Below are 55,484 nucleotides of genomic sequence, written 5' to 3'. Positions count from 1 at the left end.
AAACGCGCTGGACAAGCATTTGCGAGCGTCTTTGCCGCATTAATGATGATATGGGTTTTCTTTTTCCTATCTATCTACGTTACGGCACCAGTGTATTTTGTGGCGACGTTGCTCGCTAGCCTCTCAGGTGCAGAGGATCCTGATGCGTTCGGCTGGATCGCGGCGGTATGCGCAGGGATAGCGATGTTCATGTATTCACAGCGGGATGGTAATGGGGAGGCAGACAAACCTTCAGATCACAAATCAAATTTGCCAGACGACGATCCTTTGCGCCAGGCGGAAGATGTTATCACTGCTTCATCCGACCATTCCCGAGCTGATCGGGACTCAGCCGTTAACAATCTGAAAAACCCACTGACCGGTGCTTCGCAGATTTCTGCGCCTTCGCCCTCTTCGGATCTCCCCCGACACCCGCATACTTACGGGCGTCCAGTATCCGAGCCAACATTCCGAAACAGATCCATACATCGCGTCGAAGATTTCGGCCACGAGATATCTTCGTTGAAGTACTTCGGCTATACAGTAGGAAAATCGCAGGGAAAGCCGGACGCGGAGCGTCGAAACATAATCCATCGCGTTCTTCACGCTGATTTCACACACCATGGCGTGCACAGCGACTACCTTCGCTATTGGGGGGGAGCCTGGGTCGGAGTTGCGCTTTTCGAGTATCGGAAGGCATATAGAAAACGAGTATGATAAACGCTTCGGTCGAAGAAACTTTGAAACCGCTCTTTCTCACTGGGCGTCTGACCTGAAATGGATGCGTAGCAACAAGGAGAGACTTCTAGGATTGGGGTGATACTCCGAGCCGATCTTGTTCAACTAACTTTTGTTCTACAGCATTACTCTAAGCCGTGCCTGCTCGCCCTCAACCTGAAGCTTCGACGTCGTTTTCGGCGCCACTTGAACAACCTTATCGTATCTGTCATGATCCAATTGTCTCCGGATGGAGGTGGCGGCCGGACGGTCGTCTTTGCGCCCGCAAGGGCAAAGGTGAAACCGAGCCGGTCTCGGTTGTCAGTCGCCGGACGGCGAGCGGGGGACGAGGGCGGAGGCCCGTAGCGTCTCACGCGAAGCTCGAATGCGCCTGCGCAACGCAGAGCCGGTTCTCTTGAGGAAGAGAACCATGAATCCCAGCAAGACCATCATTCGCTTCGCCCAGTGCGCTGAGCAATCCGACGGCCCGATCAAACGGATCGTCGGCTTCGTCGAGGCGAAGCATCTTATCAGCCTGTTCGATGACGCAACGCTCGATGCGAACCCGCGTTCGGCCAAGGCGAACACCGTGACTACCGATATCATCGACAGCGTCCGCGACAGTCCCGCGATTTTTCAGTTCAAGACCAAAGGCATCCTACTCGGCACTTCCGACTACGACGAGTTGGAACGCCGCCGCTACGAGCTACGCTTTCACAACCCAGCCTATGAAGGGTTGCTAGACGGTGGCCACAACATGCTGGCGCTCGGGACCTTCCTTCTCGGCCACGTGATGGATGAGCGGCAGGTGAAGAAGATCAAGCTGTGGTCCGATTTGAAAGCGGCGTGGGACGAGCATGGCGATGAGGTGCGGACGATGCGCGACGAGTTCACCTTCAAGGTGCCGGTCGAGTTGCTCGTTCCGTCTGAACCTGAGGACGAGGAGGTGACCGAAGCGTTCAAGCTCGCACTCATTGAGGTGTGCGCGGCTCGGAACAACAACGCTCAGCTGACCTCCGAAGCCAAGTCGAACCAACGTGGTTTCTATGAGGCTCTGCGCGACCGCCTACCCTCCCACATCGCTGAACGCGTTGAATGGAAGAGCAACGAATGGGAAAGCGACGACACGAGACCAATCAAGGTTCGGGACGTCATCGCTCTATCCTGGATCCCCCTAGGCGTCCTCGCGCAAAAAGGTTTGCTTCCAACGCAGACGGAGGAAGGTAGCCCACTCAGCTTCGAGTTCACAGCCCCCAAGCTCTACTCGGGTAAAGGCGAGGTATCCAAACTCTTCGATCGTCTGATGGAGCATCCCGCGGTCTCGAAGCCGCAGGATGGGCCCCGCCACGAGCTTCACAGCACGGCTGTTGGCAGCGCCTTCGATGTCACCGGCCAGCTGCCTGAGTTGTTCGACACCGTGTTCCTCGGTTTCAAGGACGCTTACAACAAGGAGACCGGCGGTGCCTTCGGTCGGATCAAAGCCGTTAAGGTTCCAAAGCGGGGTAAGGTCTCAACGCCCTATCTGGGCTTGGACAATGACTGCACGGTTCCCGATGGGTTCGTGCTGCCCGTGGTCTACGGACTGCGCGCGCTGATGAAGATAGAAGATGGCCTCATTGGTTGGACGACCGAGCCGAGACCTTTCCTAGACAGGAATCTCCCGGCCTTGATCGGTGCGTTCCGAATGCCGATGGAGATGGCTGGCTTTGATCCGCAGAAGGTCGCGAAAAGCGAGAACTCCTATCGGTTCATGGAAGGTGAGGTCGAGAAGGCGCTTATGAAGGAGCAGGCGCGCAGAGCGGCATAACTATCTTACTGTTCCGGAACGGTGACCTGCGCCAAAGGGGCAGGTCACCCGCTCACCCGATGCGATTCAAAAACAGTATATGATCGTCTGTCCGCGAGGTTGCTCCGAAGGCTAAAGCTGCAATCCAGTACAGTGCGCTTGCCGACGAGCATGAACAAGCCACCGGCGATAGGCGCTGGCGCTACCTTCTCATCCTAGATGACACCATACTTGGCGCACCGGCGGAGAAGCTGCAACGGTCCTGCTTACGTGCGTAGCGCGATGAAGCACAGCATACCTTTGTCCTAACAGGCGAAAACCTTCGACGTCCCGCTTGGTGCCGCGTCGACGAAGCAAGACCCCCGCCGAGCAGCGAATTGCGGCTTGCCAAACGACACACTATACTCTGCCTATTGGCGAGGTGCGTATGTCCCAGGTTCTCGAGCGGTCCGACCATTCTGCCCCCTTCGACCCCGAACGGGTCGAAGCCGTCGGGTTGAAGGCGTTCGGCCGCGTTATGGAGGCGTGGAAGGTCCGCAACACCGACGCGGCTACGTTACTCAGCGTGAGCGGGCGGACCTGGAGCCGTGCGAAGACTGGCGAAGAGGTTCGGCTGACCGCAGACAACCTCGATCGGATCAGCGCGGTGGTCGGCATCTACAAGGGCTTGCGTCTCTACTTCTCGGACGCGCTCGCCGATCGCTGGGTTCGGCTTGAGAACGAGGGCCCACCCTTCCAGGGCCGAAAGCCCCTCGCCTACATGACCGGAGGCCTACCGAACCTTCTCGCGACGCGCGCCTATGTCGACGCGCTGAGAGGTGGGCTCTGACGTCCGGGAACGGGGCGGCAGAAGAGACGGACCTGCCGCTGACCGAGCTGAACCAGCGGGCGACCGTCCGACTGATCTCGAGCGCCCACCACAAGCCGCCCGTCCTCTCGCCGCTCGTCGACGACGAAGACGAGTTGGCTGTGCTCGCCTACCTCGAGGGGCGCACCTCGGGCCGCTTGCGTGCCGAGCGTGAGGGACTGTCCGCGCTCGACGCGCGAGAGCTCAGCTTCCGTACCTGGGGCAGCACGATCGTCAACGCGGCGTTCGCCTACACCCGGCCCGAGGGGAACCGCTTCAACGGACCCGGCCGCGGCGCCTGGTACTGCGCCTTCGAGGACATGACGGCGATCGCCGAAGTCGGCTTTCACCGCACCCGCGAGCTGCGCCGGATCGGCGTCTTCGAGGACGAGGCGGTCTATCAGACCTACCTCGCAGACTTCATCGGCCGCTTCCGTGACGCCCGGACCGAAAACGCTAAGACCGCCCTGCCCCCTTTCCTACAACCGGAGCCGAACGTTGCTTACCCGGCAGGGCAACAGCTGGCCGAACGGCTACGGTCGTTGGACCCGCCTGCCCGCGGTCTCGTCTACCCCTCCGCGCGGCGACCGGGCGGCACCTGCCTTGTCGCGTTCCACCCGCAAGTCGTCCAGGACGTTCGGCCTGGTGCTCGTTGGCGCTTCGTGTGGGACGGCTCGCCGGATTTCACCGTGAAGCAGGACGTCGACGGCTAGAGCGAACTCGGCCAGTCTGAGGGAACGAGAGAGCGCTACTCTGAATGGCAAAATTTGGGCTCATAATTCACTTCAGTACACGCACTACGTCGTCTCCAAAGTAAGCCTGGCGGACATATCCGTACCAAGATCACGCGTTTGTGTTTGCACACAAAGTGTGCACGCCACCCTATAACTTACTGTTCTCTATACTCTTTCCACCTAATCGATCATAGGCGCAATACAAAATCTATGGGATTGATTCAACGGCATTTTCTCAACAGGCATAACGGACAAACAGCGAATGTGCACACGGCGTTTGCACTTTCGTTCCCAGAACGTCCCGCCCTTTCTCGCTCTCACTGCTCATAGATCGCACACGAAAACGGCCACTCTGACCCGCCTGTCGACCGGTGACTGGCATCCCCAAATCCGTCGCAGGGGCCGGTATGCCAGCGCCACCTTCCAGCGCAATGATCGAAACCTGGCCACCTGCAGCCGACGCCGAGCCGCCCTATCGGGCGCATGCCGCAATTGAACTCAACATCCGGCGCTGTCGCGGGCGGCCTGCCGGGGTCGGGACAGAACCGGATGCTGCAGCCTCATGCTCACCTTCTCGAGGAAGCAGCCCGTGAGGCAGAATTGGCTGGGAGGTCGACGCAGCAGCCAGCGCTGCGCCGGACCTACCGGACGCTGCGGCTGGCGGCCCGGTGGCCGCTCGGGAACACGCGAAGGCCTTTTCCCGAATGCCCCTCGCCAGGATGGATTTGTTAGGGTATGGGCCGCGTTCGGACCGCTCCCGTGCGATCACGCCCCGCTTCGAGGCCACAGAGCCTGAAGCCGCCTCCTACCGGACCATCGTTGATGACAACCCTCGCCACCGCGCCGGGCATGCCGCCCGCCCTCTCCCACGCGCTCGAGCTGAAGGGCTACGACACGCTGACCGAAGTTCAGGAAGCGATGCTGAACCCGGATCTGACGAGCCGGGACCTGCTCGTCTCCGCTCAGACGGGGTCGGGGAAGACCGTCGCATTCGGCCTCGCCATCGGGACGGACCTCTTGGACGGCACCGAGCGCTTCGGCGCCGCGGGTCGGCCTCTCGCGCTCGCCGTCGCTCCGACGCGCGAGCTTGCCATGCAGGTCGCGCGGGAACTCGCCTGGCTCTATCGCGAAGCGGACGCCGTCGTCGCGACCTGCGTCGGCGGCATGGACATGCGCAGCGAGCGTCAGGCGCTCGGCCGCGGCGCGCATATCGTCGTCGGCACGCCGGGACGCCTCGTCGACCATATCAGCCGGGGCTCGCTCGACCTTTCCGCCCTGACCACGGTCGTTCTCGACGAGGCGGACGAGATGCTCGCCCTCGGCTTCCGTGAAGAGCTGGAGGCCGTTCTCGATGCGTGCCCGGAGAAACGCCGGACTCTTATGTTCTCGGCTACGGTGGGCGGCGGGATCGGCCAGCTCGCCGCCCGGTATCAGAAGGACGCGCTCAGGATCTCCGCCAGCGGGCCGACCCGCCAGCATGGCGACATCGCCTATAGCGGTTTCATCACTGCGCAGCACGATGCCGAACGCGCCATCATCAACACGCTGCGGTTCCATGAGGCGGAGAACGCCATCGTCTTCTGCTCCACACGCGCAGCCGTTGCGCGGCTGACGAGCCGGCTCGCCAATCGAGGCTTTTCGGTTGTGTCGCTCTCGGGAGAACTCAGCCAGAAGGAGCGGACGAGCGCCCTGCAGGCAATGCGGGACGGACGCGCTCGCGTCTGCGTGGCCACGGATGTGGCCGCGCGCGGCATCGACCTGCCGGGCCTGGCACTCGTCATCCATGCCGACCTGCCGAAGAACCGCGAAAGCCTCCTGCACCGCTCCGGCCGCACGGGCCGCGCCGGGCGGAAGGGAACGAGTGTCCTGATCGTGCCGCCGCGCGCCCGGCGCCGCATGGAACGCCTATTCGCCGAAGCCGGCGTCGAAGCCGAATGGGCAAGCCCGCCCAGCGCGGCGGATGTCCGCGCCAGAGACGACGAGCGCCTGCTCGCCGACCCTGTCTTGACGGAAAAAGGAGAGATGTCGGACCTCGCGCACAAGATTGCCGCGACCTATTCGCCCGAGCATCTCGCCGCAGCCCTCGTGCGGATGCATCGCTCGGGCCGCTCCGCTCCCGAAGAACTCGCTGACGTCCAGCAGCTTGCCGGACCGCGGGAGCGCAGGCCGAGACAGGACTTCCAGCAGGCGGTCTGGGTCGTCCTGTCCGTCGGCCGGACCAAGCGCGCGGAACCTCGGTGGCTGCTGCCGATGTTGTGCAAATCGGGGCCGATGCCCAAGAGCGCAATCGGCGCCATCCGCGTGCGCGAGGAGGAAACCTACGTGCAGATCGATGCTGAGGCCGCATCGGAGTTTCTGGCACGCATCGAAAAGGCGCCACGCCTGGAAGACGGCATTGCCGCTCGCAGGGCCGAGGCGCCCCCGTCGGATCATGCGCCAGCTGCCCTGCAAACGCAGACACGACCCAGCAAACCCTTCTCGAAGACGCCGAGGTCGGACAGAGGAAAGCTGCGCGGACCGGATCGCAGCATGAAGGCCGACGGAGCGCCCTCGGCGGCTGCGGCCTCGCCGGCAAAGACGGGGGATGCGCGCCAATTCGTGCGCAAGGCGAAGGGCAAACGCCCGGTTGGCCGCGCCAAACCAGGCGCAAGCGCCGATGGAACCCGCCCGCGCAAGCGGCTTGCCGGCTCCTCCAGAAAGTCGGCGAAGAAGCCTGACTGAGGTCGGCAGGCGCGGCAGTTCGTCAATCGCAACCTCAGAAGCCTGGCTGCGATCGGGGCTCTAGGCCGTCAAGGGAATGCTCCTTCCAACCGAGGCAGGAGCCGCACCCCCTCAGGATCCGCCTATCTGTATCTTGGCAGCTACTGCCAACAAGTGACGAGGACGCACGTCGCAACCCCTCTCCTTCAGTCTCGCCACAGAGTGAAGACGCGTTGTCGGCCTGTCCAAATCAAGCAGCGCCCACCAACACTAGCAAGCAGTCTTGCCGGATGAGCTGAGCTGCACAAATCACGCCGACACTGGAATTCACTCGTCTGCCCTTGGCTGAAGAGGCCACTCAACGTCCTGCGACTGGCCTTTCGTTGCCGTCTGCGAAGGTGCAGAAACGGACATATGGCGTAGGCGACAAGTCGGCTGATCCCCGCCACTCAGGTTTACGAAGCGAGTCCAGGAATCAATCCACAGCCGGAGGATCTGTGGAAACCGGCAGGGCTCTCGGTCGTCACTAGCAGATGGCCACCAATCTGTGGCGAGGACCACTCATGCAGGGCGAGAGCCGTTCGCCGACTTTCTGATCGCACCGAAGACGCCCGCGGGGTCGGACGGTCTGGCAAAAGGACCGCTTGATCGGAAAGCTGGAGATGAGAAGCTGCAAGACCATAGGGCAGGTTCGCATTGCCCTGCCCTAACAGTACGATCCTGACAATTTTTGACCAGAGTCCATTCAGTCAGCAGGCGGAAGGCTAAGGCCCTCATCGGTCTGCTCGACAGGGCGGAGGCTGCCGTCTGGCTCGTGGTAGAGGTATTCGGCCCTCACGGCCCGCCTTCCGAGGCCGCCCTCGACGCCGTCCACGGTCAGGCCCGCATCGTGATAGAAGAGGTACCATTGCCCCTCGAACTCGACCGTGCCGGGATGGATGGTGAAGCTGTTCTCGCCCGACCCGGTCAGCATGCCCTGCGGCGTCCAGGGGCCGGTGACCGAGGGCGCCGTGGCGTAGTGGATCTGCTCATCCTCGCTCACGCTTCGGTCAATCGCGGCATAGGTCAGGTAGTAGGTGTCCTCGTGCTTGTGAATCCAAGGACCCTCCTCATACGGCGCGATACCGATGGCAGTGATCGGTCCGTCGAGTTCGATCATGTTGTCCTCGAGCTTGGCGTAGTAGAGGATCTGGTTGCCCCAATAGAGCCAAGCCGTGCCGTCATCGTCCTGGAAGACGGTCGGGTCGATGTCGTCCCAGGAATGCGCGGCCTGCTTCGTCATCGAGTTGCTGACGAGGGCGGAGCCGCGCGCGTCGACGAAGGGGCCCGTCGGGCTGTCGGAGACCGCGACGCCGATCGCCTTGCCGGGGTCCGTCTCGTCGTGCTCGACCGTCGTGTAGAGGTAGAACTTGCCGTCCTTCTCCTCGACCTCCGACGCCCAGGCGTCGCGGATCGCCCAGTGGAAATCGGTCGGCTTCATGACGGGCCCGTGCTCCTCCCAATTCCTCATGTCGTCCGATGAGTAGACCAGCCATTCGGTGATGTTGAACATCTGGTCCGGCCCAGCCTCGTCGTGTCCGACATAGAGGTAGACGCGGCCGTCATGCACGAGCGGCGCGGGGTCGGCCGTGAACCGGTCCGTGATGATCGGATTTCCGCCGGGCGGAGAGGGGGCTTCTTGCCCCTGCGCAGGCGTGCCGGAGCACGCCGCGACCACCGCTGCGGCGGTAAGAAGAGCCGCTCTCGAAGGGGCCTTACGGTCCGTCATGGGCCATCGTCTCCATCATCTCGATCGTTCTGCCCTTGCGGGCCTGGATTCCGCCCTGTCGGCGCATGCGCGACGGCGAATTCACCCTCATCTCCGCGAAGCCCCTTCCGTGACCAAGAGGTGCCGGCCGAAGAACGGCAGCAGGTGCTTCTCGAAGCGCTCCGGCAGCCGGTTCACATGATCGCCGTCATAGGTCTCGTAAGTGTGCTCGACGTCGTAGGACGTGAGCAAGGCCGTCAGGGCCTCGTTGCCCTCAAGCAGAAAGTCCTTGTCGCCGATCTCGAGGCCGATCGCCTCATAAGTTCGAAGCTCCGGCACATACTGGTGGACCAGCGCATTGACCGCTCCGGCGGCGAAAGCGGCGTAGACTTCGCGCTGCGGCTCGCCGCCCTCGGTCGGCAGGTCGAGGAAGAAGGGCGGCTTGTCGGGATTCGGCGCCCAGGCCGCCGCCGAGGCGAAGAGCGCCCTTGCGAAGAAATCGAGGTCCCGCGCCTCTTCGACCGAGCCGACCGCCTCGGCATCGGCATCGGACGCCGCCGGCGAGCGGGCCTCCAGGCAACAGGCGCTCATCGCATAGAGCGAGCTGAACACGTCCGGGTACTTCATGCCGATCCGCATCGTGCCGTACCCGCCCATGGAATGTCCGGAGAGACCGCGAGCCTCGCGTGTCCCGATCGTGCGGTACCGCTCATCGACGGCGGCGACGAGATCCTCTGCGATGAAGGCTTCCCAATCGCCGACCGTCTCGCTCGACGAGTACATCGACCCGCCATGCCGCGTCATCGCATCGGGGAAGACGACAATGACCTCGCCCACGCCTCGCTCAATCGCGCGGTCGATGCTTTCCGGCACCTCGAGATATTCGACATTCGCTCCAGCCGTGGACGTGTAGCCGTGCAGGTTGACGACGACGGGATAGCGACGGTCCGGCTGGTCGTCATAGCCGGGCGGCAGGTAGACGATGACTTCCCGGTCCGGATCGTTGCCCTCGAGATTGCCCTCCAAGGACTCGCCGTGGACCGTGATCGTCTCTACGCGTCCGCCTTCCGCGGCGGCGGGCGCGGGGCCGACGGCGAGGAGCAGGAGCGAGACGATCAGGAAGGGGCCTAGGCGCATCATGACTGTCTCCCGAAGTGATCCTGTCCTATCATGATCGGCCGCGCGGACCCACTGCTCAGGCCGGAAACGCTGCTCATCACTCCACCGTCAGCACGGTGACCGACCGAGGCGGCAGCTCGACGGTGAAACTTCCGTCGCGCGCCCGGACGCTCAGCGCCTCCGGCACGACCGTGTCCGGCGCATCGAAAGTGTTGTGCGCATCGATGCTGTCGGCAGTGAGCACCCGGCCCCTCGCCCGACGAGCGTCGCCCGCCGCCATGGTTACGCGGTGCGCCGCGTTCGGATCCGCGTTGACGAGGCCGACGACGAGTTCGTCCTCCTCGGTCAGCGCCGCCGTGGCGCTGATCGCGGCGAAGGCGCCCTCCCCCTCGCCGATCATCGGCGCGTCGAGCGAAACCGGCAGCGCGGTCGCGCCCTGGAAGGGGCGGTACATCTCGAAGACGTGGTAGGTCGGCGTCAGCAGCATGTCCGGCCCGTCCGTCAGGATCATCGCCTGAAGCACGTTCACCATCTGCGCGATGTTGGTCATCGGCACGCGGTCGGCATGCTCGTGGAAGAGATGGAAGTTCAGGGCCGCGACCACCGCATCGCGTATCGTGTTCTGCTGGTAGAGCGCGGGCGCGCCCTCGGGCCCGTTCACCCACATGCCCCACTCGTCGACATAGAGGCCGAAGTCCTGACCGAGCTCATGCTTGTCGATCATGGCGAGCGACTGCTCTATCGCTTCTTCCATCCTCAGCGTGCGCGTGATGGTGCTGTTCCACTCGGCCTCGGGAAAGCCCGTGGCTTCACCCTTGTCGCCCCAGTCGCCGGTCGGCAGCGTGTAGTAATGGAGCGAGATACCGTCGGCGAGCTCGCCCATGCCGGGGTGATCGAGGATCTCTCCGGAGTAGTCGATGTTGCCCTCGTGCGAGCCCGAGATGACGCGCTTGGGCATCTCGCCGGCCGTTTTCAGCAGCGTCGCCCACTGCGCGTAGAGATCGGCATAGTAGGCCGGCCGCATATTGCCCCCGCACCCCCAGGTCTCGTTGCCGATCGACAGGTAGTCGATCGTCCAGGGCTCCTCGCGGCCGTTCGCCTTGCGCTCCTCGGCGAGGTCCGATCCTTCGGGCAGGGTGATGTATTCGAGCCAGGCCTGCGCCTCGCCCGGCGTGCCGGTGCCGAGATTGACGTTGAGGTAGGTCTTCGCGCCCAGGCGCTCGGCGAGGTCGAAGAATTCGTGCGTCCCGAACTGGTTGCTCTCGGGCGTGCCGCCCCAGGCCATGTTCACCGTGCCGGCGCGCTGTTCCCTCGGTCCGATCCCGTCGCGCCAGTGATAGAGGTCGGCATAGCAGCCGCCCGGCCAGCGCATGACTGGGACGTCGAGCCGATCCAGAGCAGCGAAAACGTCGTCGCGAATACCGTCCGTGTTCGCGATGCCGGAGTCCTCGCCGACCCAGATCCCGTCATAGATCCCTGCGCCCAAGTGCTCGACGAACTGGCCGTAGACCTCCGGCGCGATCGTGCCGATCGGCGCATCGCGGTCGATCTCGATCATCGTCTGGGCCTGGGCCGCACCGGCCATGAGAAGCACTGAAGCGGCGGAGCCGAGCAGCCGGTTGAAGATCATGTTTCCTCGCTTGAAGTTCTGGTTGTTTCTCTGAACCGCGTCGGCCGGGTGGCGGTCACCTCAGCAGTCGCGCTTCTCCCCAGACGACCGGAAGGTCGAAGGGCCGCGACGTCTCGCTCCGGGCGACAAGTTCGACGATCCGGGCGCCTTCGATGTCGGCGGCCAGCGGGACCGGACCGCCCGCCAGCGTGACGGGCTCGGTCTGCCCGACGAGTTCGCCATCGATATAGACGGAGAAGACGACAGGGTCGCCCGCGAGGCTTGCCGAGTCGTCGACACCCACGGTGGCGGCGAAGCGTTTGTGTCCTCCGTTGCGGACCTCGAGCCGGGAGTTGGCGAGGATGCCGATGCCCGAAGAGACGACTTCCCCATCCAGCCGCAGCGGCAGGCCGAAAGGCGTCCGGTCGGCCTGCGCGCCGCCCCAGCCGGCATAGGTCGGGATCTCGCCGCTGCCTCTGGTCCCGGTCCACGGGATGACCGAACGGTGGATCGTCGGATCGCCGGCGGGATACTCGATCCCATCCTCGGCCACGTTCACGTCCCCCGGCATTTCCGACAGGTAGATGCCGCCCGTAAGCGCCCGCTCGCCGGAAGCGCGGAAGACGAGCGTCTCGCGAGGCTCGACGCTCATTTCGGCCTCGCCCGTGAAGCTCATCATATCGCCGTTCCATAGATCGCGAAGGACGATCGCCTTCTCCGCATTCATCTTCAGGTGTTCGGCCGTCAGCACGGCGTCGATCGGCGCCAGTCCCCTGTTGAAGATCGCGACGCCCTTCTCGCCGTTCGCCAGCGTCTTCACCAGGATCTGTACGTCCTCGGAATTGTAGACCGGCACCGCCTGGTGGCCGGCGGGGTCCTGGTTCAGGGCGATGATCTCGCGGTTGCCCAGCAGCGCGAGCTGCTCGTCGGTCGCTTCGCGCAGGTCGTAGCCGATCAGCAGCGGCGCGTTGACGATCGCCCACAGGGCGAAGTGCGAGCGCGCCTCCCTCATGTGGTCGGCATCGAACTCGCCCTGCCCCACGAACAGCATGTCGGGGTCGTTCCAACTGTGCGGCTGGGCATAGAGAGCCCGGCTGACGGTCGTGTCGAAATTCGTCAGCATGCGCGTCCAGTCCGGCGTGATGTCGTTGCTGGTCCGCGAGACATTGCCGACCTCCTTCGCCCAAGCCCGCACGTTTGCCGCGCCCCAGAGGCAGACCGAGAAGATGTAGTCGTCGTCGCGGTTCGACGCCGCGAGCGCTTCAGCGACATCGGTAAACAAGGATTTGACCTGCGCGATGTCGGTCCGCGCGATCGAGGCCATATCGATCAGCGGCTCGAGTGCGCGGTAGCGTCCCGCTTCAACGCCCTCGCTGTCCTCGCCGAAGGCGCGGATGCCGCAGCCATCGACCTTGATGTAGTCGAAGCCCCACTCCTCGAAGAACAGCGCGACGTCCTGCTCGATATGCCCGTAGAGGCCGACCTCGCGCTCGCGGATCGAGCCCTGCGGCAGGTTGGCATCGTCCGGACCGTAGGCCTGTCCGCACGTGTTCCGTCCGATGTCGGTGTAGATGCCGGTCTTCAGGCCCATGGCATGGATATGATTGGTGAACGGCTTGAAGCTCGTGGCTCCGTCCGCCGTCGCAGCGGAGGGGAAGCGCTCGGTGTTCACGATCATCCGCCCATCGGGCTGCCGGCGATGGGACCACCACCCCTCGTCCAGGTTCACGTAGCGGTAGCCCGCCTCCGCGAGCCCGCTGTCCAGCATGATCTGCGCAGAGGCGAGGACCTTCTCCTCGTCGATGTCGTAGAAGAAGGCATTCCACGTGTTCCACCCCATGGGCGGCAGAGCGGCATCGCCTCGCTCGTTCGCCGTCCACCGCCCGGCCGGCTCAAGGCCCTCCATGGCGGCAGCGTTGGCAAGGGCGGCATGAGCGGCCGCCGCCGCGATGGCGAGAAATGTATACGGACGACTGCGCCGGCGGGTCTGCCTGAGGAGAGGCAAGTCAGCTCTCCGCCGAGAGCCAGCCATTCACCTCCACCCAGTGCATGAAAGCGTCGAACCACTCATTGCTTGTCCGGTCGGGATTGCCGAGGCCGAAGCCATGGCCGCCGTTCTGGTAGAGGTGGAACTCAACGGGCACACCCGCCTCGTACCAGGACTCAACGACGCCGAACTCGCCGCCGAAGAGGAAGTCGTCGGACGCGATCGCGGCGAACATGGGCGGGGCATCGTCGGGGACGTCCATCTCTCCCATCCCGCCATAGATCGGCGCGATGAAGGCAAGGTCGGCAACGTCCGAGTTGAGCGCCGTGTGCATGGTCAGCCCCGCGCCGGCCGAAAAGCCCATCATGCCGATCCGATCCGTGTCGACGTTCCACTCGTCCGCGCGGTCTACGACCACCCGGTAGGCCGCCTCGGCGTCTTCGAGCTGGTTCGACAGGTCCCAGCGCGGCCGCTGCGGCCGTTCTGCCTCGCCCTCGTTGCTCGCCTCGTCGAAGCGGCGGTTCATCTGCCCCTCGAAGTCCTCGAGCGAATCGGCCGTCGGCTGCAGGCGGTATTTCAGCACGAAGGCGGCGACGCCGTGTTCGTTCAGGGCCTCGGCAACCTCCCAGCCCTCATTGCCCATCGAGAGCCACATGAACCCGCCGCCGGGCGCGACGATCACGGCCGCACCCGTCGCCTTGTCCGGGTCTGGCAGGAACGGCGTCAGCGTTGCCTCGGTGATGTTGCGCGCCATCGGGTCGCCCCACTGCCGGAACCAGCTCTCCGAGGCGGTCTGGTTCTCGACGCCGCCCGTCCCGAGCGGGATCGCATTCGGCTCGTCCGGCGCCTCCATCGGGTACATCGTCCCGTCCTGCGCGAAGGCGGGGACGGGAAAAAGGACGGCGCACGCAATGAAGGCGAGCGCGTGCCGTAGGAGCGATGACATCGCGGTTCCTCCGATCATGTCTTGACGTCACCGTGCTGCTTGGCGAGGCCGCGGTCAATTCGAGGCTGCTCTGCCCTCTTCCGAATGTTCGGACAGCGCTCGGCAGGACGGCGGCATCCGACCCAAGCGGCATAGCGCCGGTGAAGCTACCGAGGAGCCGCGCGGGACCGAGGTGCTGATCGCGAAGGCGAAAGGCAGCGTAGGTGAAACAGGAGAAGACCTATCGGCATCGCGGGAGACGACCCTGCCCCGAACACCGGAGCCGCGCCGCCCATGGGCCGGTCAGTGGACCAGAGGACGCTGGCACTGCCGGCGTTCTCTATGTTGAGACATCGAACGTTTCCTGCGCCTCAGACAAAGAGACTTGAAGCGTAAGATCATGAAATAGTATACACTGCCATAGACTTAAAACCACACCATAATAGATCAGTTCGTAACTATGATGATTACTCTTTTTTCTAATCGGTCATAGCCGAAATACTAAGAAATAGGATTGGTTTAACGGAATCTTCTCAGCAATTCTTCGCAATGCAGAAGCGCAGATGCGTGCGGCGTGCGGGGTCTGGTCCAAGGAGGGCTGCTCCTTCGCCGTCCCGATGAGGATCGGCCGGCGGAGACCGTTCCGGCCCCGCTTCGCCCCTCATGAACCCCTTGGAACCGCTCTTGCGAATTGGATCCGGCTTTCCGGGCGGGCTTCGCCCTTATCGGCGCGGACGTTCAGCCATAGGCGAACAAAGGCGCCGCCTTGGCGAGGGCCGCCAGGACCTCTTCCCTGTCCTCCGCCTCGCCGTCATCGCCATAGCCGTAGAAGTCGTTGCCGCCCGTCTCCTGGATGAGGAGCCCGTCGCGGCGGGAGAGCACCATGACGTTCCGGTGGAAGGTTCCGTAGAGGCGGTCGGTCTGCGGCGCCATCCAGGCGATCTGTCCCCGGACGGGGACGAGGGTGTCGTCACGGGCGAGCTCCTTCGCGTCATAGCCCGCGCAGTTCACCACGACATCGGCCGGAAGGCGCGCAAGCTCTTCGAGCGACGCGATCTCGGCCTGCTCGATCCGCCCGCCGAGGGCCAGGAAATCGTCCGTCATCTGGCGCGCATATTCGGTGATGTTGAACGTCATCACGAGGCCGCCTCTGACGCTGCCATCGACCGGGAAGGGCATGTCGTGCCGCTCGGTCCATGGCGGCGTCATCCCGCGGACCCTCCGCTCGAGGTGGAGGAAGCCCCCGGCGCCCGGCGGCGGGACGGCGAGCGGCGCCTCCGGCGCTTTTGTCCCGACAAAGAAGCGCGGCGTGAACTCGACCGGATGCCCCGACCGCCCGACATAGCCGAGATGGCGCCTGTAGGATCGCCGCGTCAGCGCCTCCCAGCGCGCAGGGAAGCCCGGATCGGCCGCGCCGCTGAGGGCGATGCGGCTCGATGGGGACCAGACCCCTGTCGCGCGGGCGGACCTGCTCTGCATCGGCAGGTCGCGCGCATGGATCGTGACGGCGATGCCTGCCTCCGCAAGCGCGATGGCCGTTGTCAGCCCGATCGCGCCCGCCCCCAGGACCGCAGCCGATTTCGGACGGTCCCGCAGCACAAGGGCCCGCGCCGCTTCGGCATAGCCCCAGGCGAGCGACCAGCCGGACCCGCCATGGCCGTAATTGTGGACGATCCTCTTGCCGCCCAGCGCCTGCGCCTCCAGCCTCGGGCCCGCTGGGCGGACCGGCCGGGTGCAGACGGTGATCTTCACGAGGTTCCCGGGCGAAAGGTCGAGCGGCTCGAGCGCGCCGAAACCGTAAGCCTGCTTGCCGCGGAGCGGCCGTTCGCCCGCGAGCCGCACCGGCGCGCACCCGGCCGCCGCCGCGCCCAATGCGGCCGCGAGCATGCCGCGTCGGTTCAGCACAGGCATGGCGGATGGTCCGGAACCTGGCTGACAGGAGGCGTCATGGCGCGCCGGGGCCGTGCTGCACGGCCCTGCGCGGGGGCCCGCCATGCCCGGGCCCTGGGAACGGCTCAACGGTCCGCATCCTCTTTGTCATCGAGCGCCAGCTCTTCGAGCGCTCGCTGCAAGGCCTGGTCGCTCTCCACCACCACATCCGGAAATACGCCGACGCCCTGCCAATTGCTCTTCGTGATCGGGTTCACGCTCTTGGCCGTGACCGACCACAGAACGAAGTTCGGATGGATGCGGACATATTCGAACGGGTGAGCGCCCCCGCCCGAGGGCTCGCCGACGATCGTCGCCCTGTCCAGCGCCTGGAGGTTATAGGCGAGCGCTTCGGCCGCCGAGAAGGTGCGCTCGGCGATCAGGACATAGACCGGCTTGTCCGGACCGAACCGCTTTCCCGGCACCATCGGCTGCGTGAAGCGCTGCGTCAGCGTGTCGGTCGGCCGGTCGTAAGTGCCGGTCAGCGGCTGGCGCTCTGTCCCGAAGAGGTAGCTCGCGACGAGGTCCGCCATGTCGCCGATCCCGCCGCTGTTATGGCGCAGGTCGATGATGAGAGCGTCCGTGTCGGCCACCACCGTCATCGCGGCCGCCACCGTCTCCCCTCCCATGTCGATCGGCGCGAAGACCCTCAGGTCCAGATAGCCCACATTCCCCTCGAGCCGCTCGATCTTCTGAACGCCGTAATTCCGGTGCGCGCCGTACCAGCGCTCCATCTGCGCGCCGTCGAACGCCTCCTCCGCCTCGTCGCTGTCGGCGATCTCCTCCTCGGCATATTCGACGTTCAGGTGGCCGTCACCGGTCAGGGCCCTGAGGCGGGCGCCGACAAGCGCCGCAAAGGCCTCGCCGTCTTCCGCCTGGTCGAATTCGCCTGCCTCGAATGCGGCCTTCAATGCGCCTGCGGCGTCCTTTCCGCTCGCCTCCGCCTCGACGTAATCGGTCGCGAGATGGGCCGCGACGGCGTCTATGACCGCCTGCCGGTCGCCCGGCGCCAGGCCCTGGGCGAAGGCGGGCGCGCCGAGCCATGCGAGCGCGGCGAGGCCGAACCAGATCGTCTTCATGCCTTGTCTCCCTGATCTTCCTCGTGCCGGCGGATCCGCTCGGAGAAGGAGCGTTGTTCGAGCCGGAGGATCGCCTGGGCGAGCACCGTGCTCAGCAGGTAATCGAGTTCGCGGTTGAGCTCCTGCGCCGCGGCATTGGTCGCGGCCCATCGCCGCTTCAGCCAGGGAAGCAGCGCCTCGCCTTCAGCCGTCAGGCGGACCCGGCGCCCGCGCCTGTCCTCGTCCGGCTGGAGCGATACGAGGCCGTGGCCCGCCAGCTTCGAGACCGTCTGGCTCGCGGCGGAATGGGACACGCTGGACCGCTCCGCGATCTCCTTGATCGTCAGATCCCCGGCCTCGGCCAGGGCCTTCATGACCGGCGTGTACCGGGGAACGTAGAACGGGTGCTCGTCGCGATAGAACGCTTCGAGCTCCCCATCGAGGAGTTCGAGAAGGCGGCGCATCTGGGTTCCGAGGCCATCGGCAGGACGAAAGGGCATGACAGCGCTTATGTATAAGCGCTGTCATATTGTCAATGGCCGGTCCGGTCTCATCCGTCCTTCGCCTGCGGGCCATGCGTGATGAAGCGCTGCAAGCGGCGATCGAAGTCGGTGCCCGTGTCCGAATTCGTCATGAAGACGTAGCCGGGGCCGCCTTCCTCAAAGAACATCATGCCCGACTGGAAATTGTTGTTGTTGCCGCCGTGCTCGTAGCGGGTTCCGAACGGGGTCGGCTCGATCGCGATGCCCAGCCCCCATGCGGTGGCGCCCGTCGCCTTGTGCATCTCGCTGTCCAGCGGCACCTCACCCTGCGGACGCAGCATCTCCGCCCGCGTCTCGGGTGAGAGGCGCCAGCCGTCGATCAATGCCATGAGGACGCGCGCATAGTCCTCGGCGCTGGTGTGCAGCCGCCCGGCGGCGCCGAATGTCTGGGGAGTGTCGTCGGGGAAGGTCCGCGGCCAGCCGAAATCCTTCACGGCCCCTTCCTGGTGTCCCATGACCTTGCGCCCGGCGACGCACGAGGTCCTGACGAAGCTGCTGCAATCCAGCCCGAGCGGCTCGGCGATCCGCTCCTGATAGAGCGCGTCGAGCGTCGTGAGGTCGTGGCCAGTCAGCTGCGCGACGACCTTTGCGAGGTAATTGTAGCCTTCGCCCGAATAGGCGAACGTTCCGGGGGCGGCCTTCTGGTACATCTCTCCGTGCGCGATGCCGCGCCCCTCGGGGATCGGATCGAACCAGCGCCAGTTCGGAAAGCCGGTCCGGTGGCTCAGAACCATCCGGGCCGTGACGGACTTGTAGCGGCCGTCTTCTTCGAGCTCCTCGAAGGGAAGATATTCGTGAAGCGGCCTGTCGAGATCGAGCACCCCCTCATCGACGAGTTGCAGCACCAGGAAGGCGAAGACGGGCTTTGACAGGGATGCCGCCTCGAAGACCGACGCTTCGGTGACGGCCTCGCCCGTGTCGCGGTTCGCAGCGCCCTTGGCGGCGGAATAGACGATCTCCCCGTCCTCGAAGATCGCGAGCGACAGGCCCGGCATATCGAGATCCGCCATCTGCGCATCGATGAAGGCATCGATCTGGTCCAGCGTCACCCGAGCGCCGCTGGCCGTGACGAGCCCCTCGCCCCGTGGCGGCCCCTCGGCAGGCTGGGCCGCCTGCGCGCCCAGGTATCCGGCGGCGAGAGACGCCGCCGCGACGATCGAATGGGTGAGCATGGCACTGATCCTTCTGCGGTCCCGGATGAATCTGTCTTCGCGCCCCCGTGCCGCCGGTCGGCGGCGTTCGAAGGCGCTTGCGATGTCCTGACGGGCGGTCATTCCTGCCCGCCTTCGGCGCGGCGCGGCGCCTCCTGGTAGCCGCTGCGCGCGAACCAGGCATCGCGCAGGGCTTCGGCCTGTTCCCGCTCGCCCGTCCCGGTCACGACCGCGAAGCCGGTGTCGCGGACCGGGTCGTAGGCGCCGAAGGACTCGAACGGGCCGTTGCTGCCGCTGAGCCAGGTCAGCGCGACAGGCTCACCCTCCCTTGCGGCATGCAGGATCCGCCCGCCGAGCGCATAGGAACTCTCGGGCGATACGACCGTCGTCAGCCGGGCGATCGCGCCTTGTGAAAAGCCCGCCGCATGGGCGAAGCGCATCAGGCCGAGAAGGTCCGCCGCGCTGCCGCCGATCCCGCCGGCGCAACCTGCCCAGGCCGGAAGGTCCGGCACGGGCTCGCTCGGAACCGTCGCCTGCGGCCCGCTCAAGACGCCGACGACCTGCTGCGCGCCCTCCATCCCGGCCGGGCCGAAAACGTAATCGTCCAGCAAGGCGGCGAGAGGCCGATCACCCGCCTCTTCCAGGACCGCCTGAACGAGTATCCAGTTCGAGATCGCGTAGTCATAGGCCTCGCCCGGCTCGAAGACGGGCGTGCCGCCTGCGAAGCGGTCGGCGGCCTCGGCCGCCGTCATCCGCTCCGAGAGCACGCTTTCGTCTTCGGCCATGGCGGCGACGAGGCCATCGGGCAAGCCCGAGCGGTTCTCCAGGAGGTGCGAGAGCGTCAACCCGCTCCCGGCGGGGCCTCGATAGGCGGGAAGATAGCGCGCGACCGGCGCATCGAGATCAAGCCGCCCCTCCTCGGCGAGCGACAGCGCGAGAAGCGTGCAGGCATATTTCGAGATCGACCCGAACTGGTAGAGGCCGCCGGGCGCCGCTCCGCCCCCTGCCCGCTCGACGGTTTCGCCGCTTGGAAGCAGCGTCGCCGATGCATATGCGAAGCCCTCATCGCTTTGGTGCGGCGCCTCGGCGACTTGCGCTTCGAAGGCGGCGGCGAGCTTTTCGGTCCTGTTCATCTCGAACCAGCGCGGCTCGGGCAGGTCCTGTGCCCACGCCATCTGCTCGAACAGCGTGCCTTGCGCGAAGGGCACCTCCGGCGCCTCGCGATAGACGGGATCGGCGAAAGCCTCGTCGGCGGAAACGATTTCCCAGCCTGCCTCTCGCAGCGCGGCGACGAGATCGTCCACGAACAGCGCCGCGAGGTCGGTCTCGTGCGGCAGCATGACATGGGCGGGCGAGCGGCCGATCGTGCGGCGGGCGAGATCGTCGTAGAAGTCCGCCGCCTCGACGTGTCGCGCCACATAGAAATCGCGAAGCGCATTCATGTCGAGAGCCCTGCCCTCGGCCACAGCCTTGCTCGCCGCGTCGTCGATCCACCAGTCGGAGGCATTGACGCTCACCCAGGCGTCGAGGAGGTTCCGCTCAGCCAGCGCGGCGCGGACAGCGTCCCGCTTGTCCGTGTCCGGACCGCCAGCGTCGAGATAGGGAAAGCGGAACCATTGACGGCGCCCCTCCCGCCCTTCCAGCCAGGACTCCGCCGCGTCGATATCGGCGATGAACGCGTCCAGCGGAACCGCCTGCAAGCGCGGATGGGTCATCGAGTGGTTGGCGATGACGTGGCCGGCCTCGACATAGGCCGCGATCCGCGCCGTCCCACCCCTCTTGTCGGCATCGGCGAGCATTCCGGGGTTCAGGAAGAACGCCGCCTGCTCGACGCCCGCTTCGTCCAGCGCCCCGATCAGGCGACGTGTCCGCTCGTCCTGGCCGAAGAACGCGCCCTCCGCACGCGGCACGTCGTCGAAGGTCAGCGCGATGCGCTTGGGCGCAGGCGCCGCTGCGCAGACGGCGAGCGAAAGGAGCGCGCAGGCGAAGACATGGCCGAGCGAGAACCGGAACGTCATGACATCACTCCTGACCGGGACCCGGACGGGCCCGTTCATACCGGGAAAGGAAGGGCGAGGCCGGATCGAGCACTGTCTCCTGCACGACCTGAAGAAAGCCGCGCCCCGTCTTCGCTTCGATGGCCCGGGCGAGCCACTCGAACCCCTCCCCCGAATAGCCGTAGCGCTCGCCCGGCACCGCTTCGAAGGAAAGGCGTCCGCCGGGCGTGAAGAAGCGCCAGTTCGGCAGGCCGGTGCCATGGCTGAGCACGTGCCGCGCCGTCATCTGCAACGCCCGCGGATCGTCCGCGACATCCGGATCGACGGAATAGGCCGCCAGCCTCATCACCGTCTCGGGGACGACGGTCTTCGTGATCGACGCCACGTTGAGGCGGGTCGCCGCGGTCGCCTCGACGCCCGGGCGGACCTCGCCATAGACACGGGACCAGGCGAGTTCACCGCTCTTCATCACGCCGATCGCCGCCGTGTTCACGCCGGCGTCCTCGAAGATGGCGCCGAGAGCCGCCGCGGCAGGAGCGTCTGGCTCGGCGATGCTTCCGAAGGCGGCAGCCGCCGCCCGGTCGTTCCTGTCGCACCCCGCAAGCGCGACCGCGGCGAAGGCCAGCGCGGCGGGACGCAGCATTCCGCCGCTCGAGATCATTCCGGACACGGGGAATCGCCCTGCGTCGCCGTCCACGGCATCAAAAAGTCCCTGCCGACCGCGAGCGTCTGCCCGATGAAGACCTCTCCGGAGAGGCGGGCGGCATGGTGATAGGCGCCCGATGCGTCTTCGGTCACGGCGCTGAAGATCAGAGAGTTGGCCGTGCGCGTCGCCCGCGCCGTCTCGAAGGCCGCGCCGTAAAAGCTGCCCTCGATGGCGACCGATCTCGCCGGCGCTGTCGGCAGGCCCTCGAGCACCATCCTCGTCCTGCTCGGCGGCGCGTCATCGGCATGGGAGAGGCAGACCGTCCATGCCTGAGCGGCCCGCGCATGCTCCGCGCCGCCCGTCATTGCGGCGCACGCGGCCAGAGCGGCGCTCAAGGCCGGGATCGCTTGGAACATCTCATCCTCCCCATCGCCCCTACATGTTAGGAGCCTAATGTAGTCATGTCGAGAGGGTGTCCCCTCCGGTGGACTTGCCCGGCCGCCCCGGCTCTATCTGCGGCTTCGCGCAACCTGGCCGATGCTGCATGTCCGATTTTCGATGGATCGCCGACGCGTCGATCACGACGAGAATGCGCAGCGTGCTCGAGCGCCTGCAATCGGAGAACGCGCAGATCTATGCGGCGCATGGCTTCGATTCGTTCAACAACTGGATCGCGCCCCTCGTCCTTCTCGCATCGTCCGGGGATGCGCCGATGACGGCGGCCCGGATCGCGAAGGCGCTCAGGGTCTCGGCGCCGACGATGTCGCAGACGCTTCGGGACATGACGACGGCAGGCCTCGTCACCGCGACGGACGACCCGGAGGACAAGCGCCGGAAACGCCTGCGCCTGACGGCGGCTGGCCGGAACGCCCTTGTGGAGATCGAGCCCCTGCTTGATGCCTATCTCGGCGTCAGCGAGGACCTCGACCGGGAAGCCGGCGGCCTCCTCCGGGCGATCGACGCGCTGGCGGATGCGCTCGACCGCCGATCGCTGACCGACCGCGTCGCCGACAAGCTCGCAGCGCAAAGCGGGACGCGCCCGGCCGGACGCTGAGCCGGCCAACGAAGAAGGGCGCGGCGGGAACCGTTCGCGGCCCCAAGACGGCGAGCGCCGCCCTAGCGCAGTCCCGGGTCCTGGGCATTGGCTTCCGCCTGCGCCTTGCGCAGCTGCGCCATGACCGGGTGGTCGCCTTCGGGATAGGCCGCGTCGAGCCTGTCCGAGCACTGGCGGGCCTGCGCCATCAGATAGTCGCCGCGGGCATCCGCGCTTTCCGCATCGCCCCCGCCCGGCATGGTCTCGTTGAGCGTGTCGAAGGCGGAGAGGACCGCCTGTTCCAGCTCCTCCTCCTGCCCGGGCGCAGAGGCAGTCAGCTCGTATTCCCAGAAGGCGAGGCCGAGCACCGCGGCCTTCTTGGTGGCGGGCGGCACGTTCTCGGCGCCCTGCATGGCCTGGACCATGCGCGCGAAGACGGCGCCGCAGCGGGCGGCCTCGTCGGTCGAGAAGGCGCCCTGCGCCGAGGCGGGGCCGGCAAGGCCGAGGCCCGCGGCGACTGTGAGGAGAAGGATGCGCAAGGACGGCCGCCTTTCGGTGATGCGAGAGGCCGCAAGGCTAGACGTCTCCCGGCACGGAGAGAAGGGCCGCCCCCTTACAACGCCTCAAGAGGAGAGGAAGGGAGAGGCGAGGATCGTCACGACCACGACGGCGAGGAAGCGCACGAGGAACAGCATGACGAGAATGCCGATGGTCGGCCCCGTCTCAGCGCCCAGAGCCCGCTTCACCACGCCCCATTCGAGCCAGACGGCGAGGACGAAGGTCAGGAAGCCGACGAGAAGCGACAGCCCCGGCACGCCCAGCAGGATCGCCAGCGCCGCCCCGATCCCCGCGAACAGGCTGGCGATCAGGCGCGACCAGTTATAGCCGATGATCAGCGGGCTGACGCGCCAGCCCGCGCCCGTGCGCGCCGCGATCCTCGCCAGGATGAACAGGGCGGCGGTCCAGGCGAGATAGGTGCTGGCGAGGCCCATCGCCGCGAGGATGCCCGCGCCGGGAACGGGCCCCGGGCTGCCGCCTGGCGCGGCCAGCTGCATCTGCCGGGCCACCTCGTTCACCAGCACGATGGCCGGGATGGCGAGCGGCATCGCCCAGAAGGAGTGGAAGACGGCCTGCGCGGACAGGTCCATCCGCTCCTGCCAGTCGGCCCGCCCCCGGGCCATGCCCAGCGTGCCGGAGATCCCGCTCGCGATATCGCCTCCGCTCACCATGCGGCCGCGCGCTCCGCATAGCCTGCGAGGATGCGGCCATAGATGCGGGCCAGCGTCTCGATATCCGCCGTCGCCACCCGTTCATTCGTCTGGTGCATGGTCTCGCCGACGAGGCCGAATTCGACCGTTGGGGCATGCCGCGACAGGAAGCGGGCATCGGATGTGCCGCCCGCGGTGGAGGGCTCCGGCCTCAGCCCGGTCTCGGCCTCCGCCGCGCCGGCGATCAGCGCGGTGAACTCCTCGTCCTCGGTTAGGAAGGCCTCCCCCGAGACGCGCGGCGCGAGCGTCCATTCCCAGCCAGGCAGGGCCTCATCGATCCGCCTCTCGAGTTCCCGCACGAGGCTCTCGCCGGTCCAGCTCGGATTGAAGCGGACATTGAACCGCGCCCAGGCCATGCCCGGGATGACATTCTCCGCCGTCTGCGGCGTGCCCCAGGCCGTGAGCTCGAGGTTCGAGGGCTGGAACCGGGCATAGCCTTCGTCGAGCGGGGTCCCGGTCAGCGCGCCGAGCGCGCGCAGCAGCGCCGGCAGCGGGTTCGCCGCATTGTGCGGATAGGCGACATGGCCCTGGCGACCGGTCACCGTCAGAACGGCATTGCACGAGCCCCTGCGCCCGACCTTCATCATCTCGCCGAGCGTGCCGGGATTGGTCGGCTCGCCGACGAGGCAGTGGTCGAACCCCAGCCCCTCCGCCTCGATCGCGGCGAGCGCGCGCTTCGTGCCGTCGAGCGCAGCGCCCTCCTCGTCCCCGGTGATCAGGAGCGCCAGCGGCGGCGCCTCCTCCGCCTGCGCGACCGCCGCGACGAAGGCGGCGACGGCGCCCTTCATGTCGGAGGCGCCGCGCCCGTGCAGGAGGCCTCCCCGCACCACGGGCTCGAAAGGCGGCGTCCGCCAGCCCGCCTCGTCGCCCGGCGGAACGACATCGGTGTGACCGGCAAAGCAGAGGCGCGGCCCGCCCTCGCCGCGCTCGGCCCAGAGATTGTCCACCTCGCCGAAGGGCAGCCTGCGCACGGTGAAGCCGAGCGCTTCGAGCCAGCCCTGCAGGAGGTCGAGCGCGCCCCCCTCCGCAGGGGTCACGGAAGGGCAGCGGATGAGATCTGCGGCCAGCGCCACCGGTGATCGAAGGTCGTTCATGGCCTGCTTATCGCGAAGGGCACGCGCCGGGGCAACGGAGCCGGACGGCGCGCCGCACTTTCACTGCGCCTTCAGATAGGCTTCCGCCTTGGCCCGGTGCTCGTCCGTCACATGGCCGCCCAGATACATCCATGCCCCGGCCAGGACGCCCGCATCGTCGAGCAGGCCGATGACCGGCGTGACGTCCGGGATGAGGTCGAAGGGGTTGATGAAGTAGAGGAGGATCACCGCGAACCCCGCCTTGGCCGACAGCGGCACCTCCGGATCGCGCAGCGCGTAATAGCCCGTCAGAAGCCGCAGGGCGACGTCCCGGTTGAGGCGCGAGAGCATGCGCACGAGCTTGCCGAGAAAATCGCGCTCGATCTTCTCCTTGGCGTCCTCGACCTCTTCCTCGCTCATGTCTGCGGCATGGGAGAGCTCCCGCTCCGCCCGCGCGACATGGCGCGGCGAGGGGTGCTCCACCTCCTCGGCCATCCGCTCGCCTTCGTTCCGCGCTTCGCCGCCGCGCCGTCGCCACCAGGCCATCGCTCGTCCCTCTTCTGCTCGCCCTCGCATGTGCGGTGTCGCGCAGGCTCTCGCAACTCCGGCCGATCCCCGTTACCTTCGCCGGACAGGCGGGCCGGGCGAAGGAACAAGGCATTGACGATCGTACAAGACCCGAAAAGCGGCGGGACGATGAGCGCTCCCGTCCGCGCGCAGCGGGGCGATCGGCGCTCCTTGCAGGCGCTCTTCTTCGGCCTCGGCTTCGCGATCATGTTCGTCTTCGTCCTGTGGATCGCCAAGGGCGTGATCGTGCCGGTCGTGATCGCGGCCTTCGTCTCCTTCCTCATCGTCACGGTGAAGCGCGGCATAGACCGGGTGCCGGTGATCGGCAGGCACCTGCCCGAGAGCATCGAGTTCATCCTCGCCTTCGCGGTGATCGTGCTGGTCCTGTTCGGCCTCGCGCTGATCATTCGCGAAAACGTCGAGGAGGTCGTCGCCCAGGCGCCGCTCTACCAGGCGCGCTTCGGAGAGATCACGCAGAACGCCATCGTCTTCGTCACCGACCTGCCCTTCGTCACCGAAGAGGCGGCCGATGCGGCCGATACGCTGAGGGAACAGGCCGTCGCCTTCGGCCAGGACGCGCTGGGCGACGTCGCGGGCCTCGCCAGCGGCATTCTGGGCGGCCTGCTGACGATCTTCCTCTACACCGCCTTCATGCTGGTCGAGCGCGGCCGCTTCCTGGTCAAGGTCACCAAGATCGCCGGCCCGAAGAACGCGGCCGTGATCGTGCACGACGTCATCGACGATATCGGGCACCTCGTCCGGCAATATATCTCGATCAAGACGCTGACGAGCCTGATCGTCGCCGCGATCTCCTATGCGATCATGACGGTCCTGGGCGTCGACTTCGCCGCCTTCTGGGCGCTGATCATCTTCGCCTTCAACTTCATCCCGATCATCGGCTCGATCATCGCCGTGATCCTGCCGAGCGTCCTCGCGCTCGTGCAGCCCGGCGGGGGGCTGGCGCTGGCAGCCCTCACCCTCGGCCTCCTGACCGCCGCCGAGCAGGCCGTCGGCTCGGTCCTGGAGCCGCGCCTCCTCGGCCGCTCGCTCAACCTCTCCCCCCTCGTCATCCTTCTCAGCCTCGCAAGCTGGGGCACGCTTTGGGGCTTCGCCGGCATGCTGCTCTGCGTGCCGATCACCGTCGCCATCATGATCGTGCTCAGCCAGTTCGAGACCACGCGCGCGATCGCGGTCCTCCTGTCGGACAACGGCGAGGTCGCGCCGCTCAAGCGCGGGCACACCGACCTCGAGGAACGCAGAAAGCAGGCTCCGGCACGATGAGGCCGGTCGGCGCCGCTGCACTTCGCCCGAACGGTCCTCGCGCCGCCGTGTTGGCATGTCCGAGGCCGTTCCCGCCCGGACCGGCCTCGGAGTGCGGAGGCGCAGCATGGCAAAATCACGCAAGGGATTCGGCATGGGCGTCGGGGCAGGCATTGCCGGCCTGCTCCTCCTGGCCCTCCTGATCGGGCTCATCACCGTCTATTCGGGCGGCTACAACGTGGCGGCGACCGAGCCGCATTCGCCCGTCAGCCGCTGGGCCCTGAACACGACCATGCACAATGCGGTCGAGGCGCGGGCCCCGGGCGAAGAAGACCTTCCGCCCCTTTCGGTGGCCGACATCGCAGCCGGCGCGGGCGCCTACAAGGCGATGTGCGAGCACTGCCATGGCGGCCCCGGCGCCGAGCGCGCCGACTGGGCCGAGCACATGCTTCCCATGCCGCCCCACCTGACCGAGGCCGCCGCCGAGTGGGCGCCGAACGAGATGTTCTGGATCCTGCAGAACGGCGTGAAGATGTCGGGCATGCCCGCCTTCGGCCCGTCCCATTCGGACGAAGAGCTCCTGAACATCGTCGCCTTCGTCGACCGGCTGCCCGCGATGACCGCGGACGAATATGCGGATCTCTCCGCACAGGGCGGGCATGGCGGCGAAGGTCACGAGCACTGACCGGCCAAGAGAAGCAAGATGAAGGAGAGTGCGCGGATGCAGATGTCCTACCTGCGCTTTGCAGCGATGATCGCCACCTCGACCGTGGTGATGTTCATCCTCATGTACCTGAACACCTATACGTGGAGCCAGGTGCTCTGGAGCGAGACGCGCACCTATATGGCGATCCTGATGGGCGCGACCATGGCCGTCATCATGCTCGCCTTCATGCTGTCCATGTACAAGAACAAGATCGTCAATATCGGCATCTTCGTCGGCGCCGCATTGGTCTTCGCGCTCTCTCTCTGGCTCGTGCGCAGCCAGGCAACGGTCGGCGACGTCGCCTATATGAAGGCGATGGTGCCGCACCACTCCATCGCCATCATGACCAGCGAGCGGGCGCAGATCACCGATCCCCGCGTGCGCAAGCTCGCCGACGAGATCATCGAGGCGCAGCGGCGCGAGATCGCGGAGATGAAATATCTCATCAACGACCTCGAAAACGGGGAGAACGAATGATGCGGCACCTGACGTCCTGCCTCCGCCCCGCCGCATCCGCCCTCGCGGGCATGCTGCTTCTGGCCGCCTGCGGCGAAGGCGCGCCGCGCGACGAGAACCATCCCGACATGCAATCCGAGACGATGCCGGACATCGTGCCCGCGCCCGAGGCGATCATGCTCGCCAGCATCCCGACGACCGACCCCGTGACGCTGTATGAGGCGGAAATCGCGAAAGTCCTTCCCGAAGGGCCCCGCTGCGCCTTCTCCTATACGAGCGGCAGCCGTCCGATCCTCTCGGGCACGGCGCCCGCGGATGCGAGGGATGTGGCCACCGGCGTGGTCAAGCTGCATGGTCGGCTGGTGGAACTCGAAACCGCCGAGCCCGTCGGGTTCGAAGCCCTGGCGAGCGGCGTCACCTATGTCTCTGACGGGCTGCGCATGACAGTCGAGCCGGTACCCGACAAGGGCGTCTCGGAGGGTGAAGGCTGGGTACAGACGATTGCCGATCTGCGCTTCGTCCTGGAACAGGGCCTGCTGGTCGATTATCGCGGCTATTACCGCTGCGACGCCTGATCACGGCGCCGCTCAGCCGCCCTGTCCGGCGTGCGTCCGGTCCGCGCGCTGGCGCGAAGCGGAGAGGATGTCGGCGAGCGCCCGCGCCTCCTCCTCCCTGTCCGAACCCCGCCGCCAGGCGAGGCCGAGATCGCGGCTGGGACTGGCATTGCGGTCGCGCACGGGAATGGCGCGCAGCCCCGCGCCCGCCGCAAGGCCCGCATCGCTGGCGAGGCGGGGCAGAAGAGTGGTGCCGAGCCCCGAGCGGACCATCTGCACGAGAGTGAACAGGCTGGTCGCGCCGAAAGCGGCGGCGACCTGCCGGTCCTGCAGCTTGCAGGCCGACAAGGCGTGATCGCGCAGGCAGTGCCCGTCCTCCAGCAGGAGAAGCGTCTCCGCGTCGAGCTGCGCGCTTGTCACGGCATCCTCGTCCGCAAGCGGATGATCGGGGCGGCAGACGAAGACGAAGGGGTCTTCGCCGAAGATCAGCGTGTCGAGCCCCTCCGCCTCGACCGGCAGGGCGATCACCGCCATGTCGAGACGGCCGGCCTTCAGACCCGAAACCAGATTCTCGGTCAGGTCCTCGCGCAGATAGAGCCGCAGATCCGGATAGGCCTCGTCCAGCCGCGGCATGAGGCCGGGCAGGAGGAAGGGACCGATCGTCGGGATCAGGCCGAGCCGCAGGTCTCCGGTCAGGAGCGGCCGGGCCGCCGCGATGCGGACCATCTCCTCGGCCAGCGCGACCATCTCCTCGGCCCTGCCGGCGACCTCTTCGCCGAGCGTGGTCAGGGCGAATCGCTTGGCCGAGCGATCGACCAGCGGGGCGTCGAGGATCGTCTCGAACTCCTTCACCCCTGCGGACAGGGTCGACTGGCTCACGCAGCATTCCTTGGCCGCGCCGCTGAAGGAGCCGTGCCTGACGAGGCTCGAAAAGAACTGCATCTGACGGAGTGTGGGGAAGGCTGCCATCTATCGATTTTTCCGATACGTCCTGCACATATAATCAATTTGAATGCACTGCAACATCGATCCATATGCCGCTCGTGACCCGGCGGGGCCGCCGCCTGGTCACGAGACAAGCGAATTCGAAGGAAATTTTATGCTCGGCGTTGGCGACAAGCTCCCCGACTTCAAGATCAATGGCGTGAAGCCCGGCTTCAACGACATCGAAGAGAACGGCGAAAGCGCGTTCGAAGAAATCACGCAGGACAGCTTCGAAGGCAAGTGGAAGTGCATCTACTTCTACCCGAAGGACTTCACCTTCGTCTGCCCGACCGAAATCGCTGAATTCGGCTCTCTCTCCGAAGAGTTCGCGGATCGCGACTGCATCGTCATGGGCGGCAGCTCCGACAACGAGTTCGTCAAGCTGGCCTGGCGCCGCGACCATGCGGACCTCAACAAGCACCCCGCATGGCAGTTCGCCGACACGACCGGCAGCCTGATCGACGGTCTCGGCATCCGCTCCGAAGAGGGCGTGGCGCTGCGCGCGACCTTCCTGGTCGACCCGCACAACGTCATCCAGCATGTCTACGTGAATAATCTGAACGTCGGACGGAACCCTCAGGACACCCTGCGCGTTCTCGATGCACTTCAGACGGACGAGCTCTGCCCTTGCAACCGCGCAGTCGGTGGCGACACGCTCTAAATCAGTCTGAAGGGATCGGCCTGTCCCTGCCCTACCCGATAGCAGGCCGATCCTGAGGAGCGTCAGCCGGGACTTCCCCCCTGCCCTGTGTCCCGGCTGACGCTCCCCTTCTCCAGGGACGGCGCTGGCGCCGTCCTTTCTTCCACATCTTCAGGCGCGCGCGAGGCGACCGGACCGCTTCCGGCCGCATTCCGCATGCGCGCCCGCATGAAAGGCGAGACCATGTCCCTGCAAGACCTCCGCGAAACGCTTCCTGGCTATGCCAAGGATCTCAAGCTGAACCTCTCGAGCCTCTCCCGCGAGGAGGGCCTGACCGACCAGCAGAAATGGGGCACGTTCCTCGCCTCGGCGCTGGCCGGACGCAATGAGACGGTCATCAAGGCCCTCAGCGCCGAAGCCGGACAGCACCTGTCCGCCGAAGCGGTCGAGGCCGCCAAGGCCGCCGCGGCGATCATGGGCATGAACAACGTCTATTACCGCTTCACCCACATGGTCTCCGAAAAGGCCTATGCGACCCTGCCGGCCAAGCTGCGCATGCAGGTGATCGCCAATCCGGGCGTCGAGAAGGTCGATTTCGAGCTGTGGTCGCTCGCCGTCTCGGCGATCAATGGTTGCGGCATGTGCGTGGACAGCCATGACGCCGTCGTGCGCAAGGGCGGCCTGTCGACCGAGCAGGTCCAGACCGCCGTGCGCATCGCGGCCGTGGTCCACGCCGTCAGCGCGGTGCTCGACGGCGAGGCGGCCCTCGCCGGCTGAGCGTTCGCCGCCGGAGGCGCGCCGCGGCATGCCGAGCCCGCGGCGCGCCTTACGATGACATGGCGGCGGCGAGGCGGCTCGCCGCCGCCGCCTCCATCTCCCCCAGGATCGAGCCCGCGCTCGCGGGCGGCATCCCCAGCAGGATCGGCGCGGCCTGCCCGGGCGGCAGCGCGGCCAGGATGCCGGCCGCCTTGCGCGGCGGCATCGCCGTATACATGGCCGCGAGCCTCCTTGTCTGGTCGAGGCCGGTCTGCCGTCCTGCCTCCTGCGCCTTTCGCCGCGCGGAAAGCGCCCGCGCTTCCGCCAGCGCCTTGTCCGCCGCGATGGCGCGGGCCTCCGTCTCTCGCGATTGCGCATCCAGCTCGGCCTGCCAGGCGTCGAGCTGCGCGAAATTTTCCTCCGTATCCCGAGAGTCTTCCGCGGCGGGCGCGGGCCTTGGCGCGATCGCCGCCAGCGCCTCCGCACTCCGCGCCGCCATGCTCAGCGCGAAGAGCCCGCCCAGCATGACGAGGACCTGGGGGCGCCCCTTCACGACGCCACCGCCCTGAGAAAGGGATTGGGCCCTTCGGCCGCGCGCTGCCGGACATGCTGCACCGGCACTTCGGGGTCCGCGACGAGAGCCGTGATCTTCTCGGCGATCCCGACGGCCTCGCTCAGCGCTTCGAGCTCGACGCGCGCCTTCGACGCGATGACGGCGAGCGATTTCTCCGCCGCTTCCTGCGTCTCGACCATGCGGCTCTCGGCCTGCCGCCCCTGCCCTTCGAGCACGCCGATCAGGTCTTCGGTCTCCTGGCGCCGCGAAGCGAGCTGCGCATGCGCCGCATCGAGCGTCTCGACCGCCTCCTGCGCTGCCCTGGATATGCCCTGGCTCGCGGCCTGGCTCGCCTTGATCGCATCGGACAGATCGACGATCGCGCGGCTCACCCCGCCCTTGAGCGAGTGCATCGCCTTGAGCCGGCGGGACAGCCGCCAGCAATAAAGAAGCGTGCATGCGCAGGTTCCGATGAGCGTCAGGTCGAGGCTCAGGCTCAACGTGTTTTCCATGTCTTCCTCACGTCGTGATGTAGTCGGTCAGGAGGACGCTCCTGACGCTCGCCTCTCCGAGAACGCCGCGCGCGGATCGAAGGAACGCCTCGCGCAGCGTTTCCAGCCCTTCGGGGCCGGTCAGCGTCTCCGGCCCCACTTCGCGCGCCGCGGCGGTGAAGCCGTCCCGCAGGCGCGGCGCTTCTTCCTCTGCCCGCTTCGCGGCCTTTTCATCCGTCTCCAGCGCGATGACCACGCGCAGGCGCGGCGCCCGCCGCCGCCCCTGCTCCGGATCGCTGAGCGAGACGATGATCGGCTCCATCGGCACGATCACGCTCGCCTGCGCCGCGCCATGCTCTTCCTCGACGGCCTCGCGCTCCGGCGCGGCCTTCTCCTTCGTGCCGGGGCCCAGCGGGTCCAGCCAGCTGACAGCGAGGGCGGCGAGACCGCCCGCCGCCGCGGTCAGCGCGATGCTCACCGGATTGGTTCCGCCCGAAGCCTCCTGCGGCTCACTCATCGATCGCACCCTCCACACTTCAAAGTAACGACGGTGTGAAGATTGCAACCACAGGTAAAGGCTCTGTTAACGTCTACCCCATAGCCCGTTAACGGTCGCAACCGGCGGGGGCCCTCATGTCACTTCTCACAACCCTCAAGGAACTGCCCTGGCAGAAGAAGGCCATGGCGGGCGGTGCCGTCCTGGCCACCGTGCTGATCATGGTGGTGCTGGCGCGCAGCGCCGCACGGCCGCAAATGGCGCTTCTCTATGCGGGCCTCGACAGCGTCGCGGCGGGCGAGGTCGTGGCCGCGCTCGATGCCGAGGGCGTCGCCTACGAGATCGAGGGAGAGCGCATCAGCGTGCCCGCGACCGAGCGCGACCGCCTGCGCATGACGCTGGCGGGGGACGGCCTGCCGCGCCAGTCATCCGCCGGCTACGAACTCCTCGACGAGCTGTCGGGCTTCTCGACCACCTCGGACATGTTCTCCGCCGCCTATTGGCGCGCCAAGGAGGGCGAGCTGACGCGCACGGTCCTCCAGATCCCGGGCGTGCGCGCGGCACGCGTGCATATCGGAGCGGAAAGCCGCAGCCCCTTCGCCCGGGAGCGCACGCCGCGCACCGCCTCGGTCACCCTGACCGCGCCCGGCGGGCTGTCGCGCGCCCAGGTCAAAGCCATCCAGCACATGACCGCCCTCGCCGTCTCCGGCCTCTCGCCGCAGGAAGTGGCCGTCATCGAGACAGCCCGGGGCATATTGACCGAGACCGAGGACGAGGCCGGCCTTGCGGGCCTCGACGAGAATGCGCGCGCCGCCGCGCTGGAAGCCGATCTGATCCGACTGCTCGAAGCGCGGGTGGGACCGGGCAATGCGCGGGTCGAGGTCGCGATGCGCCTGAGCCGCGAGCGCGAAGCCTGGACCGAGCGGGCCGTGGACCCTGCAAGCGCCGTCGTCACGCGCCGCTCCCGCACCGAACGCAGCGAAACCGAAACGGGCACGGATGCCGCCGTCACGGTCGCAAGCGACCTGCCCGACGGCGATGCGGGCCGGCAAGGCGCCGAGACCCGTTCGCAGGCGGACGAAACGCGCGAGGAGCTCACTTATGCCGTCACCGAGCGCGATGTGAGCGGCGAACGCCTGCCCGGCGAGATTACCGCCCTTTCGATCGCGGTCCTGCTCAACGACGCGCCGGGAGCCGAGGGCGAGGAGCCCGCGCCCCGGACGGCCGAAGAGGTCGCGGCGCTTCGGGGACTCGTCGCCTCGGCGTCCGGGCTCGACGAGGCGCGGGGCGACCGCCTGACGATCGAGGTGCTGCCCTTCGATGCGCCGGCGCTCGAAATGGCCGAGGCGCCTCGCCTCGCGCCCGCCACCGAGGCGAGGCTGTGGCAGGCCGGCCAGGTCGCCTTTCTGGGCATCGTCGCGCTCCTGCTCGGCCTCTTCGTGGTTAGGCCGATCCTGACCGGCGCTGGGCAGGATGCCGCCGGGACCGAAGCGCTCGCCGCGCTGGATGGCGGCGAGCTGCCGCTCGCCGACGATCCCCTCGATGCCCTTCGGTCCGCCGCCGCCAATGAGCCAGAGGCCGCGGCCGCATTACTCAACGCCTGGCTCGAAGAGGAGGACGCGGCATGAGCGAAGCCGTCGCCACACAGGATGCAATTCCCGCAGCGCTCGAAGGGCTTCCCCTGACCCTGACGATCCGCATCGGGACGGCCCGCCGCACCGTGGCGGAGGTCACGCAGCTCGCCGAGGGCAGCCTTCTCGCGCTCGATGCGCGGGTGGACGAGCCCCTGGACATCTGCATCGGGGACAGGGTCGTCGCCCGGGGAGAGCTGACCGAGAGCGAAGATGGCGGCCTCGCCGTCAAGCTGACGGAGATCGAGGGATGAAACGCTTCCTCGTCCTCCTGACGATCGCCCTGGCCCTGCTCGCGGTTCCGGCCGCGGCGCAGGATCGGGGCGCTGTATCGGGAGCCGAGGCCGCCATCGGCGAGCTCGTCTCCGAGAGCGGATCGCTGCGCTCCGAGCTGATCCCGCTCTTCCTGGTCGTCACGGTGCTGAGCCTCGCGCCCGGCATCGCGATCATGGTCACCTGCTTTCCCTTCATGGCGATCGTCTTCAGCTTCCTGCGCCAGGCGATCGGCCTGCAGCATGCGCCGCCGGCCATGATGCTGACGAGCCTCGCGCTCTTCCTGACCTTCTTCGTGATGGAGCCCGTCTTCAGCACCGCCTGGCAGGAAGGGCTGAAGCCGCTCATGGACGGAGCGGTCGACGAGACCGCCGGGATCGCCGCCACTCTCGAGCCCCTGCGCGTCTTCATGGAGGCGCGCACGCCCCAGGACGTGATCTCCCGCCTGTCCGACGCGGCGCAGATTCCAGCGCCTGCGGACGAAGCGGCGCCCCTTTCGCTGCTCGTGCCGTCCTTCATGCTGTCCGAGATCACACGGGCCTTCCAGATCGGCTTCGCGATCTTCCTGCCCTTCCTCGTCATCGACCTCGTCGTCGCCTCGGTTCTGATGGCGATGGGGATGATGATGGTTCCGCCCGCCGTCGTGGCCCTGCCCTTCAAGCTCGCCTTCTTCGTCATCGCAGATGGGTGGGTCCGCATCACCGAAGCGCTGCTCAGAGGCTATATCCAGTGAACGCCGTCGCCATGAAACCCGCTCCCGCAGACACGGCCGCCCCCGCTGCTCCGCCCCAGCCCTCCGCGCCGGCCGGGAAGGCGGCGATGCGGCAACTCGCGCCTGCCGAGCGTGTCGCCGTCATCCTCTCGCTTCTCGAACCCGACATGGCCCGCTCGCTCGCCGAGGAACTCGAATATGGCGGCGTCGACCGCGTCGTGACGGCCTTCGAGAACATGGGAACGCTCCCAAGGCCCGTCATCCTCCAGGTGATCGCGAGCTTCGTGGCCGATCTGCGCAACCCCAATCCCTTCGTCAGGGGCGGCCAGCGCCAGGCCCAGGCGCTGGCCGAGCGGCTGGTGCCGGCGCCGGAGATCGACTTCGACTCCATCGTCCAGCCGGTCGCCTTCGGCATTGGCGAAGGCGCTTCGCCTGAGGCGGTCTGGTCCTATGTCGCCGAGATGCCGCCGGAGGACCTCGCCGCGACCCTGGCCGACGAGCGCCCCGCCGTGATCGCCATCGTGCTGACGCGCCTGCCCGAAGCGAAGGGCGCCGCTCTCCTCAACGCGCTGCGGGAGCCGCTCGCCGTCGCGGCCGTCCGTCATATCGCCAGCGGCCGTTCCGTGTCGGGCGAGACCCTCGACGCCATCGCCGAGTCCCTGCGCGTGCGGGCGTCGGCGCCGGACCAAGCGCAGGGAACCGATGGCTCCGCGACCCTCACCGCCCTCCTCAACCGCTGCCCCCTGTCCCGGCAGGAAGCCGTCCTCGCCCCCTTGCGCGAAAGCGCGGCGGAGACGGCGGAGCGGGTCGAGGCGGCCCTGCTGCGCTTCGATACACTCGCCGACAAGCTGCCGCGCACGGCAGCGCCGATTCTCTTCCGCGAGGCCGAGCAGCGCGTTCTCGACACGGCTCTGCGCTATGGGGCCGAAGCCTCGCCCGAGGCGACGAACTTCCTCTATTCGAACATCTCGCAGCGGCTCGCCGAACAGATCCGCGAGCGGGTGGCGAGCCTGCCCATGCCGAGCGAGGAAGAGGGCGAGCGGGCGCAGGCCGAGCTGATCGCCACGCTCCTGGAGTGGGCGGAGGACGGCCGCTTCTCGATCGCCTGACCCATCCCGGACGCGGCCAGGGCGGCTCAGTCCTTGCCGCGCGCGGGATTTTCGGGGTCCATTTCGCGGCGCGATCCGCCGGTTCTTTCCCGGTCGCGCTTGCCCTCTTCGGCGGGCGGCTGGCGCGGATGCTCGTCCTGATCCTTGCGGGGGTCGGTCCTGTCGGTCATTGCGTCGCTCCTTTCTCTCCGAACGCCTGCGCGCGCGCCGTGTTCCCACCGGGAAGAGCAATGGAGGACCCGATGGCCGACAAGATCGAGAAGTTGAACGCCGGCGACGCGACGCCCGGCAGCCGCGGCGAAGCGCAGATGATCGAAGGCGGCGGCATGGCGCTGCGCGAATGGAACGAGGGCAAGACGACCGGCAAGGACGATCATGCCCAGGATTACGAGACGCTGGGCTATGTGGTCAGCGGCGAAGCGCGCCTGTGCTCCGGCGGCGAGACGCTGCACCTGACCCAGGGCGACAGCTGGCGCGTGCCCAAGGGCGTCATGCACCACTACGAGGTCGACGAAAGCTTCCGCGCGGTCGAAGTGACCTCTCCGCCCGCGCGCGGACAGGCGCTCGGCGGCCACGCGACAGGCTGAATCCTTGCTGCTGCCGCCCCCGGAGACGACCGGAAGCATTCTTCTCGCCTTCGGGATCGCGGCAGTGGCGATCCTGCTGGCCGGCGTGCGCCTGTCCGGCGTCGCCGACCGCCTCGCCGACCGGACCCGCCTCGGCGAGGCCGTGGTCGGCGCCGTCCTTCTGGGCGCCGCGACCTCCCTTTCGGGCCTGACGACCTCGGTGGTCGCGGCCTGGAACAACCTGCCCGAACTCGCGGTGTCGAACGCGGCCGGCGGCATTGCCGGCCAGACCTTCTTTCTCGCGGTCGCGGATCTCGCCTATCGCAGAGCCAATCTCGAACATGCCGCCGCCAGCCTCGAGAACATGATACAGGGCACGGTGCTGACCGGCTGCCTGTCCCTGGCTGTTCTCGGCACGGCCATGCCGGGCTACGAGCTGGCGGGCGTCCATCCGGCGAGCTACCTGCTCGTCCTCTTCTACGCGCTCGGCCTCTGGGTCACCCGTCGCGCCGGCAAGGAGCCCGGCTGGCGCGCGCAGCAGACCCGCGAGACGCGGCAGGACGATCCCGATCAGGACGACAGCGGCGATGCGTCGACCCTTCGCCTATGGGCGGAATTCGCGGGCCTCGCAGCGGTGACCGCCTGCGCGGGCTTCGTCGTCAGCCGGGCTGCTGAAGGCGCCATCGTGGTGTGGGACCTGTCCCAGTCGGTGACCGGGGCCTTCGCGACCGCGCTCGTCACCTCGCTGCCCGAACTCGTGACGACGGTGGCTGCCGTGCGGCGCGGCGCGCTGACGCTCGCTGTCGGCGGCATCATCGGCGGGAATGCATTCGACGTCCTCTTCCTCGCCGCATCGGACGCGGCCTATCGCGAGGGCTCTATCTACGATGCGGTGACCGAGCGGCAGGTGTTCATCATCGCGCTTTCGCTGCTGATGACGACCGTGCTCGTCATGGGCCTTCTGCGCCGCGAGCGGCAGGGCCCCGGGGGGATCGGGTTCGAGACCGTGGTCCTGATCGGCGCCTATCTGACCGGCAGCGCCGCCCTCATCGTGGCGGGCTGACTCTCACGAACGCTCGCCGCTCCCGGCCAGCGGCGCCAGGCTCGCGACCGATTTGTTCGTCGGCAGGACCGCCCGGCCCGTCAGCGGCACGCTGTCGGGAACGGACTTGCTGCCGGCCAGCAGCGTGGCGCCGCCAGTGACCGCGAGACGCAGGACGGCATCGCCCTCGGCATCCTTGTAGATCGTGTCCCCGCGCGAGCCGGTGACCTTTTCGAGCCTTACCACCGGACGGCCGATCGTGCCGCCCTCTTCGCGGCATTCGCCCTTCGCCTCCTTGCAGAGGAAGCGCAGGAACGCGCCGCGATCGGTCAGTTCGAGAACGAATTGCTCAGGGCCGCCGAGCGCTCCGTAGACGCGCGCGCCCTCCCCGCCGACGCGATCTGTGCGCATCGGGCCCGGCGGCGCGGTGAGGCGGTCGAGGCTCTCCGAATCGAGGGTCTGCCGCGCGATGCCGTCACCGAAGGCCGCCGCCGTCAGCGTCGTCGCTCCGAGCAGGAGGATCAGCAACGCCATGCGTCCCCGGCGTGGCTTTTCCCGGAATACGTATTCCCGTCTTTTCAGTACCGCCATGCGCATCTCCCTTCTGGCTCCAGCCGCCAAGACAGCCAGACGGTCTCCCCATGCAGGCCATGAAAACACAGCTTTATGGCGGAGGCGTGACGGGACTTGCGAGACCTTCAGCGAAAGGAGAAACTTTCCGTTAACCGAAGAGCACTTCGTCAGCTTGCGATGTATTGGGCGCCATTGGCACTCAGGACTGTGCCGGTAATGAAGCCGGCCCCGTCGCTGACGAGGAAGCTCACCGCATGCGCGATCTCCTCGGGGCGGCCCAGCCTGCCGACGGGAATCTGTGCAGTGACGGATTCCAGGACCTCCGGCTTCATCTGCGCCGTCATGTCCGTCTCGATATAGCCGGGGGCGATCGCGTTGACAGTGATGCCCTTGCGCGCCGTTTCCAGCGCCAGCGCCCGGGTGAAGCCGATCAGGCCCGCCTTGGCCGCGGAATAGTTCACCTGCCCGAACTGGCCCTTCTGGCCGTTGATCGACGAGATGTTGACGATGCGTCCGTGCCCGCGCTCGCGCATGCCGTCGATGACGGGGCGGGTCATGTTGAAGGCGCTGTCGAGATTGGTCCGCATCACGGACTGCCACTGGTCGAGGCCCATCTTGTGGAAGGCGCCGTCGCGGGTGATGCCGGCATTGTTCACCAGGACCGCGATGTCGCCATGCTTCTCGCCCACCTCGGCCAGGGTGGCCGCGCAGGCGTCATGCTCGGACACGTCGCATTTGTAGACGGCGATGCCGAGGGTTTCGGCGCATTGGCGCGCCGCCTCCTCATTGCCTCCATAGATCGCGACGACATCGTAGCCGTCGCTTTTCAGCCGTTCCGAGATCGCTCTGCCGATCCCGCGCGTGCCGCCGGTCACCACCGCAACTTTGCTCATGCTCTCCTCCCGTCATGGGGCGCCGGGCTGTTTCGTCCCGGCGCCTTCCTCTCTCAGCTTACACGTTCAACGCACATCGCCACGCCCATTCCACCGCCGATGCACAGCGTTGCGAGCCCCTTGTCCTGCTCGCGGCGCCTGAGTTCATAAAGAAGCGTCGTCAGGACGCGCGCGCCCGAAGCGCCGATCGGGTGGCCGAGCGCGATGGCGCCGCCATTGACGTTCACCTTCTCCATGTCCCAGCCCATCTCCTTGGCGACGGCGAGGGACTGCGCGGCGAAGGCTTCATTGGCCTCGATCAGGTCGAGGTCGTCCATGCTCCACCCGGCCTTCTTGAGCGCGAGCTTCGAGGCGGGCGCGGGCGCGATGCCCATGATCGAGGGATCGACGCCGCAATGGGCGAAGGAGACGATACGGGCGAGCGGCGTCGCCCCCTGCTCGCGCGCGGCCTCTTCGGACATCAGGACGAGCGCGGCCGCGCCATCATTGATGCCCGACGCATTGCCCGCCGTCACGCTTCCATCCTTGGCGAAGGCCGGACGCAGGCCGCCGAGCGTGTCCTGAGTGGTGTTCGGGCGGATATATTCGTCCTTCTCCATCACCGTGTCGCCCTTGCGGCCCGGAACGGTGACCGGAACGATCTCCGCATCGAAGCGGCCGGCCTCCTGCGCGGCGGCGGCCTTTTTCTGGCTCGACGCGGCGAAGGCATCCTGATCCTCGCGGCTGATCGAGTATTTCTCCGCCAGATTCTCGGCCGTCCTGCCCATGTGGTAGTCGTTGAAGGCGTCCCACAGGCCGTCGACGATCATCGTGTCGACCATGGTCGCGGGTCCCATCTTCACCCCGTTGCGCAAATGGCTCGCATGCGGGGCCTGGGACATGCTCTCCTGCCCGCCCGCGACGACGATGCGGGCATCGCCGTTCTGGATCGCCTGCGCGCCCAGCATGGCCGCGCGCAGGCCGGAGCCGCAGACCTGGTTGATGGTCATGGCCGGACGCTCCTGCGGAATGCCCGCCTTCATGCTGGCCTGGCGGGCGGGGTTCTGCCCCAGGGCGGCCGTCAGGACATTGCCCATGACGACCTCGTCCACGCGCGCGCCTTCGACGCCTGCGCGGGCGAGCGCCTCCTCAATCGCGGCCTTGCCCAGCTCGACCGCGGAGAGCGGCGCCAGGGTGCCGCTGAAGGAACCGATCGGTGTGCGGGCGGCGGATGCGATGACGACGTTGGTGCTTGGCATGTGAGGCTCCTCCTGGCGCTTTTCCGCGATTTGGCGCGGGGCTTTGTCCCGCAAGGCGATTTGAGCTACGCATGGACCTGACACAACCGGCAGGCCCCTCGGCCTTCCGTCACGCGGATCGGAAAAGACCTCATGGCTGATCTCGAACAGAAGCGGCAAGCGCAAAGCAAGCGCGAAGCGCACAAGGACGAAGCTGCTTCCGGAAAGGACGGGCAGAATTTCGGCAAGCGGGCCGGTCCGACCATCGTCAAGAAATACGCGAACCGGCGGCTCTACAACACCGCGACCAGCTCCTATGTCACGCTGGACCATCTGGCGGAAATGGTTCGCGCCGAAGAGGATTTCGTCGTCGTCGACGCCAAGTCCGGCGAGGACCTGACGCGCTCGGTCCTGGCCCAGATCATCTTCGAGCAGGAAAACCGCGGCGAGACCATGCTGCCCGTCCCCTTCCTGCGCAAGCTGATCGGCCTTTACGGCAACAACCTGCAGAGCTTCGTGCCCTCCTATCTCGAAGCCTCGATGGAGGCCTTCGCCAAGAACCAGGAAGCCATGCGGCGCTCGGTCACCGAGGCCTTCGCCAGCCCCAAGAGCGGCGTGAGCCTGTTCGAGGAGGCCGCTCGCAAGAACATGGCCTTCTTCGAGCAGAGCATGCGGATGTTCGGCCTGGATGCGCCCAAGCAAGAGAACGGCGAGGCGGAGGAGCTTCGCGCCCTGCGCAGCGAAGTGGAGCGGCTCAAGGCCGCCCTCGCGGAAAAGGAGAGCCGCTGACGCGGCTCAGCGCAGGGCGGCGCGGCGGCTGAGGCGCACCGCGCGCCCGGCGCGGCTGCGTCCGACGCGGCCGTTCATGCCCGCGACCGCGGAGATCCGGCCGCCGAGAATGTGCAGAGCGCGCGCGCAGAAGCCCATATAGATCAGGATCGAGACGAGCGTCAGGAAGCCTACCGGATAGACGCCGGAGAAATGCCGCTTGAAGTAGCGGATCATGCTCTCCGATTTCAGCCGCTCGATCCGGATCCGGTTGGCGCGGGACGAGCTCTTGAAGTGCACGACCTCGACGCCCGGCGCATAGAGCACCCGGCCGCCTCCCGAGCGGAAGCGCAGGCAGAAATCGACATCCTCGACATGCAGGAAGAAGGATTCGTCCATGCCCCGCACCGCTTCATAAGCGGAGGTCGGCATCAGCATGCAGGCCCCGGAGATGACGGGCATGTCCACCGTCTCGCCCGGGCAGGGCTCGCAGTGATTGTTGAAGCGGCGGAAATAGGGGTGCTTCGGCGCGACGGTGTAGAGCTTGGTCATCTCGACCAGAGCCGTCCAGGGCGTCAGCGGCCCGCGCCGCGCGCCGGCCTGCTCCGTCCCGTCCACATTGAGCAGCCGCCCGCCGGCCATCCAGTGCCCGGTCCCGCCATGCTTGAGCCCCTCGGAAAGAAGAGCCGCCACCGCGCCGCGCGGCAGGATCGCATCGGGGTTGAGAACGAAGAGGAACCGCCCCTTCGCGATCTGCGCCCCCATATTGCATCCCGCGGCGAAGCCGACATTGCCGTGCCCGGTCAGGAGGCGGATGCGCGCATCCTCGGCGGTCATCCGCGTCAGCTCTTCGCGCGTGCGGTCCCAATTGCCGTTGTCGACGACGATGACTTCGGCGACCTCGTCCTGCGCGAGCGCAGCCGCGATGGAGCGCCACAGGAGCGGGCCGGTGTAATAGGTGACGATCACGACGCTGACGCAGCGCCGCGGCCGGGGTTGGGAGGAGACCGACTCTAGAAGGCCGTCAACATCCTGTATCGAAACGGCTTCCAAGCCTTTGCCCCTTCCTCGCCTGCACCCGTGTTTTTGCTGTAGATGGTTACGGGTTCCTGAACAACGACTTCCATTGGATCGCGGCGGTGTTGCGGCCCAGTTGTGGCAGGAGAGTCACCATCGCGCCTGCCGTGTGGTCGTTTCCGGTCACTTGCTGCGAAGATCGGGAGGTGTGGCTTCGTTGCACAGCTCGGCGGCGGCCTCGTCCAGCGACATCGTCACGCTCTGTTTCGAGCCTAGGCGGCGAATCGACACCTGGCGCTCCTCCGCTTCGCGGCCGCCGACGACGGCGATCACCGGCACCTTGGCGGCCGAGTGCTCGCGCACCTTGTAGCCGACCTTCTCGTTGCGCAGGTCGGTCTCGACGCGCAGGCCCGCCTTGCGCAGCGCTTCGGCGGCCTCCTCGGCATAGCCGTTGGCATCGGTGGTGATCGTCGCGACCACGACCTGCACCGGCGACAGCCACAGGGGCAGGCGCCCGGCGGCGTCCTCGATCAGGATGCCAAGGAAGCGCTCCATCGAACCGAAGATCGCCCGGTGCAGCATGACGGGCCGCTTCTTCGCGCCGTCCTCGTCGACATAGGAGGCGTCGAGCCGCTCGGGCAGCAGGGGGTCGAGCTGCAGCGTGCCGCACTGCCAGGAGCGGCCGATCGCATCGCGCAGATGGTATTCGAGTTTGGGCGCGTAGAAGGCGCCCTCCCCTTCGAGCACGTCGTAATCGAGCCCCGCCGAGGTCAGCGCCTCGCCGAGCGCGCTCTCCATGCGGTCCCATTCCTCGTCCGAGCCGATGCGCTGCTCGGGGCGCGTGGCGAGCGCGATGCGCACGTCCTCGAAGCCGAGGTCGCGATAGACCGAGGAGGCGAGATCGCAGAATTTCTGCGTCTCGGCGACGATCTGGTCCCAGCGGCAGAAGATATGCGCGTCGTCCTGGGTGAACTGGCGCACGCGCATGATGCCGTGCAGCGCGCCGGTCGGCTCGTTGCGGTGGCAGCAGCCGAACTCGGACATGCGCAGGGGCAGGTCGCGGTAGGACTTGGTTCCCTGGCGGAAGATCTGGACGTGCGCGGGGCAGTTCATCGGCTTGATCGCGAGGAGCCTCGCGTCGTCCACCCCCTCGGGGAAGAGCGGGCCGCCGCTTTCCGTGTCCGGAACGGCGTCGGGCACGACGAACATGTTCTGCGCGTATTTGCCCCAATGGCCCGAGGCTTCCCACAGCTTCTGATCGAGGAGCTGGGGCGTCTTCACCTCGGCATAGCCGTCATCGTCGAGCCGGCGGCGCAGATAGTCCTCCAGCGCGCGCCACATGACATAGCCCTTGGGGTGCCAGAAGACCGAGCCCTGCGCCTCTTCCTGGAGGTGGAAGAGGTCCATCTCGCGGGCGAGCTTGCGGTGGTCGCGGCGCTCGGCCTCTTCGAGGCGGTGGAGGTGGGCCTTGAGGTCCTTCTCGTTCGACCACGCCGTGCCGTAGATGCGGTGAAGCATCTCGTTGCGGCTGTCCCCGCGCCAATAGGCGCCGGCGAGCTTCATCAGCTTGAAGGCCTTGCCGATATGCTTGGTCGAGGGAAGGTGCGGCCCGCGGCAGAGGTCGTACCAGTCGCCGTGATGATAGACCTTGATCTCCTCGCCTTCGGGCAGGTCGCGGACGATCTCGGCCTTGTAGTGCTCGCCCTGCGCCTCGAAGCGCTTCGCGGCCTCGTCGCGGCTCACCACTTCGCGGCGGGTGGGCAGGTCCTCGTCGACGAGGCGCTTCATCTCCGCCTCGATCGCCTCGAAGTCCTCCGTCGAGAAGGGCGTCTTGCGCGAGAAGTCGTAATAGAAGCCGTCCTCGATGACCGGCCCGATCGTCACTTGCGTCTCGGGAAAGAGGTTCTTCACCGCCTGCGCGAGGAGGTGCGCCGCGTCATGGCGGATGAGGTCGAGGCCGTCCTCGTCGGTCCGGGTCACCACCTCGAGCCGCGCATCGTCCTCGATCGTATGGTCGAGATCGAACAGCTCGCCGTCGAGGCGAATGGCGAGCGCCTTCTTGGCCAGCGATTTGGAGATGCTTTCTGCGACGTCGAAGCCCGTGACGGCTTCGTCGAAGCGCCGCTCGGCGCCATCGGGAAGAGTAATGACCGGCATGTCGGCTCTGAATGCTGGCGGGACAGGCCCGCGGTGAAAGGGGTTGTGTGGCCTTACCCCCCGCCTCGCGTCAAGCGAGGCGGGAGCGTTCGGGTTCGGGCACCGGATCATATCCATGGCCGCCCCAGGGATGGCAGCGCGACAGCCGCTTCGCGGTCAGCCACAGCGCGCGTGGCACGGGATGGATGCGCAGCGCCTGCGCCGCATAGGCAGAGCAGCTCGGCTCGTAGCGGCAGCGCGAGCCGAAGAACCACAGGAGCGGCGATCCCACCGCCCTGTAGGCTGCGACCAGCGCGAGGAGGCTAGCGCGCAGCACGGGCTTCGATCTGGCCGAGGCAGTCGGCCGCCGCCTCGAAGGGCAGCATGACCGAGGCGTGGCGGGCAGGATAGGCGGCGACCGGCGCGAGCTTCTCCATCTCGGCGAAGCGCGGCGAAGACGGCGGCGGGCCGCCCCGCTTCAGCATGGCTTCCATCTCGTCCCGCAGGATCCGCAGCTCCTGCGGCGTCGCGCCCTTGGCCGTCCTGCCGAGCATGGAGGCGGCCGCCTGGCCGAGCGCGCAGGCCTTCACCCGCATGGCGAGGTCGTCCACTACGCCGTCGCGCAGAGACAGGTCGAGCTCGACCACGGAGCCGCAGACCTTCGAGGTCTTGCGCGACGTGGCGTCCGCATCGGGCAGAGAGCGGGCCGGCGGAATGCTGCCGGCCGCCTCGAGCAGCGCGCCTGAATAAAGATCGTCGAGCATGGATCCCAGATAGGATGGATCGCCGCCGCCTCAAAGGAAAAGGGCGGCCCGAGGGCCGCCCTTTCGAGGTTTTCGGTCTCGAGCGCCGCTTAGAAATCGTAGCGGGCGCCGAATTGAACCTGCCAGGTGCTGATGCCCCGGTTCACGAACTGGTCGTTCACGTCGAAGCTCTGGATGGCGTAGCCGTTCTCGGTCAGCTCCGCCCCGACCGTCTGGACGCGGTAGGGGAAGCCGTATTCGCGGTAGAGGCCCCAGTCGTCGTCGATCAGGTTGGTCAGGTTGTCGACATCCACCAGGAGGCGCAGGCGGTCATTGCCGAGCATGGCCGGCAGCGGGATCGTCTGGCTCAGGCGAAGGTCGATCTTGCCCCACCAATCCGAATTGAACTCGTTCCGGGGCGCAACGCCGCCGCGATAGTCGTCGAACTTGTCGTCCGAGAAGAAGGCCAGATAGTCGGCCAGCGCCTGCGGATCGGAGTTCGCGACGTCGAGGTTCGGATCGCCCGAGCTGATCGGCACGTAGACGAGGCCGCGATCCGCGGAGGCGTCCGTGTCGCCGAAGAAGTTCAGCCCGTTCGGGAAGCCGTCGCCGGCCCGGCCTGCGTCGAAGGTGTAGCTGTAGGGCCGTCCGGCGTTCAGCTGACCTGCGAGGCCGAGGCGGGTGGTCCAGCCCGGCGCCCATTCCTGCGCGACGTCGAAGCGGCCCGTGAAGCGGTGCGGGATCGCATAGTTCGAGGTGGCCGCGCGGGAGTTGTTGTAGTCGTAGACCGCGAAGTTCTCGAAGTTCGAGATCGCCCGGCTGGACGTGCCCGGGTTGACGTCTTCGGCATCGGTGAAGGCGTAGCCGAGGAAGCCGCCCAGCGTCACCGTGTCGAGCTCCCACTCGTTCTGGACATAGCCGGAGAGAACGAGCTGCTTGGGCTCCTCGTCGGAGTTGGTCAGCAGGAAGTCGCCATCGCCCGATCCGCCGACGCGGGAATCGCAGTCGCCGTAATCGAACTCGGTGCCCGGCCGATAGGTCAGGCCGGCGCAGTCGGGGTCGAGCCGGTCGATGCCGGCATAGATCGGACGGCCGTCCGGCGCCTGGCCGACCGTCGCCATGTTCAGCGCCTGCCACTCATTGGGGTTGTAGGTGATGCCGTAGAGGACATCGGCCCCGAACTCCCAGCCCCCGCCGAGGAAGTTCTGGAAATCGGCGATGTATTTCGCGCCGAAGGAGAAGCGCAGAACGGACGGGATCTCGTAGTTCGGGTCGAGCGCGTTCACATAGCCGTCGGCATTGTTCACCGCGGTGGTGTTCGCGTCGAGCAGCGCCTGCGGGATGTTGAAGCCGTCGAAGCCGGCCAGGACGTCCGGATCGTCGCTGAAGGCGCTGCCCAGCAGGACGCCGTTATTGGTGTAGTTGTTGGACACCCAGACGCCCGGCTCGCCGCCGGAGAAGAGGCCGACGCCGCCGGTGAACGAGACGCCGTTATTGGCCACGTAGTCGAAGGCGATGCGCGGCATGACCAGCGTCTTGCCTTCGAGCGTGTCGTCGTTCCGGATGCCGTAGCGGGCCTGGAAGGCGGGGTTGTAGCCCGGCTTGTCCTCGACCGCATAGGCGTCGATGCGCACGCCGCCGGTGACCTCAAGAGCATTGTTCACGGTCCACACGTCCTGCGCGTAGATCGTGTGCTTGTCGGTCGCGAAATCCGCGGCGCCGTCGGTCGCGTCGTTCGAGCCCGTGTTCGAGTAGAAGATCGAGGCGGGCTGTTGCGCGGCGAGATCTTCGATCGATTCGAAGACGACATCGCCTTCGGAGCTCGACACGAAGAGGTTGAAGACCTCGTTGCGGTCGTACTCGTAGCCGACGGTGAAGAAGTGGTCGCCGGTCGTGTAGTTCGCGGCGAGCTTGGCGTTCCACGCTTCCTGCATCAGCTGGTTGGCGTGGCGGAAGACGTCGGGGCCGACGAAGATCGAGCCGCCGGCATCGGTCTGGATCTCGAGCTGGGCGAAATCGCCGTCGCCCAGAGAGTTCTGGCCCGTTTCGCGGTCCTGATAGGAGACGCGCGCCTCGGTCGAGAAGCTGTCCGTCCATTCCGAGAACAGGCGGCCGGAGACGACGGTCAGCTCTTCGGAACGGTCATACCAGTTGGACGACAGGCCCAGCTCGCCGAAATTGGCGGAGGTGTTCTGGATGCTGATCGAGTTGCCGGTCGTGTGCTGGCCGGAAAGCTCGAGGCGGTGCTGATCGGTCAGATAGGCGTCGAGCTTGCCGAAGAAGCGCTCGTCGTCGACATCGAGGCCCGCGGGAACGTTGCCCGCTTCGAAGCCGTAGACATCCGCGAGGATCTGCTGAACGCGCGAGACATCCGTCGCCGTGATCGAGTCGATCTCGTTGGGGAAGCCCGAGCCGGCGAAGGAGGTGTTCGACGTGTCGCCGCCGGTGAATTTCTCGTAGCCGAGCGTGAAGTAGAGGCGCTCCTTCAGGATCGGGCCCGACAGATAGCCGCCATAGGAATATTCGTCGATGTCGGGGTTCTCGAAGCTGTCGCCCTCGATCGAGTTGCCCTGCAGGTCGCCATTGGTGAAGTCGAAGACGAGGCGGCCTTGGAAATCGTCCGTGCCGGTGCGGCTGACGACGTTGATGTTGCAGCCCGTGAAGCCGCCATACTGCACGTCGAAGGGCGCGATCTCGACGGAGACCTGCTCGGCGACGTCATAGGGGAAGGGCAGGCGCTGAGTCGGATAGCCGTTGCCGTTCAGGCCGAAATTGTCGTTGAGGTTGTAGCCGTCGACGGTCAGCGAGTTCGAGCGGTTGGACGAGCCCACGCAATAGACGCCGTCGCCGAAGGTCTCGTCGATATAGACGCGCGGGTCGAGCTTGATGATGTCCTTGATGTCGCGCGAGGTGGTCGGCAGCTCGGCGAGGTCCTCGGCCGTGAAGGTGACCGAAGGGCCCGGCGCCACGGTGCCGAGCACCTGGCGGGTGCCGACGACCACGATCTCGTCGGCCACGCCGGCGGCGAGGTCTTCGAGCGAGAAGGTCAGATTGGCGGTGTCGCCCACGAAGAAGGTCAGGTCGTCGACGCGCTCGCCGAGATAGCCTGTCTCGCGCGCGGTCACGCTGTAGGGGCCGCCGGCCGGCAGGTTGGTGACGCGGAAGCGGCCATCGCTGTCGGTGGTGACGGTGCGCGACTGGCCGGTCCGGGTGTCGGTGACGACGACTTCGGCATTGGCCAGCGGCGCGCCCGCATCGGTCTCGACCGTACCGCGAACGCTGGTCGTCGTTTCCTGCGCGTGAGCCGCGCCCGCCAGCGCGATGGTCGCGGCGCCCGCCGCGAGGATTGATCTCAGAACCATGACTAGAACCTCTTCCGGGAGGGCGCTTGCCCCTGCCCGGCGGCGGTTAGGCGGACTCTGTGACGGTTTTTTTACGGCTGGAAAGAGTTCCGTCTTCCAGCGCCTTTCGCACTGCACCATTGCAAAGATGCCACAGTGCGGGAGGCGCTCACATGCGGGCGGGCACTTCGATCCCCAGGAGGTCGAGGATGCCGCGCAACTGGTCGCGGGTGACGCGGGACAGGACGAGGCGCGAAGCCCGCTTTTCCGCATCCGCCTCGTCGCCGATCCGGCAGCTCGCGTAAAAGCGGCTGAAGGCTTGGGCGACGCCGTAGGCCTGCTCGCACAGGACATGCGGCATGCGCCGGTCATGCGCGGCCTTGAGCGCATCGGGGAGGTTCGCCAGCGCCAGCGCGAGATCCCGCTCGGCCGGCTCGGTCAGGACGAGTTTCGCCTCGCCGCCATCCGACCCCGCCTTGGCGAGCACCGAATCGATCCGCACCACCGCATAGAGCAGGTAAGGACCGGTCTTGCCCTCGAAGGCCACGAAGCGGTCGAGATCGAAGATGTAATCGGTGGTGCGCGGATTGGAGAGGTCGGCGAATTTCAGCGCGGCCATGCCGACGAGCTTGGCGATCGCCTCGCGCTCGTCTTCTTCATAGCCTTCGCCGACGCCGCCTTCGGCGAGCCGCTCGCGCGCCTTGTCCGTCACCATGTCGATCAGGTCGCGCAGGCGCAGAACGCCCCCTGCCCGCGTCTTGAACGGCTTGCCGTCCTTGCCGTTCATCGTGCCGAAGCCGCAGAACTCCATATGGTCGGCGTCATAGAGGCCGAGGCGTTCGGCGGCGCGGAAGACCTGCTCGAAATGCTCTCCCTGGCGCTTGTCGACGACATAGAGGCAGCGCTGATAGCCTTCCTCCGCCCGCTGATCGAGCGTGGCGAGATCGGTCGAGCCATAGCCGACCGAACCGTTCGACTTGATCATCAGAAGGGGCGGGATTTCCTTCTTGTCGCTTTCGCGCGCGACAGTCACCACGCGCGCGCCTTCGGAGTCCTCCAGCACGCCGCGCTCGCCGAGCCGCGCGACGAGCCCTTCGATCCGGTCATGGACCGAGGCTTCACCGCGCCACAGCTCGAAGCCGACGCCGAGCTCGTCATAGTCCTGGCGGAGGACGGGCAGCGAGACGTCCACGAAATGCCGCCAGACGGCGCGATAGCCCGGCCGCCCCTCCTGCAGCGCGACGGTGGCGGCCTGCGCCTCGCCGAGCCTCGCCCTGGCGGCCTCTATCTTGTCCTGGTCCGTCTCACCCTTCTCGATCTTGCAGGCCTTGGACGCCTGCGGATAGAGCCGCGCGAGGTCGTCGACCGTGACGGGGCTTTCCTTGGGATAAGGCCCTTCGAAGCTCTCGTCCCAATAAGGCAGGTCCGGCCGCTCGCGCTCCAGCTCGGTGATGAGCTGGCCCATCTGCAGGCCCCAATCGCCCAGATGGATGTCGCCCACCGCGTCGTGACCGGCGGCGCGCAGGATGCGCTTGATGCTCTCGCCGATCAGCGCCGCGCGCAGATGGCCGACATGGAGCGGCTTTGCGACATTGGGGCCGCCATAATCGACGATCATCTTCTCGGCCTCGCCGGCCTGCCAGCCATCGGCGAGCGCTGCCTCGGCGAGGCGCGCATCGGCGAGGACGAGGTTCAAGAAGCCCGGCCCCGCGATCTCGACGGCCGCGAAGGCGCCCTCCTCACGAAGGCGGGCGGCGACGGCCTCGGCGATGGCGCGGGGGTTCGCCTTGGCCTGCCTGGCGGCGGCCAGCGCGCCATTGCACTGGAACTGCGCAAGGTCCGGCCGGTCCGAGACGCGCACGGCGCCAAGAGCCGGGTCGAGCCCCTCCGCCGCGAAGGCCGCTCCGACGATCTCCGACAGGCGTTCGGTCAGCGTCCTTTTCGTCACGGCTCAAAGCTCCGGGAATTTCAGGCTGCGGCCCGAGCGGTTGTAGAGGAGCTGGTCCCGGTCCAGCGCGAAGCCCACGGCGATCTCGAAATTGATGCCGGACGTGTCCGCATCCGCGCGCGGGATGACGATGTCGTCGATCTCCTGCGTCAGGGTGGCGACCCGCCGCCCGTCCCTGACCGTGACCGGCACGGAGAATTCGCGCTTGGCGATGAGGTCGCGATTGGTCCGCGTCACGGCGACGAAATAGTCGACCGTATAGCCCTCGCCTTGCGCCGCCGGCCCTTTTCCGATCGCGAAATCGATCTCGACCACGGCGCGGATCGGCGCGTCCTCGGCATAGCGGCAGGAGGTGCGCACGTCCCGGACCTCGCCCGACCAGGCGACATTGCCAAGCGCGGGATCGCCGTCGAACTCGATGATCCGCGCCGCATCGTCGAGCACGAAGACGTTGGGACAGGGCGCGGGGTTGGCCTCGCGGGCGAGACGCGCCTCTTCGAAGGAGTCGCCGACCGACGAGCACGCGGCGAGGGGAAGCGCGAGAAGCGCGAGAAGCTGTCGCATGGGCGGATCCTGACTTGCCGGGAGCGGCCCGATTGTTCCGCCGCCCCATCTTCGGCTAGGGCTTATAGCGGACACCGCGCTCCGCGCCACCGTCGAGGCCTATCGTGACCGAACAGCCATCTCTCACCCTGCGCCTCGCCGCGCCGCGCGGCTTCTGCGCGGGGGTCGAGCGCGCCATCATCATGGTCGAGCGCGCGATCGAACGCTTCGGCGCGCCCGTCTATGTGCGCCATGAGATCGTCCACAACGAGACGGTCGTGCGCCGCCTGCGCGAATTGGGGGCGGTCTTCGTCGACGAACTCGACGAGGTGCCGGACGACCGGCCCGTCCTCTTCTCGGCGCATGGCGTGCCCAAATCCGTTCCGGCCGAGGCGCAGCGGCGCGAGCTTCTCTATCTCGACGCGACCTGCCCCCTCGTCTCCAAGGTCCATATCGAGGCGCAGCGCCATCACGATGGCGGCCACCACGTCCTCCTGATCGGCCATCAGGGCCATCCGGAGGTCATCGGCACGATGGGCCAGCTGCCCGAAGGCGCGGTCACGCTGATCGACACGCCCGAAGACGCCGAGCACTTCGAGCCGCCGCAGGACGCGGAGGGCGCTCCCGTCCCGCTCGCCTATGTCACCCAGACCACTCTGTCCGTGGACGACACGAAGGCGGTGGTCGAGGTGCTGCGCCGCCGCTTCCCCGACATCCGCATCCCCCACAAGGACGACATCTGCTACGCGACCACCAACCGCCAGGACGCGGTGAAGGTCATCGCCGAAGAGGCCGATGCGCTGATCGTCGTCGGCTCTGAGACCTCATCGAATTCCAAGCGCCTGGTCGAGGTCGGCCAGCGGGCGGGGTGCCCCTATGCCGTGCTGGTCGAGGACGCCTCGCGGATCGACTGGGACACGCTCGCCCGGCTGTCGCCGTCCGTGGTCGCGCTGACGGCTGGCGCCTCCGCTCCCGAACCCCTCGTGCAGGGCGTGATCGACGCCCTCAGCCAGCGCTATGCGGTGACGGTCGAGGAGGTCGAGACGGCCAGGGAAGCCGTGACCTTCAAGCTGCCGCGCGCGCTCGCCTGAGCGAACGAGAAGGGGCAGGGAGCATGGCCGTCTACACCCATGTGCCCGACGGCGCGCTCAACGCCTTCCTGTCCTCATACGGCCTGCCCGCCGCGACGATGTTCAAGGGGATCGCCGAGGGCGTCGAGAACTCGAACTACCTCGTCGAGACGGCGGGCGAGCGCTTCATCCTGACGCTCTATGAGCGGCGGGTGGACCCCGGGGACCTTCCCTATTTCCTCGGCCTGATGGATTTCGTCGCCGATGCCGGCCTGCCCGCCGCGCGGCCGCTGACCGGCCGGGACGGCGAGCGCCTGCGCACGCTCTGCGGCCGTCCGGCGGCGCTGATCACCTTCGTCTCGGGCGTCTCGCCCGAAGCGCCCTCGCCCGCCCAGGCCCGCGCTGCGGGCGCGGCTCTGGCCCGGCTTCACCGTGCCGCCGAACCCTTCGAGGGGCGGCGGGCGAACGCGCTTGGTCCTGATGGCTGGCAGGCGCTCTTCGCGCAGATCGCGCCGCGCCTCGACGAGGTGGCGCCGGGATTCCGCAGCGAGGTCGGCCACCATCTCGAACGCGCCCTCGCGCCCCTGCCGGGCCTTCCCGCCGGAACGATCCATGCCGACCTCTTTCCCGACAATGTCCTCTTCGAGGGCGACCGGGTCACGGGCCTGATCGACTTCTACTTCGCCTGCACGGACCGCCTCGCCTACGATCTCGCCATCGCCCTCAATGCCTGGACGAAGGAGCCGGAAGACGGCGAGGCGCCGGACCCGGCCGGTCCCAGAGCGTTCCTTGCGGGCTATGAGAGCATCCGCCCGCTCGCCGGGGCCGAGCGTGATGCCCTGCCGCAGCTTCTCACCGGGGCCGCCCTGCGCTTCCTCCTGACGCGGGCCCATGACTGGCTGCACCGCGTGCCCGGGGCGTGCGTCTCTGTAAAAGACCCGCTTCCCTACCTGCGCCTCCTGCGCCATCACGAGCGCTCTCCCGACGACTTCCTCGAGGCTTGAGTGATCGAAATCTACACGGACGGCGCCTGTTCCGGGAATCCCGGCCCCGGCGGCTGGGGCGTTCTGATCCTGCAGGACGGAGGCGAGAAGCGCCTTTGCGGCGGCGAAGGCGCGACGACCAATAACCGCATGGAGCTCCAGGCGGCCATCGAGGCGCTGGCGGCCTTCCCAGAAGGCACGCCGCTGACGCTCCACACCGACAGCCAATACGTGAAGAACGGCGTGACGACCTGGATCCATGGCTGGAAGCGCAATGGCTGGAAGACGGCGGCGAGGAAGCCGGTGAAGAACCGTGACCTCTGGCAGGCCCTCGATGGGCTGTGCAGCGCTCGCGCGGTGTCCTGGAAATGGGTCAAAGGGCATGCCGGCCATCCGGGAAATGAAGAAGCCGACAGATTGGCGCGCGAAGGCATGGCACCGTTCGCCTGAGCTTGCCGTTGCTGCTATGTTCCGTTCCGGACGATAAAGGAGACGGACATGCGGAATCTCTTCGCTTCAGTGGCCCTCGTCGCGCTCGGCGCCTGCGCGACCCCGACGGGCATGGAGGCCGCCTCCCGCTTCGACAGCTTCGAGGCGGCCGCCCCGGTGCAGCTCGGCGACTATGACCGGGTCTATCTCGCGCCGATCGCGGTCTCGGACGACATTCTCGATCGGCTCGACCGGCAGATCTATCGCGGCACGCGCGACAGCGAATGGGCGATCGACGAGCGCACGATCAACGCCAAGGTCGAGGACCTGCGCGAGGATCTGGTGGCGGAGCTTTCAGAGCGCACCACGCTCGTCGACGCCCCCGGGCCCGGCGTGCTGACGATCCAGCTGACGCTGACGGAGCTCGCATCGAACCGTCCCACCATAGCGGCGCTGAGCGAGGAGCCGTCATTGAGCTTCCAGTCCATCTCCACGGGGGGCGCGGCCGTCGAGGCGCAGCTCCTCGAGGGGGACCGCGTGCTCGCCATGTTCGAGGACCGCAGCCGGTTCAACCCCATCAACGATCCGGTCGTGCAGGCCGGCATCTGGACCGAGGCGGACCGCTATTTCCGCCAGCTCGGCGACAAGCTGGCGGCGCTTCTCGCCTGAGGGCGGCTCAGGGGCCAAGGCTCCCAGGGGCGCAGGATCACGGAATGCCCGTGATCTTGTGCGTCTGAAGCGACAGCCGCCACCTCGGGTGGCGGCGGCAATATTCGACGGTGGCGGCGATGTTCGCCTCCACCTCGGGTCCGTCCATCGGCTGAAGGAAGTGGTGAGTGAAGCGCAGGTCCTCGAAGCGTTCGGGCGGCGCCAGGGCCTGCGGATAGACGAGCTTGAGCTCGGACCCTTCGGTCAGGACCAGCGGCGCATCGGCCTTGGGGCTGACGCAGATCCAGTCCAGTCCCGGCGGCGCCTTCACCGTGCCATTGGTCTCGACGGCGATCTCGAACCTTTCGGCATGCAGCGCTTCGATGAGGGGCGGGTCGAGCTGGAGGAGCGGCTCGCCGCCCGTGCAGACGACATAAGGGCTGCCTCCGCCGGGCCACTGCGCGGCGACCGCGGCCGCCAGCGCTGCCGCATCGGGGAAGCGGCCGCCGCCGACCCCGTCCATCCCGACGAAGTCCGTGTCGCAGAAGGTGCAGACCGCCTTCGCCCGATCCTCCTCGCGTCCCGACCAGAGGTTGCAGCCCGCAAAGCGCAGGAAGACGGCCGCCCGCCCCGCCTGCGCGCCCTCGCCCTGCAGCGTGTAGAAGAGTTCCTTGACCGCGTAGCTCATCTGGCGGCGCCCGTGACCGCCTGCCATTCCCGCCAGCCCTTGGCCCGCAGCTCGCAGGCCGGGCATTCTCCGCAGCCATAGCCCCATTCATGGCGCTGGCCGCGTTCGCCGGCATAGCAGGTATGGGTGTCCTCGATGATGATATCCGTCAGCGCCCCTCCGCCCAGCCGGTCGGCCAGCGCCCAGCTTTCCGCCTTGGTCAGGTGCATGAGCGGGGTCTCGACGACGAGGGGCATGTCCATGCCGAGCCGCAGCGCCTCGGCCTGCGCCTGCACGGCGTCCTCCCGGCAATCGGGATAGCCCGAATAGTCCGTCTGGCACATCCCGCCCACGAGGACGCCCTGCCCCCGCCGATAGGCCAGGGCGCCCGCGAGGACGAGGAAGGCGAGATTCCGCCCGGGCACGAAGGTGTTGGGCAGGCCGGAGGCTTCGGCCGCGAAGGCGACATCGGCTGTCATCGCCGTCTCGCCGAGATCGGCGAGCGCGCCGAGCGCGACCCTGTGATCGGCGCCCAGCCGCTCGCGCCAGTGCGGAAACGCCTCCGCCAGCCGCTGCCGCACGACCTCCCGCGCCTGAAGCTCCACGGAATGCCTCTGGCCGTAGTCGAAGCCGACCGTCTCCACCCGCTCGAAGCGGTCGAGCGCCCAGGCGAGGCAGGTGGCGGAATCCTGGCCGCCGGAGAACAGGACGAGAGCGGAATGGGGGTCGGTCATGCGGGGGGTCTAGCGGTCTTCTTTTTCGGGTGCACGCGCGCGGGCCGTTAAGCCCGCGTTAACCGGTGCAACCTAAGGTTGGAGAGTGTTCGGGGCGGGCTCACCTCCCTCACCCCCCGCGCCGCTCGAAA

At 67.0% G+C, this 55,484-nt stretch carries 56 protein-coding genes (1 of these 56 running past the window's edge); 23 read left to right on the top strand and 33 right to left on the bottom strand.

Annotated elements, in window-relative coordinates; all coding sequences use genetic code 11:
* The 5 genes from IE88_RS18265 to IE88_RS0114030 all read left to right on the top strand — a co-directional run.
* Positions 1-696: the 3' portion of a hypothetical protein gene (locus IE88_RS18265; RefSeq protein WP_156032620.1), read on the top strand. It extends 3 nt beyond the left edge of the window; 696 of the gene's 699 nt are visible here — the last part of the coding sequence; the start codon falls outside the window, past its left edge; the stop codon is at positions 694-696.
* Between the two features lie 430 nt (positions 697-1,126).
* Positions 1,127-2,503 (top strand): hypothetical protein, encoded by a 1,377-nt coding sequence (locus IE88_RS0114045; RefSeq protein ID WP_036767401.1) that lies wholly within the window; start codon positions 1,127-1,129, stop codon positions 2,501-2,503.
* A gap of 406 nt (positions 2,504-2,909) precedes the next feature.
* Positions 2,910-3,311, top strand: a complete 402-nt coding sequence (locus IE88_RS0114040; RefSeq protein WP_031555621.1) for an antitoxin Xre-like helix-turn-helix domain-containing protein — start codon at positions 2,910-2,912, stop codon at positions 3,309-3,311.
* 140 nt (positions 3,312-3,451) lie between these two features.
* A complete protein-coding gene (locus tag IE88_RS0114035) occupies positions 3,452-4,042 on the top strand; it encodes an RES family NAD+ phosphorylase (protein WP_238319317.1) in 591 nt (196 codons plus the stop codon).
* Positions 4,043-4,885: 843 nt separating this feature from the next.
* Positions 4,886-6,784: a DEAD/DEAH box helicase gene (locus tag IE88_RS0114030; RefSeq protein ID WP_036767398.1), complete on the top strand. Its 1,899-nt coding sequence runs from the start codon at positions 4,886-4,888 to the stop codon at positions 6,782-6,784.
* A gap of 724 nt (positions 6,785-7,508) precedes the next feature.
* On the opposite strand, the gene IE88_RS0114025 is transcribed toward IE88_RS0114030, so the two are convergent.
* The 12 genes from IE88_RS0114025 to IE88_RS0113965 form a co-directional block, all read right to left on the bottom strand.
* Positions 7,509-8,531, bottom strand: coding sequence for a glycoside hydrolase family 43 protein (locus IE88_RS0114025; RefSeq protein ID WP_031555612.1), 1,023 nt, complete (start codon positions 8,529-8,531; stop codon positions 7,509-7,511).
* A gap of 87 nt (positions 8,532-8,618) precedes the next feature.
* The gene (locus tag IE88_RS0114015; RefSeq protein WP_202900514.1) at positions 8,619-9,650 is read right to left on the bottom strand and encodes an alpha/beta hydrolase; all 1,032 of its coding nucleotides are present in this window, start codon (positions 9,648-9,650) and stop codon (positions 8,619-8,621) included.
* Between the two features lie 76 nt (positions 9,651-9,726).
* On the bottom strand, positions 9,727-11,259 hold the full coding sequence (locus IE88_RS0114010; RefSeq protein WP_031555607.1) for an alpha-N-arabinofuranosidase: 1,533 nt from the start codon (positions 11,257-11,259) through the stop codon (positions 9,727-9,729).
* Between the two features lie 55 nt (positions 11,260-11,314).
* Positions 11,315-13,144 (bottom strand): NPCBM/NEW2 domain-containing protein, encoded by a 1,830-nt coding sequence (locus tag IE88_RS0114005; RefSeq protein ID WP_202900513.1) that lies wholly within the window; start codon positions 13,142-13,144, stop codon positions 11,315-11,317.
* Positions 13,145-13,244: 100 nt separating this feature from the next.
* Entirely contained in the window at positions 13,245-14,171 is a 927-nt protein-coding gene (locus tag IE88_RS0114000; protein WP_031555603.1) for an alpha/beta hydrolase, read from the bottom strand.
* Between the two features lie 717 nt (positions 14,172-14,888).
* Positions 14,889-16,061: an NAD(P)/FAD-dependent oxidoreductase gene (locus tag IE88_RS0113995; RefSeq protein WP_238319316.1), complete on the bottom strand. Its 1,173-nt coding sequence runs from the start codon at positions 16,059-16,061 to the stop codon at positions 14,889-14,891.
* 104 nt (positions 16,062-16,165) lie between these two features.
* Positions 16,166-17,158 carry a S41 family peptidase gene (locus IE88_RS16755; protein ID WP_051882291.1) on the bottom strand — a complete coding sequence of 331 codons (993 nt, stop codon included), beginning with the start codon at positions 17,156-17,158 and terminating at the stop codon, positions 16,166-16,168.
* Positions 17,155-17,637 (bottom strand): MarR family winged helix-turn-helix transcriptional regulator, encoded by a 483-nt coding sequence (locus tag IE88_RS0113985; RefSeq protein WP_031555596.1) that lies wholly within the window; start codon positions 17,635-17,637, stop codon positions 17,155-17,157. Before IE88_RS0113985 ends, IE88_RS16755 begins: the two co-directional genes overlap by 4 nt.
* A 50-nt stretch (positions 17,638-17,687) precedes the next feature.
* Entirely contained in the window at positions 17,688-18,851 is a 1,164-nt protein-coding gene (locus IE88_RS0113980) for a serine hydrolase domain-containing protein (protein WP_051882290.1), read from the bottom strand.
* 98 nt (positions 18,852-18,949) lie between these two features.
* Positions 18,950-20,848 carry a serine hydrolase gene (locus IE88_RS18420; protein WP_162178355.1) on the bottom strand — a complete coding sequence of 633 codons (1,899 nt, stop codon included), beginning with the start codon at positions 20,846-20,848 and terminating at the stop codon, positions 18,950-18,952.
* 4 nt (positions 20,849-20,852) lie between these two features.
* On the bottom strand, positions 20,853-21,488 hold the full coding sequence (locus IE88_RS0113970; RefSeq protein ID WP_031555587.1) for a serine hydrolase domain-containing protein: 636 nt from the start codon (positions 21,486-21,488) through the stop codon (positions 20,853-20,855).
* Complete coding sequence (locus IE88_RS0113965) at positions 21,485-21,889, bottom strand: hypothetical protein (RefSeq protein WP_031555584.1); 405 nt, start codon at positions 21,887-21,889, stop codon at positions 21,485-21,487. Before IE88_RS0113965 ends, IE88_RS0113970 begins: the two co-directional genes overlap by 4 nt.
* Positions 21,890-22,017: 128 nt before the next feature.
* Here IE88_RS0113965 and IE88_RS17570 point away from each other — a divergent pair, with 128 nt between their 5' ends.
* A complete protein-coding gene (locus IE88_RS17570) occupies positions 22,018-22,527 on the top strand; it encodes a MarR family winged helix-turn-helix transcriptional regulator (protein WP_051882288.1) in 510 nt (169 codons plus the stop codon).
* 62 nt (positions 22,528-22,589) lie between these two features.
* Here the strand turns inward: IE88_RS17570 and IE88_RS0113955 are convergent, their stop codons facing one another.
* The 4 genes from IE88_RS0113955 to IE88_RS18260 form a co-directional block, all read right to left on the bottom strand.
* On the bottom strand, positions 22,590-23,045 hold the full coding sequence (locus IE88_RS0113955) for a hypothetical protein (protein WP_031555578.1): 456 nt from the start codon (positions 23,043-23,045) through the stop codon (positions 22,590-22,592).
* A gap of 84 nt (positions 23,046-23,129) precedes the next feature.
* Complete coding sequence (locus IE88_RS0113950) at positions 23,130-23,735, bottom strand: hypothetical protein (protein ID WP_031555576.1); 606 nt, start codon at positions 23,733-23,735, stop codon at positions 23,130-23,132.
* Complete coding sequence (gene dapE, locus IE88_RS0113945; protein ID WP_031555575.1) at positions 23,729-24,868, bottom strand: succinyl-diaminopimelate desuccinylase; 1,140 nt, start codon at positions 24,866-24,868, stop codon at positions 23,729-23,731. The genes IE88_RS0113950 and dapE overlap by 7 nt, the downstream gene beginning before the upstream one ends.
* A gap of 60 nt (positions 24,869-24,928) precedes the next feature.
* Entirely contained in the window at positions 24,929-25,393 is a 465-nt protein-coding gene (locus IE88_RS18260) for a YkvA family protein (RefSeq protein ID WP_051882286.1), read from the bottom strand.
* A gap of 150 nt (positions 25,394-25,543) precedes the next feature.
* On the opposite strand from IE88_RS18260, the gene IE88_RS0113935 reads away from it, so the two are divergent.
* The 4 genes from IE88_RS0113935 to IE88_RS0113920 all read left to right on the top strand — a co-directional run bounded on the left by IE88_RS0113935 (position 25,544) and on the right by IE88_RS0113920 (position 28,411).
* Positions 25,544-26,695 carry an AI-2E family transporter gene (locus IE88_RS0113935; RefSeq protein ID WP_031555569.1) on the top strand — a complete coding sequence of 384 codons (1,152 nt, stop codon included), beginning with the start codon at positions 25,544-25,546 and terminating at the stop codon, positions 26,693-26,695.
* Positions 26,696-26,801: 106 nt separating this feature from the next.
* On the top strand, positions 26,802-27,359 hold the full coding sequence (locus IE88_RS0113930; protein ID WP_051882284.1) for a c-type cytochrome: 558 nt from the start codon (positions 26,802-26,804) through the stop codon (positions 27,357-27,359).
* 18 nt (positions 27,360-27,377) lie between these two features.
* The gene (locus tag IE88_RS0113925) at positions 27,378-27,857 is read left to right on the top strand and encodes a DUF305 domain-containing protein (RefSeq protein ID WP_238319315.1); all 480 of its coding nucleotides are present in this window, start codon (positions 27,378-27,380) and stop codon (positions 27,855-27,857) included.
* On the top strand, positions 27,854-28,411 hold the full coding sequence (locus tag IE88_RS0113920; protein WP_156032615.1) for a hypothetical protein: 558 nt from the start codon (positions 27,854-27,856) through the stop codon (positions 28,409-28,411). Before IE88_RS0113925 ends, IE88_RS0113920 begins: the two co-directional genes overlap by 4 nt.
* A 12-nt stretch (positions 28,412-28,423) precedes the next feature.
* Here the strand turns inward: IE88_RS0113920 and IE88_RS0113915 are convergent, their stop codons facing one another.
* The gene (locus IE88_RS0113915; protein ID WP_238319319.1) at positions 28,424-29,332 is read right to left on the bottom strand and encodes a hydrogen peroxide-inducible genes activator; all 909 of its coding nucleotides are present in this window, start codon (positions 29,330-29,332) and stop codon (positions 28,424-28,426) included.
* A 157-nt stretch (positions 29,333-29,489) separates the two neighbouring features.
* Between IE88_RS0113915 and IE88_RS0113910 the strand changes: the two genes are divergently transcribed.
* The gene (locus tag IE88_RS0113910) at positions 29,490-30,035 is read left to right on the top strand and encodes a peroxiredoxin (protein ID WP_031555550.1); all 546 of its coding nucleotides are present in this window, start codon (positions 29,490-29,492) and stop codon (positions 30,033-30,035) included.
* Positions 30,036-30,257: 222 nt separating this feature from the next.
* On the top strand, positions 30,258-30,791 hold the full coding sequence (ahpD, locus tag IE88_RS0113905) for an alkylhydroperoxidase, AhpD family (protein ID WP_031555548.1): 534 nt from the start codon (positions 30,258-30,260) through the stop codon (positions 30,789-30,791).
* Between the two features lie 49 nt (positions 30,792-30,840).
* Here ahpD and IE88_RS17565 read toward each other — a convergent pair whose 3' ends face one another.
* From IE88_RS17565 to IE88_RS0113890, 3 genes are read right to left on the bottom strand one after another with little or no spacing between them, the layout of a single operon-like run.
* A complete protein-coding gene (locus IE88_RS17565) occupies positions 30,841-31,323 on the bottom strand; it encodes a MotE family protein (RefSeq protein ID WP_031555546.1) in 483 nt (160 codons plus the stop codon).
* The gene (locus tag IE88_RS0113895) at positions 31,320-31,835 is read right to left on the bottom strand and encodes a hypothetical protein (protein ID WP_031555544.1); all 516 of its coding nucleotides are present in this window, start codon (positions 31,833-31,835) and stop codon (positions 31,320-31,322) included. Before IE88_RS0113895 ends, IE88_RS17565 begins: the two co-directional genes overlap by 4 nt.
* 7 nt (positions 31,836-31,842) lie before the next feature.
* On the bottom strand, positions 31,843-32,331 hold the full coding sequence (locus tag IE88_RS0113890; RefSeq protein ID WP_081871691.1) for a flagellar basal body-associated FliL family protein: 489 nt from the start codon (positions 32,329-32,331) through the stop codon (positions 31,843-31,845).
* A 116-nt stretch (positions 32,332-32,447) separates the two neighbouring features.
* Between IE88_RS0113890 and fliF the strand changes: the two genes are divergently transcribed.
* The 4 genes from fliF (at position 32,448) to IE88_RS0113870 (ending at position 36,035) form a co-directional block, all read left to right on the top strand.
* Positions 32,448-33,938: a flagellar basal-body MS-ring/collar protein FliF gene (gene fliF / locus IE88_RS0113885; RefSeq protein WP_036767394.1), complete on the top strand. Its 1,491-nt coding sequence runs from the start codon at positions 32,448-32,450 to the stop codon at positions 33,936-33,938.
* The gene (locus IE88_RS0113880) at positions 33,935-34,195 is read left to right on the top strand and encodes a FliM/FliN family flagellar motor switch protein (RefSeq protein WP_036767391.1); all 261 of its coding nucleotides are present in this window, start codon (positions 33,935-33,937) and stop codon (positions 34,193-34,195) included. The genes fliF and IE88_RS0113880 overlap by 4 nt, the downstream gene beginning before the upstream one ends.
* The gene (gene fliP / locus IE88_RS0113875; protein ID WP_031555532.1) at positions 34,192-34,947 is read left to right on the top strand and encodes a flagellar type III secretion system pore protein FliP; all 756 of its coding nucleotides are present in this window, start codon (positions 34,192-34,194) and stop codon (positions 34,945-34,947) included. Before IE88_RS0113880 ends, fliP begins: the two co-directional genes overlap by 4 nt.
* An 86-nt stretch (positions 34,948-35,033) precedes the next feature.
* The gene (locus IE88_RS0113870; RefSeq protein ID WP_162178354.1) at positions 35,034-36,035 is read left to right on the top strand and encodes a FliG C-terminal domain-containing protein; all 1,002 of its coding nucleotides are present in this window, start codon (positions 35,034-35,036) and stop codon (positions 36,033-36,035) included.
* Positions 36,036-36,061: 26 nt separating this feature from the next.
* Here the strand turns inward: IE88_RS0113870 and IE88_RS18255 are convergent, their stop codons facing one another.
* A complete protein-coding gene (locus tag IE88_RS18255; protein ID WP_156032613.1) occupies positions 36,062-36,205 on the bottom strand; it encodes a hypothetical protein in 144 nt (47 codons plus the stop codon).
* Positions 36,206-36,277: 72 nt separating this feature from the next.
* Between IE88_RS18255 and IE88_RS18250 the strand changes: the two genes are divergently transcribed.
* Positions 36,278-36,622, top strand: a complete 345-nt coding sequence (locus IE88_RS18250) for a cupin domain-containing protein (RefSeq protein WP_031555529.1) — start codon at positions 36,278-36,280, stop codon at positions 36,620-36,622.
* Between the two features lie 4 nt (positions 36,623-36,626).
* Positions 36,627-37,664 (top strand): sodium:calcium antiporter, encoded by a 1,038-nt coding sequence (locus IE88_RS0113855; protein WP_051882279.1) that lies wholly within the window; start codon positions 36,627-36,629, stop codon positions 37,662-37,664.
* A gap of 3 nt (positions 37,665-37,667) precedes the next feature.
* Here IE88_RS0113855 and IE88_RS0113850 read toward each other — a convergent pair whose 3' ends face one another.
* The 3 genes from IE88_RS0113850 to IE88_RS0113840 all read right to left on the bottom strand — a co-directional run bounded on the left by IE88_RS0113850 (position 37,668) and on the right by IE88_RS0113840 (position 40,347).
* Positions 37,668-38,177: a hypothetical protein gene (locus IE88_RS0113850; RefSeq protein ID WP_031555525.1), complete on the bottom strand. Its 510-nt coding sequence runs from the start codon at positions 38,175-38,177 to the stop codon at positions 37,668-37,670.
* A 206-nt stretch (positions 38,178-38,383) separates the two neighbouring features.
* Entirely contained in the window at positions 38,384-39,109 is a 726-nt protein-coding gene (gene phbB, locus IE88_RS0113845) for an acetoacetyl-CoA reductase (protein WP_031555523.1), read from the bottom strand.
* A 53-nt stretch (positions 39,110-39,162) separates the two neighbouring features.
* The gene (locus IE88_RS0113840) at positions 39,163-40,347 is read right to left on the bottom strand and encodes an acetyl-CoA C-acetyltransferase (protein WP_031555521.1); all 1,185 of its coding nucleotides are present in this window, start codon (positions 40,345-40,347) and stop codon (positions 39,163-39,165) included.
* Positions 40,348-40,479: 132 nt separating this feature from the next.
* On the opposite strand from IE88_RS0113840, the gene phaR reads away from it, so the two are divergent.
* On the top strand, positions 40,480-41,115 hold the full coding sequence (gene phaR, locus IE88_RS0113835; RefSeq protein ID WP_081871689.1) for a polyhydroxyalkanoate synthesis repressor PhaR: 636 nt from the start codon (positions 40,480-40,482) through the stop codon (positions 41,113-41,115).
* Between the two features lie 6 nt (positions 41,116-41,121).
* Here the strand turns inward: phaR and IE88_RS0113830 are convergent, their stop codons facing one another.
* From IE88_RS0113830 to IE88_RS0113800, 7 genes are all read right to left on the bottom strand, one after another.
* The gene (locus IE88_RS0113830; protein WP_051882277.1) at positions 41,122-42,147 is read right to left on the bottom strand and encodes a glycosyltransferase family 2 protein; all 1,026 of its coding nucleotides are present in this window, start codon (positions 42,145-42,147) and stop codon (positions 41,122-41,124) included.
* 147 nt (positions 42,148-42,294) lie between these two features.
* A complete protein-coding gene (gene thrS, locus IE88_RS0113825; RefSeq protein WP_031555513.1) occupies positions 42,295-44,268 on the bottom strand; it encodes a threonine--tRNA ligase in 1,974 nt (657 codons plus the stop codon).
* 70 nt (positions 44,269-44,338) lie between these two features.
* A complete protein-coding gene (gene yidD, locus IE88_RS0113820; RefSeq protein ID WP_051882275.1) occupies positions 44,339-44,584 on the bottom strand; it encodes a membrane protein insertion efficiency factor YidD in 246 nt (81 codons plus the stop codon).
* Complete coding sequence (locus tag IE88_RS0113815) at positions 44,571-45,011, bottom strand: iron-sulfur cluster assembly scaffold protein (protein WP_031555510.1); 441 nt, start codon at positions 45,009-45,011, stop codon at positions 44,571-44,573. The genes yidD and IE88_RS0113815 overlap by 14 nt, the downstream gene beginning before the upstream one ends.
* 89 nt (positions 45,012-45,100) lie before the next feature.
* Positions 45,101-48,352: a TonB-dependent receptor gene (locus IE88_RS0113810; RefSeq protein ID WP_051882274.1), complete on the bottom strand. Its 3,252-nt coding sequence runs from the start codon at positions 48,350-48,352 to the stop codon at positions 45,101-45,103.
* Between the two features lie 148 nt (positions 48,353-48,500).
* Positions 48,501-50,279, bottom strand: coding sequence for an arginine--tRNA ligase (argS, locus tag IE88_RS0113805; RefSeq protein ID WP_031555508.1), 1,779 nt, complete (start codon positions 50,277-50,279; stop codon positions 48,501-48,503).
* Between the two features lie 3 nt (positions 50,280-50,282).
* Positions 50,283-50,843, bottom strand: coding sequence for a hypothetical protein (locus tag IE88_RS0113800; RefSeq protein ID WP_031555507.1), 561 nt, complete (start codon positions 50,841-50,843; stop codon positions 50,283-50,285).
* Positions 50,844-50,947: 104 nt separating this feature from the next.
* On the opposite strand from IE88_RS0113800, the gene ispH reads away from it, so the two are divergent.
* The 4 genes from ispH to IE88_RS0113780 are packed head-to-tail and all read left to right on the top strand — an operon-like array spanning position 50,948 to position 53,973.
* Positions 50,948-51,913: a 4-hydroxy-3-methylbut-2-enyl diphosphate reductase gene (gene ispH / locus IE88_RS0113795; protein ID WP_031555506.1), complete on the top strand. Its 966-nt coding sequence runs from the start codon at positions 50,948-50,950 to the stop codon at positions 51,911-51,913.
* A 23-nt stretch (positions 51,914-51,936) separates the two neighbouring features.
* The gene (locus tag IE88_RS0113790) at positions 51,937-52,896 is read left to right on the top strand and encodes a homoserine kinase (protein ID WP_031555505.1); all 960 of its coding nucleotides are present in this window, start codon (positions 51,937-51,939) and stop codon (positions 52,894-52,896) included.
* A complete protein-coding gene (gene rnhA / locus IE88_RS0113785; RefSeq protein WP_031555503.1) occupies positions 52,897-53,325 on the top strand; it encodes a ribonuclease HI in 429 nt (142 codons plus the stop codon).
* Positions 53,326-53,373: 48 nt separating this feature from the next.
* Positions 53,374-53,973, top strand: coding sequence for a DUF3313 family protein (locus tag IE88_RS0113780; RefSeq protein WP_031555501.1), 600 nt, complete (start codon positions 53,374-53,376; stop codon positions 53,971-53,973).
* Positions 53,974-54,010: 37 nt separating this feature from the next.
* On the opposite strand, the gene queE is transcribed toward IE88_RS0113780, so the two are convergent.
* Both queE and queC read right to left on the bottom strand, forming a co-directional pair.
* Complete coding sequence (queE, locus tag IE88_RS0113775) at positions 54,011-54,640, bottom strand: 7-carboxy-7-deazaguanine synthase (protein ID WP_031555499.1); 630 nt, start codon at positions 54,638-54,640, stop codon at positions 54,011-54,013.
* Positions 54,637-55,353, bottom strand: coding sequence for a 7-cyano-7-deazaguanine synthase QueC (gene queC / locus IE88_RS0113770; protein WP_031555497.1), 717 nt, complete (start codon positions 55,351-55,353; stop codon positions 54,637-54,639). The genes queE and queC overlap by 4 nt, the downstream gene beginning before the upstream one ends.
* Positions 55,354-55,484: the final 131 nt, after the last annotated feature.

Origin of the sequence: Parvularcula oceani (assembly GCF_000733125.1) — a bacterium.
In the GTDB taxonomy this organism is placed as follows: domain Bacteria; phylum Pseudomonadota; class Alphaproteobacteria; order Caulobacterales; family Parvularculaceae; genus Parvularcula; species Parvularcula oceani.
Note: the sequence above shows the minus strand (reverse complement) of the source record. Positions and strands in the feature narration are given on the sequence as shown.

Bases quoted from the DNA above. Each gene is read 5' to 3' on its own strand.
- IE88_RS0114045 (WP_036767401.1), top strand. From the start codon at position 1,127: ATGAATCCCAGCAAGACCATCATTCGCTTCGCCCAGTGCGCTGAGCAA.
- IE88_RS0114040 (WP_031555621.1), top strand. From the start codon at position 2,910: ATGTCCCAGGTTCTCGAGCGGTCCGACCATTCTGCCCCCTTCGACCCC.
- IE88_RS0114030 (WP_036767398.1), top strand. From the start codon at position 4,886: ATGACAACCCTCGCCACCGCGCCGGGCATGCCGCCCGCCCTCTCCCAC.
- IE88_RS0114025 (WP_031555612.1), bottom strand. From the start codon at position 8,531: ATGACGGACCGTAAGGCCCCTTCGAGAGCGGCTCTTCTTACCGCCGCA.
- IE88_RS0114015 (WP_202900514.1), bottom strand. From the start codon at position 9,650: ATGATGCGCCTAGGCCCCTTCCTGATCGTCTCGCTCCTGCTCCTCGCC.
- IE88_RS0114010 (WP_031555607.1), bottom strand. From the start codon at position 11,259: ATGATCTTCAACCGGCTGCTCGGCTCCGCCGCTTCAGTGCTTCTCATG.
- IE88_RS0114005 (WP_202900513.1), bottom strand. From the start codon at position 13,144: ATGGAGGGCCTTGAGCCGGCCGGGCGGTGGACGGCGAACGAGCGAGGC.
- IE88_RS0114000 (WP_031555603.1), bottom strand. From the start codon at position 14,171: ATGTCATCGCTCCTACGGCACGCGCTCGCCTTCATTGCGTGCGCCGTC.
- IE88_RS0113995 (WP_238319316.1), bottom strand. From the start codon at position 16,061: ATGCCTGTGCTGAACCGACGCGGCATGCTCGCGGCCGCATTGGGCGCG.
- IE88_RS16755 (WP_051882291.1), bottom strand. From the start codon at position 17,158: ATGAAGACGATCTGGTTCGGCCTCGCCGCGCTCGCATGGCTCGGCGCG.
- IE88_RS0113985 (WP_031555596.1), bottom strand. From the start codon at position 17,637: ATGCCCTTTCGTCCTGCCGATGGCCTCGGAACCCAGATGCGCCGCCTT.
- IE88_RS0113980 (WP_051882290.1), bottom strand. From the start codon at position 18,851: ATGCTCACCCATTCGATCGTCGCGGCGGCGTCTCTCGCCGCCGGATAC.
- IE88_RS18420 (WP_162178355.1), bottom strand. From the start codon at position 20,848: ATGACGTTCCGGTTCTCGCTCGGCCATGTCTTCGCCTGCGCGCTCCTT.
- IE88_RS0113970 (WP_031555587.1), bottom strand. From the start codon at position 21,488: ATGATCTCGAGCGGCGGAATGCTGCGTCCCGCCGCGCTGGCCTTCGCC.
- IE88_RS0113965 (WP_031555584.1), bottom strand. From the start codon at position 21,889: ATGTTCCAAGCGATCCCGGCCTTGAGCGCCGCTCTGGCCGCGTGCGCC.
- IE88_RS17570 (WP_051882288.1), top strand. From the start codon at position 22,018: ATGTCCGATTTTCGATGGATCGCCGACGCGTCGATCACGACGAGAATG.
- IE88_RS0113950 (WP_031555576.1), bottom strand. From the start codon at position 23,735: ATGGTGAGCGGAGGCGATATCGCGAGCGGGATCTCCGGCACGCTGGGC.
- dapE (WP_031555575.1), bottom strand. From the start codon at position 24,868: ATGAACGACCTTCGATCACCGGTGGCGCTGGCCGCAGATCTCATCCGC.
- IE88_RS18260 (WP_051882286.1), bottom strand. From the start codon at position 25,393: ATGGCCTGGTGGCGACGGCGCGGCGGCGAAGCGCGGAACGAAGGCGAG.
- IE88_RS0113935 (WP_031555569.1), top strand. From the start codon at position 25,544: ATGAGCGCTCCCGTCCGCGCGCAGCGGGGCGATCGGCGCTCCTTGCAG.
- IE88_RS0113930 (WP_051882284.1), top strand. From the start codon at position 26,802: ATGGCAAAATCACGCAAGGGATTCGGCATGGGCGTCGGGGCAGGCATT.
- IE88_RS0113925 (WP_238319315.1), top strand. From the start codon at position 27,378: ATGAAGGAGAGTGCGCGGATGCAGATGTCCTACCTGCGCTTTGCAGCG.
- IE88_RS0113920 (WP_156032615.1), top strand. From the start codon at position 27,854: ATGATGCGGCACCTGACGTCCTGCCTCCGCCCCGCCGCATCCGCCCTC.
- IE88_RS0113915 (WP_238319319.1), bottom strand. From the start codon at position 29,332: ATGCAGTTCTTTTCGAGCCTCGTCAGGCACGGCTCCTTCAGCGGCGCG.
- IE88_RS0113910 (WP_031555550.1), top strand. From the start codon at position 29,490: ATGCTCGGCGTTGGCGACAAGCTCCCCGACTTCAAGATCAATGGCGTG.
- ahpD (WP_031555548.1), top strand. From the start codon at position 30,258: ATGTCCCTGCAAGACCTCCGCGAAACGCTTCCTGGCTATGCCAAGGAT.
- IE88_RS0113895 (WP_031555544.1), bottom strand. From the start codon at position 31,835: ATGGAAAACACGTTGAGCCTGAGCCTCGACCTGACGCTCATCGGAACC.
- IE88_RS0113890 (WP_081871691.1), bottom strand. From the start codon at position 32,331: ATGAGTGAGCCGCAGGAGGCTTCGGGCGGAACCAATCCGGTGAGCATC.
- fliF (WP_036767394.1), top strand. From the start codon at position 32,448: ATGTCACTTCTCACAACCCTCAAGGAACTGCCCTGGCAGAAGAAGGCC.
- IE88_RS0113880 (WP_036767391.1), top strand. From the start codon at position 33,935: ATGAGCGAAGCCGTCGCCACACAGGATGCAATTCCCGCAGCGCTCGAA.
- fliP (WP_031555532.1), top strand. From the start codon at position 34,192: ATGAAACGCTTCCTCGTCCTCCTGACGATCGCCCTGGCCCTGCTCGCG.
- IE88_RS0113870 (WP_162178354.1), top strand. From the start codon at position 35,034: ATGCGGCAACTCGCGCCTGCCGAGCGTGTCGCCGTCATCCTCTCGCTT.
- IE88_RS18255 (WP_156032613.1), bottom strand. From the start codon at position 36,205: ATGACCGACAGGACCGACCCCCGCAAGGATCAGGACGAGCATCCGCGC.
- IE88_RS18250 (WP_031555529.1), top strand. From the start codon at position 36,278: ATGGCCGACAAGATCGAGAAGTTGAACGCCGGCGACGCGACGCCCGGC.
- IE88_RS0113850 (WP_031555525.1), bottom strand. From the start codon at position 38,177: ATGGCGTTGCTGATCCTCCTGCTCGGAGCGACGACGCTGACGGCGGCG.
- phbB (WP_031555523.1), bottom strand. From the start codon at position 39,109: ATGAGCAAAGTTGCGGTGGTGACCGGCGGCACGCGCGGGATCGGCAGA.
- IE88_RS0113840 (WP_031555521.1), bottom strand. From the start codon at position 40,347: ATGCCAAGCACCAACGTCGTCATCGCATCCGCCGCCCGCACACCGATC.
- phaR (WP_081871689.1), top strand. From the start codon at position 40,480: ATGGCTGATCTCGAACAGAAGCGGCAAGCGCAAAGCAAGCGCGAAGCG.
- thrS (WP_031555513.1), bottom strand. From the start codon at position 44,268: ATGCCGGTCATTACTCTTCCCGATGGCGCCGAGCGGCGCTTCGACGAA.
- IE88_RS0113815 (WP_031555510.1), bottom strand. From the start codon at position 45,011: ATGCTCGACGATCTTTATTCAGGCGCGCTGCTCGAGGCGGCCGGCAGC.
- IE88_RS0113810 (WP_051882274.1), bottom strand. From the start codon at position 48,352: ATGGTTCTGAGATCAATCCTCGCGGCGGGCGCCGCGACCATCGCGCTG.
- IE88_RS0113800 (WP_031555507.1), bottom strand. From the start codon at position 50,843: ATGCGACAGCTTCTCGCGCTTCTCGCGCTTCCCCTCGCCGCGTGCTCG.
- IE88_RS0113790 (WP_031555505.1), top strand. From the start codon at position 51,937: ATGGCCGTCTACACCCATGTGCCCGACGGCGCGCTCAACGCCTTCCTG.
- IE88_RS0113780 (WP_031555501.1), top strand. From the start codon at position 53,374: ATGCGGAATCTCTTCGCTTCAGTGGCCCTCGTCGCGCTCGGCGCCTGC.
- queE (WP_031555499.1), bottom strand. From the start codon at position 54,640: ATGAGCTACGCGGTCAAGGAACTCTTCTACACGCTGCAGGGCGAGGGC.
- queC (WP_031555497.1), bottom strand. From the start codon at position 55,353: ATGACCGACCCCCATTCCGCTCTCGTCCTGTTCTCCGGCGGCCAGGAT.